Genomic DNA, 46437 nt, shown 5'->3' with positions numbered 1-46437 from the left:
GCTTTCGAGCCGTGGCCGTCCCGTGCCGGCCCCCGCGGCCTCGGCCGCAAAGGCCGCGCGGGCCGGTGCCGGACAATGAGCCCCATGACGGCCGCACGCATCAGCCCTCCCGCCGACCACCCCCGACCGGGCCTGCGCGAGCGCAAGAAGACCAGGACCCGCGAGGCGATCCGCGCCGCCGCCTACGCTCTCGTCGAGGAACAGGGCTACGTCGCCACGACGATCGACCGGATCGCCGACCGGGCCGAGGTCTCGCCGTCGACCGTCCTGCGCTACTTCCCGACCAAGGAGGACATCGTCCTCGCGGACGAGTACGGCCCCGTCCTGGTGGAGGAACTGCGGGCCCGCCCGAGGGACGAGGCCTGGACCGACTCCGTCCGTCACGTCCTGCTGGCGGCCGCCCGCGCCGGCGTCGAGGACGACCCCGAGGCGGCCCGGCTGCGCACGCGGCTGCTCGTGGACGTCCCGGCCGTGCGCTCGCGGATGCGGGAGAGCATGTCGGTCACCGGCCGCCTGCTCTGCGAGGCGATCGCCGGGCGCACCGGCCGCGACCCCGACGGCCTGGAGCTCCGCGTCCACGCGATGTCCCTCGTCGCCGGCCTGATGGAGACCTCCCTGTACTGGGCGCAGAACGGCCACCGGGACGACTTCCCCGCCCTCCTCGACCGTGCCCTGACCGTCCTGGAACACGGCCTCGGCGCAGCGGAGAAGAGCTGAGCCCCGACGACTCCCGCGTGCCATCCTGACCGGGTGAACGCACACCGGATCCGCGTCGAAGTCGCCCCCGAGCTGGCCCTGTTCGTCCCGCACGCCCGGCGCGCCGGCGCCACCGACCTCGCCGTCGACGGCGTCTCGACCCTCGGCCATGTCGTCGAGTCGCTCGGCGTGCCCCTCACCGAGGTCGGCGCCCTGCTCGTCGACGGGCAGGACAGGCCCGTCTCGCACATCCCCGCCGACGGCGAGTCGGTGAGCGTGCGCCCGGTCGCCCGGCCCCAGCGGGTGCCGGGAGCCCCGCTGCGCTTCCTCCTCGACGTCCACCTCGGCACCCTCGCCCGCCGGCTGCGCCTGCTCGGCGTGGACGTCGCCTACGAGTCGACCGACATCGGGGACCCGGCCCTCGCCGCCCTCTCGGCAGCCGAACGACGGGTCATGCTCAGCCGCGACCGGGGCCTGCTGCGCCGCCGTGAACTGTGGGCCGGCGCCTACGTCTACAGCACCGCGCCCGAGGAACAACTGCGCGACGTCCTGGACCGGTTCGCGCCCGAGCTCCGCCCCTGGACCAGGTGCACCGCCTGCAACGGCGTGCTGCGGCAGGCCACCAAGGACGAGGTCGCCGACCAGCTCCGCAAGGGCACCCAGCAGTCCTACGACGTCTTCGCCCAGTGCCGCTCCTGCGGGCGCGCCTACTGGAAGGGCGCGCACCACGAGCAGCTGGTCGCCATCGTGGAACGCGCCCTGGCGGAGTTCGCGGGCTAGCCGCCGGCCGCGGGCGCCCCGCGATCGTCGATGTCTGCGAGATCCCCGGCGTCCGGCCCGTCACCGGCGCCCGTCAGCCGCCGAGCGCGTCGCGCAGCCGCTGCGGATCGGTGGTCGGGGCGTCGCAGGTGAAGCCGCGGCAGACATAGGCGGCGGGCCGGCCGTCGACCAGCGGCCGGCCCGCGAGCAGCGGGAACTCGTCGCCGCCCGCGACGCCGGACGCGACGACGGCTCCGGGTGCGGTGGCCAGCAGCGCCGTACGGTGCAGCTCCCTCGCCCCCGGGTCGTCCGGCCCCGCGCCGACGACCGCGACCTCGCGCGGACCGTCGAGCAGCGCCTCGGCCGCGGCCAGCCCCCAGCCGATGAACCGGGGAACGCGCGGACCGAGCGCCTTCACCACGCCCAGGGCCCGCTCGGCCGCCGCGCGATGCGGCTCCGAGCCGGTGTGCGCCGCGTAGCCAAGCAGCGCCGCTGCGGCGGCCGTCCAGCCGGACGGCGCGGCGTTGTCGGTCGGGTCCTGCGGCCGCCGGATGAGCCGCTCGGCGTCCACGGCCGTGTCGAAGAGCGCACCGGATCCGGCGTCCACGAACCGGGTCAGGACGTGGTCGAGCAGGAACCCGGCGAACTCCAGCCAGACGCCCTCCCCGGTGACGGACGCGAGCGCGAGGAAGCCCTCGGCGACGTCGGCGTAGTCCTCCAGGACGCCCGCGTTGGCCCCGACCTGCCCGTCCTTGCTGGTGCGGGCGATGCGGGCCTGGTCGTCGAGGTGCAGCCGCACGAGCAGGTCGGCGGCGGCCAGGGCCGCGTCGACGAGGTCCGGCCGGTCGAAGTACGCGCCCGTCTCGGCGAGCGCGGCGATCGCCAGCCCGTTCCAGGCGGCGACGACCTTGTCGTCCCGGCCGGGCGCGGGGCGCTCGGCCCGGGCCCGGAGCAGCCGGTCCCTGATCGACTCGATCCGCGCGGCGTCGAACAGGCCGTCCTGCTGCGGGAGTTGCAGCACCGAGGAGCCGTGCTCGAAGGTGCCCTCCTCGGTCACCCCGAAATGGCGGGCGGCGAGCTCGGCGTCCTCCTCCCCCAGCACGTCCCTCAACTGCCCGGGCGTCCACGCGTAGTACGCGCCCTCGACGTGCCGGCCGGTGCCGTCGTCGCTGTCGGCGTCGAGCGCGGAGGCGAACCCGCCCTGCTCGGTGCGCAGTTCCCGGACCATGAAGTCGGCGGTCTCCAGGGCGACCCGCCGCGCGAGCTCGGAGCCGGTGGCGCGCCACAGGTGCGCGTAGACCCGGCACAGCAGCGCGTTGTCGTAGAGCATCTTCTCGAAGTGCGGCACGATCCAGTCGCGGTCCACGGAGTACCGGGCGAACCCCCCGCCGAGCTGGTCGTAGATCCCGCCCCGCGCCATCCGCTCACAGGTGTCCTGGGCCATCTGGAGCGCGCCCTCGGCCCCGGTGCGCGCGTGATGGCGCAGCAGGAACTCGATCACCATGGACGGCGGGAACTTCGGCGCCCCGCCGAACCCGCCGCGCTGCGCGTCGTACTCCCGGGTCAGCCCGAGCAGCGCCTGCGAGAGCTCCTGCTCACCGGGGGCCAGGCTGTCGCCGTAGGAGATCTCCCGCCCCGCCAGGTCCCGGACGATCTTCCCGGCGACCTCGGCGACCTCGTCGCGCCGCTCGGTCCAGGCCTGCCGGACCCCCTCCAGCACCTGCCGGAAGGACGGCATGCCGTGCCGGGGCTCGGGCGGGAAGTACGTGCCGAAGTAGAAGGGCTCGCCGTCGGGCGTCAGGAACACCGTCATGGGCCAGCCGCCCTGCCCGGTGGCCGCCTGCACGGCCTCCATGTAGACGGCGTCGACGTCGGGGCGCTCCTCGCGGTCCACCTTCACGCTGACGAAGTGCGCGTTGAGGCGGTCCGCGGTCTCCTGGTCCTCGAAGGACTCGTGCGCCATCACGTGGCACCAGTGGCACGCGGAGTAGCCGACCGACAGCAGAACCGGCACGTCGCGCCGCTTCGCCTCCTCGAACGCCGCCGACCCCCATGGCCACCAGTCGACCGGATTGTCGGCGTGCTGCAACAGATAGGGCGAGGTCACACCAGCCAGCCGGTTCATGCGATGCAGCCTCTCACACCACCCGACCCGGCACACGAAGCCCGCGCGGACCGCTGCGCGCGGGCGCATCACGGCCGGCGACCGTCACGGGCCGGACGACCCCGCGGGACGATCGGGGGACGACCGGCGAGGGCCGGCCGGTTCGGATTCCCGAACCCGCAAGCGGGTGGACACCCCATGGTGCCGGAGGCCGCACTCTCCGTAACGTGAGGGACATGCACCTCACGGTCCGCCGCAGGCGCGCCCCGTTCCGCGCCGTCGCACTCGCCCTCGCCGCCGCCGCCCTGCCCGCCATGACGTGCGCCACCCCGGCGCCCCGGGACGCCGCGGCCGCGCATCCGTCGGTGCGGGGACTGTGGCGGAGCACCGGATACGGCACCGTCGTCTCGGTCGACGGACGTCACCTGCGCACCTACGAGACGACGCGCGTGAGTTGTCTGCCCGGCGGCCTGGAGGCCGACCGCAGCGGCCCGTCCCGGGCGGGCGGCGCCGTGGACTTCACGCCGGCCGACAGCGAGGAGGCCGGGCGCATCACCCTGACCCCGAACGCCGACGGCGCGGGCGACGCCGTCACGCTCCGCTTCGAGGACGACGCGGGGTCTCGCACCCTGCGCCGCGTCCACGAGCTCCCCGACAGGTGCCGCAGGAAGCCGGCCCGGGACCCCCGCTCCGTCTTCGACGCCTTCTGGCAGACGTACGCGGAGAACTACCCCTCGTTCGCGGCCAAGGGCGTCGACTGGACCGCCGTGCGCGACCGCTACCGCCCCGCCGTCACCGCCGACACCACCGACGCCGAACTGTTCGGCATCCTCGAAGACATGATCGAGCCGCTGCACGACGCCCACACCGCGATCGTCGCGGGCGGGAATCGGCGCTTCACGGGCCGTCGAGCAGACACCGAGACGCCCACGTCCGCCACCGTCAGGAAGATCGACAAGGCGACGGCCGCGAGCGTGGGCGCGCCCCAACGGCGCTGGGGGCGGGGCGCCATCGGCTACGCCGACCTGCCCCACCGCATCGGCTATCTGCGCATCACCCGTTTCTCCGGCTTCACCGGGAAGGACGACTACCCGGGGGACCGGGCCGAACTCGACCGAGCCCTCGACGCCGTCCTGACCAGGGCGCGCACCTGTGGCCCCGACGCGCTGCGCGCCCTCGTCATCGACCTGCGCTTCAACGGCGGCGGGTCCGACCCCCTCGGGCTGCGGCTCGCCTCCAGGCTCACCACCCGTGCGTACACCGCCTACACGAAGCGGGCCCGCGACAACACCCCGGGCGCGCAACGGTTCACCCCGGCCCAACCGATCGGGGTGAGCCCGCGTTCGGGCCGTCCGGTCTACACCGGCCCGATCGCCCTGCTCACCGGCCGGCTGACCGTCAGCGCCGGCGAGACCTTCGTCCAGGCCCTCATGAACCGCACCCCGGCCCCCGTCCGCATCGGTGAGAACACCCAGGGCGCCCTGTCGGACACGATGGACCGGGTCCTGCCCAACGGCTGGTCCGTCACCTTGCCCAACGAGAAGTACCTCGCCTCCGACGGCGCGGCCTTCGACGGGACCGGCATCGCCCCCACCGTCCGCGTGCCCGTCTTCACCGAGGCCGAATTCGCGGCCGGCCGCGACAGCGCACTCACCCGGGCGCTGCGGCTTCTCGGCTGAGGCAGGCACGCGCGTCCCGCGGCCGCTCCGCGGGCGACGCCGGTCCGGTCCTCGTCCGCGGCGGGGCAGGCGCCTGCCCGGGGGACGGGCACGGGTCCTCCAGGCTGCGCAGGACCAGGCCGCAGGCCGGTTTCGGGCCGAAGGAGGTCGACTTGCGCGGCAGCGTGACGCCGCGCCGCGCCAGGTCGTGGACCAGCTCTTCGCGTACCGGATGCATCAGCACGGCGGTGGCGTCGAGACGCTCGGCCTGTGCCACCGCCGCCTCCGCGTCGTGCAGGTACGCGACGCAGTCGGCGGCATCGGGAACGCGCCACACCCGGGCCATCAGGGTTTCGTGCAGCACGGCGGCGTCCAGGGCGTGCCAGTCCGCCGGACGGTCCCGTCTCGTCGTGCGGGCGAGGAGCGCCGGGTCCGGCCGGTCGAGGAGGTGATAGGAACCGTCGCCCGCGAGCAGGAAGGCGTTGCCCGTGGAGGCGGCTTCCTCCAGGGCTGCCAGGGCCTGGGCGAGGGACGTGGCCAGGCGCCGGACGCGGAAGGAGTCCCCCACCGCGGCCAGCGCCTCGGAGAGGGGAAGCCGAGGGAGGAGCCGGTGGATCGCCTCCACCTGGAGGGGGTACTGCGCGGTGTCCACGAGGAGAACGAGGCCGTAGTCCCACGGGCCGGGCGTCACGGCCTGCTCCCGCCGCAACCGCAGGTAGGTGGCCCACCGGTGGTGGCCGTCGGCGATGAGAGCCCGGTGACCCGCCAGGTGATCGGCCACCTCGCCGATCTCGGCCGGGTCGGTCATCGACCACAGGCGATGCCGGAAGCCGTCCCGCGTGGTGGTGACCAGCAGGGGCGGGCCGGCCGTCGCCCGCTCGACGGCGGACGTGGCTCCCGCCGCTGCGGCCGTGCCCCGGTAGCTGAGCAGCAGGGGTTCGAGCTGCGCGGCGGTGGCCCGCACCAGGTCCGCCCGTTCCTCGACGACGTGCGCGATGACGTCCTCGTGGGGGAGAACGATTCCCTCCTCGGGCGGCGAGAGTTCCAGGGCGCCGATGACGCCGCGCTGCACGAGGTCGCCCCGCGACTGTTCGTACACGTACAGCGCGGGTTCGGCGTCGGCGGCGAGGACGCCTTCGGCGAGCCACGCGCGCAGCGTCTTCGACGCCTGTGCGCGGCGGGCCTCGGCCGTGCCGGCCCGCGGGTGGATCAGGCGGACGACGTGGTGGGGATGCTCGGGCTCCCGCCCCTCCCGGCCGACCGCGCCGTCGAGCGGCGGCGAGGTCACGGCCGCCAGGTCGCCGACCTCGTCCGGGACGTAGCGCACTGCGCGCAGCGGGAGCAGCCTCAGACCGCGGGTCCCCGACGGCCAGGCGGGGTCGTCCTTTCCCGGAAGGAGATCAAGCACGGCCGTTCACCTTGCGCCGGTGGGGTCGCCGGGCGGGCGGCGGGACGGCGTCGTCCGCTCGAAGACGTCCGCCACGCGCAGCAGGACGGGTTCGCTGAACGCCCTTCCGGTGAAGGTGACGCCGACGGGCAGGCCCTCCGTCCAGCCCGCCGGCACGCTGATCGCGGGGTAGCCGGCCAACCCGGGCACGAGCGCGGCTCCGTGCGGCTCGGGATCGCCCTCGACGACGTCGATCGGCCAGGGCGGCGGACAGGTGGGCATGACCAGCGCGTCGAGGCGGTGCTCGTCCATGACGGCGTCGATGCCCTCCGCACGCGCCTTTCGCCGCACGGTCGCCAACGCGTCACGGTAGCCCGGGTCGTCCAGGTCCGCGGTGTGCGCCGCCAGCATCTCCAGGATGTCCTGCTCGTACAGCTCCAGCTCGACCGCGGCGTTCGCCCGGTTGGCCTCCACCAGGGCGGCGATGGTGCGCGGGTGGCTGCCGGGCGTCCGGGCGAGGTACTGCCCCAGGCCGTGGGCGGTCTCGTTCACCACGACGCGGCCGAAGGACGGATCGGTGGTGAGTTCGTCCGCCCCCGGGATGTCCGTCCCCTCGACGATGACCGCGCCCACCCGGCTCAGGGCCTCCAGCGCGGACTCGGCCACCGCGTCGGCCGCTGCGCTGTAGCCGAAGAACATCGTGCGGGGCACGCCGATGCGCACCCCGCGCAGGTCGGTGGCGCCGAGGAGGCCGAGGTAGTCGACCACGGGCGCGCCGTCCGTCGCGCGGTCGCGGGGGTCGGGCCCGGCGATCACGGAGAGCACCTGCGCCGCGTCGGCGACCGAACGCGCGAGAGGTCCGACCGAGTCGAAGCTGGGGATGCCGGGGATCATGCCCGCCCGGCTGGTGAGGCCGGTGGTCGGCTTCACTCCCACGAGGCAGTTCGCGGCGGCGGGTCCCAGGATCGACCCGATGGTCTCGGTGCCGAGCGCCACCGCGCACAGGTTCGCCGCGACGCCCGCCGCCGACCCCGAACTCGATCCGTGCGGCGAGCGCGTCGTGTCGTACGGATTGCGGGTCTGGCCGCCCCGGGCGCTCCAGCCCGCGGGCCCGAGAATCCACGACGTCTTGTTCGCCTTGCCGAGCAGCACGGCGCCGGCCGCCCGCAGCCGAGCCACGACGGTGGCGTCGCGGTCGGGCCGGGAGCCGAGCATGACCGTCGAGCCGCTCGTGGTGTGCATGCGATCGGCGGTGTCCAGGTTGTCCTTGAGGAGGACGGGGATGCCGTGCAGCGGACCGCGGACGGGACCGGCGTCCAGCCGGGCGGCCTCTTCCTCCGCGTCCGGGTTCACTTCGACGACCGCGCACAGTGTGTCGTTGAAGCGCTCGATGCGGTCCAGGTACCAGCGGGTCAGCTCGAGGGCGGTGAGGCTCCCGTCGCCGAGCGCCCGTCGCAGTGCGGCCACGCTCGCCTCGGTCGGATCAAACACGGGACACCGCCGGCAGCGAGGAGAGCTCACGCAGCAGCGCCGCCTCGTGGTCGACCAGGTAGAAGTGGCCGCCGGGGAACCGGTGCGCCGTGAAGGGGCCCGTGGTGACCTCGGCCCAGGCGTCGACGTCCTGCGCCCGGGTGTCGGCGTCGTCCTCGCCGTAGCACGCGTGCACCGGGCAGTCGAGCAGGTCCGCGCGGCCCGGTCGGTAGGTCCGCACGAGAGCGAAGTCCGCCCGGATCGGCGGCAGGACGAGGTCGCGCAGCTCGGGGTCCTCGAAAAGCTCGGCGTCGTATCCGCCGAGCCGCTTGACCTCCTCGACGAGCGCCTCGTCGCCGAGGTCGCCGCCGTCGCCGCGGCGGGCCGAGCCGGGGCGCGAGGAGTGTCGTCGGGAGGGCGGCACCTGACCGGAGACGATCAACGCACGCACCGGCGTCCGCTGCGCCACCTCGTAGGCGATCCACGCGCCCATGCTGTGGCCGAACAGGACGAGCGGGGTGTCGAGCAGCGGCGCGAGCGCCTCCGTGACCGCCTCGACCATCGGCTCCATGCGCTCGACGCAGGGCTCGGCCACGCGGTCCTGCCGCCCCGGATAGCGCACCCCGACCACCTCGACGTCGGGCGGCAGCACGGTGGGCCAGGTCCGGAAGGCGCTCGGACCCCCGCCGGCATGCGCGAAGCAGACGAGGCGCACCCGGGGCCGTTCCACCGGTCGGTATCTCCGCAGCCAGGCGCTGGTCTGCTGGGCGGCAATCATGGTACGCCTCCGAATGAGTGTTCGAGTGGGGGTGCGCGGCACGCACCGGACGCACCCCGCCGCTCGTGCGGACCGGCGCCGCGGACCGACCGCGGTGTCCGCCGCGCCGCGCACGGGGACGCGCCGGACCGCCGCCGCCGGGCCGTCACCGGCGAGACCTGCCGAGCCGTGGGCCCGGCAGGAGGGAGGGAGGTGCTCGGTCGGTCGACCCTACGAAGGGTCGGTATCGCCCTGCTATCGGGCGCACTTCACGTGGGAGGGGGAGGCTGCCAGCACGCGGTCGCAGGCCGCCTTGCGGACGGAGGCGGCCACCTCCGTGTGAGCCGTCTCCTCCGCGTGCAGGGCGTGCAGCGTGGGCAGACGGTACCGGAACCAGCCGTCCGGGCCGGTGTCGGCCACTTCGATCAACGTGGCGTCCACCAGCTCCTCGAGCAGCCGCTGTGCGGCCATCGCGCCGACTTCGAGGAGGGCCTGAGCCTCCCAGACCGCTATGCACTCGCCGTTGATGAGACCGAGCCGCGCGTAGAGGTCGGCGGCCGCGGGCGACAGCGTCCGGTACACGCTGTCCAGGACCCGACGCAGAACGGGCGCCCCCGCGCTGAGTTCCTCCAGCCGGTGCCGGCGGTCGCCGAGCCGGGTCAGCAGATGGGGGAAGCGCCAGTGGGGCTTGGCGACGAGGCGTGCGGCCGCCGCGGACAGGGCGAGCGGCAGGTGGTCGCACAACGAGGCGAGGCGGTGCGCGGCGATCCTGTCCTCCTCGACCCGTCCGTCGTCCACGAGGGAGCCGAGCAACGTCACGGAGTCCGCCGGGCTCAACTCCGGCACGCTCAGCCGGACCTGCGCCGCGGTCGCGAGCACGCGCCGACTGGTCACCAGGACGCAGGCCCTGCCCGCCTTGGGGACGAAGTCATGGGCGACGCTGTCGTCGGGGACCCCGTCGAGGATGACCAGGAGCCGTTGCTCCCCGATCTGCCGATGGAACTCCCTGAGCCGGTCCTGGTAGGTGCGCGGTATCTCGGCGTCCGACATGCCGAGGGCGCGCAGGAGGGCGGCCGGGGCGTCGGCGGTGCCGGTCCGTTCGAAGTCGACGTAGAGCTGCCCGTCGGGAAACGCGTGTGCCGCCCTGCGTGCCCAGTACAGCACCAGGGCCGTCTTGCCGATTCCGGGGCGGCCCATCACCAGGCCCACGGACGAGATCCCTTCGCGGCCCCGGCGAAGCAGGGCGTCGAGCGATCGGATCTCACCGTCCCGTCCGATCAACTCCACGGCCGACGACATCAGTCGAGGCAGGGCGGCGACCGTGTTCAGCGGCCCGGTCGGGTCCGTGGGCGGCATCAGGTCGGAGGCCTCCTGAAGGATGGCCGTGTGCAGGTCCTGAAGGACGCGACCGGGTTCGAGGCCGATCTCCTCGCGGAAGACCCGCTGCGCCTGGCGGAAGAGGGCGAGCGCCTCGGACCGGTGACCCGAGCGGTAGTGGGCGAGCATGAGCGCGGCTCGCGCCTGTTCCCACAACGGCCGGTCGTGCACGAGGGCCGTCAGCTCGGAGATGACCTCACGATGCCGGCCGAGTTGCAGTTGCAGCGTCGCGTACTGCTCGTACGCGGTGAGCCTTCGGTGATCGAGGAGTTCCGCCTCCGTCTCCAGGACGGGGCTGGACATGTCCGTGAGAACCGGACCCCGCCACAGCCCGAGCGCCTGTCCGAGCCGCTCGGCGGCAGCGCCGACGTCCCCGTGGCGCGCCAGCGTCTGCGCGGAGTCCACGCCGGCGGCGAACTCCATCGAGTCGATGTGGTGTCCGTCCGAGCGCAGCAGGTAGCCGGGCGCGGAAGTGCCGATCAGCTCGCCTGTGTACCCGGCGGTCCGAAACGCCTTGCGCAGGCTGGCCACGCAGATGGCGATCTGGGTGCGGCACGTGGTCGGCGGCCGCCCGTTCCAGACCGCCTCGACCAGTTGGTCGATCGACACGACCCGGTCCGGCGCGAGCAGCAGCATCGCCAGCACGATGCGCTGGCGAGGTCCGCCGATCTCGACCTTGCGCGGCCCTACCCATGCCTCCAGCGGGCCGAGCACCTGGAAAGAGACGTTCGGATCGGTCCGTCCGACGCTTCTCTGCTGCGCCCGAATATGCGGAGGCATTACCTCCGTTTTTGGTGGTAGCGTCAACGAAAATGCAGCCGCATGATGCATTACTAAAGTCCCCGTTAGTTACAGCGCGACCAAAATCTTGACCTCGTTCTGGGCAAGCTCGATCGGTGCACATGCCGTCACAAGCCGAAGAGGCTGCCCGACGTGTATGGCAGCCTCACTCTCGCCTCCGTCTTTCATCACATCCATGTCGCACAGATGCGTGACAACGGGGCGAATACCCACAACGCTTCCATCTGCTTCGCATGCCGGATGGGGCGGTGAGGTCAACACGCGCACCCAGTGATTCCCTGGCAGGACGGCACTCCCGCCACTTTCCCCATACACACGGACGCCCGGTCGAGGGACACCGGCTGCCCTGGAGGCGCTGTGCCCTCCCGAGGCCGCTCCCCCTCTCTCGCGCGCCCGCCTGCCGTCGCCCCGCACCGCTGTCATCAGGCCAAACGGCACCGACGCAGGGGGCGGGCATACCGTCCATACCCTACTCCCACCGGTCAACCCGGCCACGCGGAGAGCGGCCGGACACGATCGTGATCTTGGCCTCACGCCTCATCTCCGCGCCATCGCGGCCCTTCGTCTTTCACAGTCCCGACACTTGGGGACCACATCAGGACCGTTCGCCCCGACGAGAGCCGGAAAATGAGGTCTCACCGGGGGCGCACCCGCTTCGGTACACACCCCCACGGAAACCTGATCACAAACAGCTCCGCTCGGACAACTTCTTTTTCCGCACGGGCGGATTCTCATATCCTGCCCGAAATCCGACCAACTGGGAAAATCAGACCCAAGGCCCCCGGTGTCTCGCCTTCGGTGGCTCCATGGCGTTATCCGAGGGTGAAGAAGACCATCGGGTTGTGGCGGCTCTCGCGCACCGGAGTGTCGAGCCCCAGTTCCTTCTTCGTCCTGCTGAGCTGCTCGATGACTTCGGGCGCCTTCGCGGCCGAGGGGGTGAAGAAGCTCGTGTTCCGCTCGGCGAGCCACTTCATGAGAACCGAGCCCTCGCTGATCGGCTTGGGCCGGCGTCCGTGGAAGACGTCGTGCACGCTGGTCGGGGTTCCGGAGCGCACCTTCGGGAAAACGTTCTCGACGTACCAGCGAGCGAACCGAGCACCGTGGTCGGCGTCGATGAAGAGATAGTCCGCGCTGCCGACCGTGTCGCCGAGCGTTTCCCGGACATCGCCCTTGGTGAATGTCCAGCGGTCGGCGGAGAGATCTGCCGGAACATTGCTGACGACACGGTCGACGATGTCGAACGAGTAAAGGTGCCCCGTTCCGTTGTCGCGCAGAGCGCTGAGGATCCACATGGTGGACCAGCCGTAGAACGTGCCGATCTCGACCACCCTCTCGGGCCGGTACTCGCGCAGCAGCAGGTAGGTGATCTCGGCCTCGTAGTCGTCGAGTTGCGCCTTCATCGACTTGCCGCGCTGCCGGAGGAACTCCCGTTGCCGATCCCTGACGGCACGCAGGTCGTCCTGGTACTTCACGTAGAGTTCCGAGACCGCGTGCACGGTGAGGCCCCGAAGGGAATGCGCGGCGCCGGGCGCGGAGGCCACGCCCGTGCTCATTTCCACCGAGGACGGGATATTGTTCGATATGGCCACGAGATTCCTCCTGCTGTGAACTGCGCCGGAATGCAATTGAGAAACGCCGGAAACCATAGGCGAGTGCGGCATTATTCGATTATCGACCGCTTATCGGGCGATCGCCTGGCAGCCTTTTCCACGTCTTTGAAAGCCAGCCAGAAAACAGCCAGCACGCAGGCGAAAACAGGGATCCAGGCCATACGGAAAGCCACCCAGCGCGGATCATCCGGCGCCGTGTGGAGCCCGGGCAGGCGCTGCCCGACGCCGAGCCAGAACACGGTGGCGGCGAGCATGGACGTCTGGTGCCAGAGGAAGACCGTCATGGCCGAGAGGTTCAGCGACGCCACGGCCGCCCAGCAGAACTGTCCCGCGGTGGCCCGTGCCCCCGGCGCGTCGTACGCGCGGGCGGGGAGCGACGGGGCCGGCTCCGACGGCTGTCCGGTCAGCCGGCGGAGCGGGCCGCACAGCAGCAGTCCGAGACCGCACTGGGCCAGGCCGAAGCAGACGGCCGCCAGGCTCGGCGGGTTGAGGTTGGACAGGGCGGCCCCGGGGACGCCGACCATGCTCGCCGGATAGTCGCACCACAGCACCAGGCCGGCCGTACCGGCCGCTCCGCCGACGAGCATGCCGACGGCGTGCCTGCGGCGGGCGAGGCCGCCTGCCCCCCAGAGCACCCCCAGGGCGTAGGGCACCAGCCAGCCGGTGAGGACGTTCAGCCAGCGGAGCGAACCGGCCCATCCCGCGTCGCCGACCAGCTCGCGCGCCAGGTCCGTGGCCACGACCAGCGCGAAGGCCACCGGCAGCAGCCGGCCCGCACCGCACCGCCTGATCAGCGGGGTGGCCGCCGTGATCACCGCGTAGACGCACAGGAACCAGAGCGGGGACACCGCGAGCCGTACCAGGGTGCGGATCGTCTCGTACGCCACGCCTTCGAGGGCCAGCCCGATCAGCACCGACCCCCAGACACCCAGCAGGGCCAGGGTCGGACGCGCCAACTGCCGCAGGCGCCGGGCCAGCCAGGTCCGATAGCGGGTCCCGGTCGCCACCGCGGAGGCATGGCTGCGGGATCCGACCCGGCCGCCGACGAAGAAGAACAGCGCGAGCGGCTGCAACAGCCACGACACCGGCGCGAGGGCCGGCATGTGGTGCAGGGGACTGTCGCCCGCCAGATGGCCGCCCGCCCGGAGGACCACCGCGCTCACCAGCCAGTGGCCGAGGACCACGCCCAGGATGGAGTAGGCCCGCAGGACGTCGACCGCGCGGTCGCGGGAGAACGGGGTCGCCGCGTCGACGCGCAGCACGGCGCGGTGCAGCCGCCGCATCGGCGCCGGCGGGACGGGCCGTGCCGTTGCCAGGTCGTCCCAGGCCAAGCGGGTGGGGCGCTCGACGTCCGCGCCGACCTGGACGTCAGCCACGGGACACCTGCCGGCCCCGGTCCAGGCCGATGAGCGCGAGGCCGCGCAGCGAGAGGCTGCCGGGGCGCAGGTAGTCGCCGTGCCGGCTGTCGCCGGTGGGGAGCAGTCGGGCGCCGAACCCCGCGGAGGCCGGGTCCGGGCCGAACCCCACCCTCTCGCCGAACAGGCCGTACTGGGCGTGCGGCACGTGCGAGATCCAGTCCCCGCTGCCTCGCCCCGCCCACACCGGGACGCTCGCGCCCAGTTCGGCGGCCGAGCCGACGCCCATCCCGGGGCTGCCGAAGACCGCGAGACCCGTGAGCGTGGACTGCGCGGGCCCGCTCGTGGCGCGCACCGCGTCCGCGCACACCACGGACCCGTACGAATGGCACATGAGTGCCACGGAGGCAGCGGGGTTGATCCCCCGTAGCCGGCGGATCTGGCGGCGGAGCAGCCGGCCGCCCTCCTCCGCTCGGTCCTGGGTCAGGGTGTCGCGGCTCTTGGTGCGGGGGGCCCGGTAGCCGTACCACCCGATGACGGCGACCCGCGTGTGCGGTGCGAGGGCCCGCATCTCGGCGTACAGCGCCCGGCTTCCGCCGGCCACCGAGCCGTGCCGGGAGCCGAGGTGGTCGAAGGTGTCGACGGTGGTGTCCGTGCCCGGAACCAGCAGGGCGACGCGCTGCGCGTGCGCCAGGTCTCCGAGCACCTCCACCGCCCGGCCGTCGCCGTCGGCGGACACCTCGAGGAAGTCGCGGTCGGGGGAGGCGAGTTCGTCCAGTGCCCGGGCCCGGTCACCGTCACCCATCCGCCGTGCCGCATCGGCCGCGCGGACGAGGTAGTCCCGGTTCTCGCGGTAGACCTCCGGGAGGTCCCCGGCCGCCACGGCCGCCTGCCGGGGCGGGTCCGGCAGGCCGGGCACCGGGGTCGCGGCGGCGGCCGTGACGGATGCGACGATGCATCCGGCGAGGCCGGATATCAGCAGTCCGAGTCTGATCCGGGCAGCACGCATGGACAGCCGTCCTTCCTGTGGGCATGGGTCGGCGCGACGTGTCGTGCCGGGGGAAAGCGGCGTCGAGGACGCCGTGGTGTGGGGGCGGGGCGCATCGGGCCCCGCGGCGGACGTGAGCGGCCCGTCGTGGGCCGGCGGTCAGATCCGGACCGGCATCCGCAGCACGACGGTGGTCGGGCCGCCGGGCGGACTGTCGAGGCCGAGGGTGCCGTCGACCGCGGTGAGTCGTTCTCTCAGACCCGCCAGGCCGCTGCCCGCACCGATGCGGGCTCCCCCGACGCCGTCGTCGCGGACCTGGACCCGCAGCGTCTTCCCGACGACGCGCGCGTCGACCGACGCCTTCGTCGCCCCGCTGTGCTTGGAGACGTTGGTGAGGAGTTCGGCGACGCAGAAGTACGCCACCCGCTCGATCACCGGGTCAGGCCGCTGTGACATCTCCACGGTCAGGGCCACGGACACGCCGGCCTGCCCCGTCAGGTGCGGCAGCGCGTCGGCGAGTCCCCGGTCGAGCGCGGCGGGGCTCATCCCGTCGACGAGACGCCTCAGTTCCGCGATGGCCGCGTCGGTCTGCTTGCGGGCCCGTGCGACGAGGGCGCCGGTGCGTCCGGTGGCGGCTTCGCCCTCCAGCGTGTCGGTGGCCAACGACAGCGTCATGGCGATCGCGACCAACTGGGCCTGCGTGCCGTCATGCAGGTCCCGCTCGACCTGCCTCAGGTCGCGGGCGCCCTCGGCGAAGGCGAGGGTGCGCGCCCGTTCCAGCGTGCGGACCCGCAGTTGGGAGGTGCTGGGACCGAGCAGCTTCCTGCCCAGCGACCGGTGCGCCCGCATCACGGTGCGCGCCGCCCACGGGGCGACGGCCACGGCGAGCAGTCCGCCGAGGACCGCCGTGACCGCCAGCCAGAGCTCCGGGCCGGCCATCGCCGTCCAGACGATCGACCACACGCCGAAGGCGGGCAGCGCGATCGTCACCACGAGGGCGACCAGGTCGAGCGGGAGACGCAGCGTGAGGTAGAGCACGCTGCGCCAGGCGGTCACGTCGGACAGACGACTCCTGATCCAGGCCCAGGCGCCGGGCGCCGCCGCCGGCGGCGCGGGGGGATCGATGTCCTCGCCGAGCAGTGCCCTCATCAGCCGGGCGTGAGCCCCGCCGAGGTGGCGGGCTCCCGACAGCCCGGTCGCGAGGACCGGCAGCCCGATCACGGTCAGGGAGAGCAGCCCGCCGACGTAGAGGACCGCGAGGACGTAGGCCATGCCGAGGAGGGAGAGCGGCACCCCGGTGAGGGCGAAGACGATCGCTCCCGGACGCACCCTCCGTCCTCCGTCGCGGTCCTGGTCCGTCGGGCGGGCCGCGGTCACTGCGCGGCCACGGCGGTGACCGCCGGCTCCGAGGTGGCCCGCACACCGGTGAACAGGATCGTCAGCACGGTCAGTGCCACGGGTCCCAGCACCAGAGGGGCATAGGTGTCGAACGCGATCGTGGGAAGCACCTCGCCCCTCGCCGCCCAGGCGAACGCCATGCTCATGGGCGCGGCGGCCAGAATGCCGAGCACCACTCCGGCCAGGGCGGTCAGCACGGCCTCCGTGCCCAGCATGCGCAGCAACTGCCGCCGGGTCGCGCCGGTCAGGGCGAGCAGCGCGTACTCACGCCGTCGCGCCGTGGTCAGTGAGGCGAGGGTGTTCACCGTGGCCACGGCCCCGAAGCCGGCCAGCATGGCGAGTTCCACCCCGCGCAGCCAGATGTCGCTCTCGGCGGAGGCGCCGGACGGAGCCACCTGCTCAAGGGTGCCGCTGACCGAGGCGAAGGCGCTGGAGAGCCCGACCAGCAGGGCGATCGGCACCACGGCGGAGGACAGGCGGTGGGCATGCCCGCGCAGGTTGTCGGCGGCCAGGGCGCCACCGGCGTCTCCCCCGTGCGTGCGGCCCATCAGCCTGAACGGCACACCCAGCAGCGCGATGGACAGTCGTGCCAGCAGGGGGCCGAGCAGTCCGACGGCGACCAGGAAGAGCAGCGAACCGAGCAGAGCCAGCTGGGCGGACTTGTCGGCCGGCTGCCGGGAGGTGAACACCACGAGGGGTACGGAACCCGCGATCACGAGCAGACCGGCGATCCCGCGGAGCCAGCCGAGCTTCGTCTGCTCGGCCGTCTGCGCGAGCACGGTGGACGGCCGGCCGCGGACGACACGGCGTGCGGCGAGCTTCGCCGCGCCGACTCCGACCAGCAGCGTGACCGCCGTGCCGATCAGCAGGGGCCAGGGGGACCACACCACTGCCGCGTCCGCGGGCACGATGTCCCGGGCGGCCAGCTCCGCCATGAACGTGTCGGCGCCCCAGGCGCCGAGCAACCAGGCCGGCGGCGAGACGAAGAGCGTCAGCCACAGGATCTGGCACCTGATCAGGCGCCTGATCTGTGCGGGCGTCGCCCCGCTCGTCCTCAGCAGCGCCATGTCCCGGGCCTGCCCGCGCACGGCGAACGAGAGCGTGTTGGTGACGGTGAACAGCGTCATCAGCATCGCGATCTCGCCGAACGCCCCGCCGATCACGCCGAGCCGGGAGCCTGCGTGGCCGTCGATCGCCGTGGCGATGAGGGAGCCGAACATGGTGATCACGGAGACGGCCATCAGGAGCACCGTCGCGGGCCCCGCGAGCAGGGAGGGCCTGGCCCGCAGCAGCCCTAGGGCGAGCCTCAGCATGCGAGTTCACTCAGCTTCTCGGAGATCTGCGCGGCCGACGGGCGCACCAGTTCGTCGACCAGGACTCCGTCGGCGAGGACGACCACCCGGTCCGCGAAACTCGCCGCGACCGGATCGTGCGTGACCATGACACAGGTGCGGCCGTCGTTCTCGACCCCCTCGCGCAGGAGCCACAGCACCTCGCGTCCGCTCGCACGGTCGAGCGCGCCGGTCGGCTCGTCGGCGAACAGGACGCGCGGCCGGGCGAACAACGCACGCGCCACGGCGACGCGTTGCTGCTGGCCGCCGGAGAGCCGGCCGGGCCGTTCCTTCCTCCGGTCGGCGAGGCCCACCCGCTCGAGGCAGTCGGCGACCGCCGCCCAGTCCACGCGCTCGCCCGCCAGCCGGGAGGTCAGGGCGACGTTCTGCTCGACCGTCATGGCCGGCATCAGGTTGTACGACTGGAAGATGAAGCTCGCCTCCGCGCGCCGCAGCTGTGCCAGGCGGCGCTCGGGCAGGGAGGTGATGTCCGTCGTGTCCCAGTGGACCGTTCCGGAGGTCTGCCGGTCCATTCCCGCCACGCACTGCAACAGGGTCGACTTGCCCGATCCGGACGGGCCCATCACCGCGGTGAAGGTGCCGGGGGCGAAGCCGATGTCCACCCCGCGCAGAGCGTGGACCGCGGCACGGCCACGGCCGTACGAGCGGTGCAGGTTCTCCACGCGAATTCCCAGACCGCTTTCCACGGAAGGTCGGGCTCGGGTCCCGGTGCTCAGTGACATGCCTTCATTCTCGGCAACCCGGCTGCTGAGGGCCATCGTGCTACCTCCCGTCCTCGGGGTTCGGATATCCGCCCCCCAGGGACGTGCCCGGCCGCGATCCGGGCCCGCGGTCAGGTCCTGGACTCCTGTAGGTACGCCACGACGGCCTTGACGCGGCGGTTGTCCGCGGCGGCCGGAGGAAGGTCGAACTTCGCGAAGATGGAGGCCGCGTGCTTCTCGACCGCGCGTTCGGAGATGACGAGCAGTTCGGCGATGGAACGGTTCGAGTGGCCCTGCGCCATCAGGTCCAGGGCCACTCGTTCGCGCTCGGTCAGCCGGTCGAGGGGACGGCTGCCGGTGTTCAGCATGCGGCTGACGATCTCCGGGTCGAGGGCCACGCCGCCGGCCGCGACCCTGCGCAGCGCCTCGATGAAGTCGGCGGTGGCCGCGACGCGTTCCTTGAGCAGGTACCCGATGCCCGACGCCTCGCCGGCGAGCAGCCGGGCCGCCCAGGACGGTTCCGCGTGCTGGGAGAAGACGAGGACGCCCACCTCGGGGTGGTCCGCGCGGATCCGGACGGCCGCGCGGATGCCTTCGTCGGTGTGGGTGGGAGGCATGCGGATGTCGACCACGGCGACGTCCGGGGAGTGTGCGGCCACCGCGGCCAGCAGTCCGTCCGCGTCGTCCGCGGTGGCGAGTACCTCACAGCCTCGGGCGGTCAGCAGTTCCACCATGCCTTCCCGGAGAATGACCGAGTCCTCGGCGATGACCACTCGCACTGCGCGCTCCCTCGTTGACGGTCGATCCCTCGCGTCGACCTCGTTTTCATTCAACCAGCACGTAACCGTCGTCCGGGCGTTGTCCCCGCGAACGCCGAAGGGCGGTCAGCGCGAAGGTGCGTTGCAGCCAGCGGTCCCGGCCGTCGTAGCGGGGGGTGAACGCGGTGCGCCCGTGCGCGGTGACGTGGTTGTCGACGATGACCAGGTCTCCGGGGAGCAGTTGCGACGTCGTCGACACCCGCTCGAAGAGCGCGCCCAGTTCGGCGAGGGCGGCGGTCCCCTCCTGCGTGGTGGCCCGGGTGGCGGCGAAGTCGACGCGCAGGTCGGGATCGGTCCACGATCCCCCCAGCACGGGGTGCCGGAGCGCGCCCCGACGACCGGCGCCGAAGGACGGCGGGGCCTCGGTGGTGAATTCGGGCAGGCTCAGCGTCTTCCTGGCCGCCGGGCCGAGCAGGTCCAGGACCTCGCGGACGCAGGCGGTGCGCGTGCCCGCGACACCCTCGTGGTCGGTGCGCAGACACATCAGCATGACGTGGTCCGGGCGGTGTTCGTGGAACGCGTTCTCGGTGTGGAAGGACAGCAGGACCGATCCCGCGTTCCCCTGGAACTCCTCACGGCCCGGGACGGGCACGACGTCCTGCACCAGGGCGCCGGACTTCTCCTGGAGGTAGGCGGCGGGGTCGCCGAGCCCGCAGGCCACCATGAGGAGGATCGCGGCGGCGACGGAGGACTCCCGCTGGACCGAGTCGGCGCTCGACGGGGTGCACCGCGACTCGTCGCCCACCGGAAGCCCGCGGATCAGCAGGCGGCCGCGGGGGCCGGAGTGCCGGCGGAACCGGCGGATCTCCCGCCGGAGCCGGGCAGGGAGGTCGTCCCAGGCGTCCCGGGCGGCCACCACGAACTCCGGGGAGTCGACCCGGCCGTCGGCGACGTGCAGTATCTTCCGCGCGACGGCCTCCACGGCGGCGGCCTCGCCGCCGAGGGCGAAGGCGGCGTCGTCGCGGACTTCGTTCTCCAGCAGCTCTGTCATGAGGCAACACCCGTGGTGGACATCAGGGGGACTTCCCCGAGCTCTTCGAACTCACCGGCGAGGGCAGCGCTGCCGTAGATCTCCTCGACCCAGCTCCGGTGGTAGATGGAGTCCAGGTACCTGTCGCCCATGTCCGGTGCGACCGCCACGGCCGTGACGTCCGGACCCGGCGCGTACTCGTCGAGCCAGCGCAGGGCGCCGCTGATCACCGTCCCCGTGGATCCGCCGAAGAGGAAGCCGCGTCTGGCCAGTCGGCGGCAGGCCCGCACGGTTTCCACCTCGCCCACGTGGATCACGTCGTCCACGTAGGACCGGTCGAGCAGCGGTGGGCGGACGCCCGTGCCGAGGCCGGGGATCTGCCGCGGCAGGGACGGCCCTCCGAAGGTCACCGAGCCGACCGCGTCGACCGCGACGACCTTGACGTCGGGACGGTTCTCCTTGAAGTAGCGGGCGCATCCCATGAGCGTGCCGGTCGTGCCCGCGCCGATGAAGGCCACTTGCAGATCGGGAAAGCGCTCGGCGATCGCCGGCGCCGTGCCCCAGTAGTGGGCGAGCGCGTTGTTCGGGTTCGCGTACTGGTTGAGCCAGACATGGCGCTCGTCCGACTCGCACAGCTCCTTCACCAGACGCAGCCGCGCGCCGAGGAAACCGCCGTCCGCCGCGGGCTCCGTGACGGTGTGGACCGTGCCGCCCATGGCCTCGATGAGTTGCGTCGTGGCCAGGTTGCACCTGCTGTCCGTGACGCAGACGAAGCCGTAGCCCTTGCTGGCGGCGAGAATGCTCAGCGCGACGCCGAGGTTGCCCGACGACGACTCCACCAGAATCGAGCCGGGCCGCAGCACCCCGCCGGCCTCCGCCGCGTCGACCATCGCCCGGGCGGCCTTGAGTTTGATCGAACCCGCGAAGTTGAACCCCTCGCACTTGAGGTAGAGCCTGCGTCCGAAGGTCCGTTGGAGGTCGACGAACAGATCGTTCTCGTGGTACTGCTGCGGCTCTGAAATTATTGGCACAGCTCTCTCCCGTTCCGGGCAGTCGCCCCTAGCCGCCGTACCGGCTCATCTCGTGGAAAAAGTCCTCGACCACGTGAAGGTCGCCGCTTCGCGCCACCTGGTCGTAGACGTGGGCGCTGACCGCGAGGTCGAGCACCCCCAGGCCGAACGGGGAGAACACCACCGTGCGATCCGACGGCACCGTGGCGCGGCCCGTCATGACGTCGTAGAGGGTCCCGTCGAGGAAGTCCCTGTTGCCGGAGAGCTGTTCGGCCAGGTGCGGCGAGGTGTCGGCCTTCAGGCAGTGCTCGACGTCGTCGACGTAGTTGGCCGCGTCGAGAATGATCTCCGGCGCCAGATCCCGCAGCGAGACGTGGAGCACGAGCGGGTGATGGGCGAACAGCTCCGGGTCGCTGATGTGCGGGGCGCCCGCCACCGTGGCGAAGACGACCAGGTCGCTGGCGCGGATCAGGTCGTCCACGTCGGCGTGCACGCTCACCCGGCCGTTCTCGCCCGAGCGGTCCAGGTAGTCGGCGAATCCGGCGGCGTGGTCGTCGGACAGGTCGTGCACACCGACCTCGTCGAAGCTCCAACCGGTGCCCGCCAGATACGTGTGCAGATAGCGGGCGATCAGACCGGTGCCGACGAAGCCCACCCGGGTCGGGCGGGGCCGTCCGCGGGTGAGCCGGTCGGCGGCCAGTGCGGCCGACGCGGCCGTCCTGCTCGCGCTGATGATCGAGCTCTCCAGGCAGGCGTACGGGTAGCCGGTGCGCGGGTCGTTGAGGATGAGGACCGCGGAAGCGCGCGGCAGCCCGGACCTCACGTTCTCCGGGAAACTGGAGATCCACTTGAGCCCGTCCACGGCGTCGTCGCCGCCGAGCGACGCCGGGAGGGCGATGATCCGGGCCGTGGGCCGGTCGGGAAACCGCAGGAAGTACGACGGCGGGTTGACCGTCTTCCCGGTGCCGTGCGCGACGTAGGCCGCTTCGACGATCTCCGTGACCAGCTTCTCCTGCCCGCTCAGTGCGCGCTGCACCTGCCGGCCGGAGATCACTGCGAAATCTGGGCTGTGCTGGGTCATGTGGCCTCTGGCCCTCTATACGGAACGGGTGGTGGGATCCGCCATCACGACGAGCACCTCGCGGGCTCCTTCGTAGGGCAGCCGGCTGTGCGCCATGCGGAGGTTGTCGACGAGCATCACGTCGCCCGGGCGCCACGGCTCGGCGACGGTGACGGAGTCGTACACCTTGTTGATCAGCGCGACGACGTCCTCGGTGATCTCGCCGCCGTCGCCGAAACTCGTGTTGAACGGCAGGCCTTCGGCGCCGTAGACGTCGACCAGGTACTCCCGTACCTCGGGCGCCATCGTCCACTGGTTGAGGAAGGCGATCTGGTTGAACCAGAGCCGCCGGCCGTCCGCGGGGTGCCGGAGAACCGCCGGCCGGCGCTGGCTGGTGCGCAGTTCCCGGCCGCGCCACTCGAGGGAGATGTCGTTCGCCGCGCAGTACGCCTCGACCTCCGAGCGGTCGGTGGTGCCGAACGCCTCCTCCCACGGAACGCCGATCTCGTCGTTGTAGCTGCGGGTGAGCAGCCACCCCTCCCGCTCGAAGCGCTCCACGAGGTCGGCCGGCAGTTGTCCGAGGACACGGCCGGCGTCGGCCAGGGCGGTGGCCCCGCCGGTGGTGGGCGCGCTCAGGCAGGCGAAAGCCATGGTCGCCGGGAACTCGACCGCGTAGCTCAGCTCGTGGTGCATGCACATCGGCTGGTTCGGCGGCCACTTGGAGGACGAGTAGACACGGTCGTCGTACGTCCAGCGGGGCGCGAACGCCTCGCGCTCGGACATCAGGTCGTTCCCCAGGACCTTGAGGACCGCGGCGGCGCCGGCGGCGTCGGACAGTCCCAGACCACGCACCAGCACGGCGCCCTGCGCGGCGACGATCCGGCGCAGCGCTTCGTGGTGTCGGGCGGCCCAGGCCGCCGGGTCCGGCGCGTCGGCAGCGATGACGACGGCCGGACGGCCCTCGTCACGGTGCCCTTCCAGTCCGGCGAAGGGATCCGTATCAATCGGCGGCACTTTCACACTCGCTCTCGTCGGTACATGTCGTGGACGGCCCGCACGACGGCGGCGGTCTGCGCCGGCCTGGTGCGGAAGAAGTGGTGACCGCCGTCGGGAAGCTCACGGAGCTCGACGGTCCGGGCGATGCGGCGCCAGGCGGGCAGGGCCCCCTCGTGGCCCCGGGTGGCGGGGTCGTCGGCGGCGGTGACGAGGGTCAGCGGGGCCTCGAGGAGCACGGCCGGGGGGTTCTCCGCGGCGTCGGCGAAGAACGCGTTCGCTTCCAGGACGTCGTGCCGGTACGCCGCGCCGACCAGCGCCGCGCGGGTCGTGTCCGTCCCGGCGAGATCGGCGTAGCCGCCGTCGCCGCTGAGCCGCGCCGCGACCTCCAGGGGCGTGAGCGCTTCGATCTCGGCGCTGTGCCCGCGCCGGACGTCCGGGGAGCCGACGAGTTGGCCGCCGATCAGGACGGCTCGCACGTCGTGCCCCGTCTGCTCGAGAAGGCGCGCGGTCGTCACCGCCAGGGCGGCCCCGGACGAATGTCCCCACAACAGGACCGGGCCGGCGGCGCACCGGCCGATCTCGCTCGCCACCTCCTTGGCGGCCCGCTCCAGGGAGACGAACGGCTCGGTCTCGGCCGTGAGGTCGTGTCCCGGCAGCTCCACCCCGTGAACGGCCAGCCCGCTGTCCGCCAACTCGCCTGCCAGGGCGTGGAAGTTGATGGCGTTGCCGCCCGCGTAGGGGAAGCAGACGAGAGTGCCGGTCGGGGAGGGGGGCAGCAGGAGCGGGTTGAGGAAGCCCGTCCCGGTATCCGCCTTCTGCGGCTCGCCCGTTCCGTCGATGAACGCGGCGAGTTCCCTCAGGCGCGGGTACCGGGTGAGTTCCTTCAGCGACACGGCCCGGTCGAGCTTCACGACGAGGCGTACGGCCGAGAGGGAGGTGCCGCCCGAGTCGAAGAAGTGGCTGTCGCGGCCGACCCGTTCGGGCGCGAGGCCGAGCACGGCCGCCCAGGCGGCGGCGATCCGCTGTTCCGTCGGGGTGACCGGCGGCTCCGGCCCGTCCTCGTCGGCCGCGGCGAGCTCCGCGAGCCGCTTCTTGTCGATCTTGCTGTTGGCGGTGAGCGGCAGGGCGTCGAGGCGATGGAAGCGGCTCGGCACCATGTAGGGCGGCAGGGCGGCCGCCAGGCGCGTCCGCAGCTCGTCGACCGGCACCTCCTCGGCGGCGGCGTAGAACGCGGCCAGGCTCTCACCGACGACGACCACGGCCGTGTCACGGATCCCGGCCACGCCGAGCAGCCGGTTCTCGATCTCCCCGAGCTCGATGCGGAAGCCGCGCAGCTTCACCTGCGCGTCGCGGCGGCCCAGGAACTCCAGCTTGCCGTCGGGACGCCAGCGACCGAAGTCGCCGGAGCGGTAGAGCCGTTCCCCCGGCCGGTGCGGATCCAGGCCGTACGCGGCGGCCGTGCGCTCCGGGTCGTTGATGTAGCCGCGGCCGACGCACACTCCGGCGAACACGATCTCGCCGGGCGAGCCGAGCGGCACCGGTTCGAGGCCGGGGTCGACGACGTAGACCCGCACGTTGGCGATGGCCGGCCCGAGGGGGACCCGGTCGCCGTGCGGCGGCTCGGTCATCACCTCGTGGTTCGTGTCGTCGGAGGTCTCGGTGAGCCCGTACGCGTTGACGAGCGCGGTGCCGGGGAAGGCCGCGAACCAGCGTTCCACCAGCTCCTTCTTGAGCGCCTCACCGGTGGCCGAGAGGCAGCGGATCCGGCCGAGGCCGCCGCCGTGCTCCTCCAGGTGCGACAGCACCACTTCGAGGTAGGAGGGGACCAGCTGGGCCACGTCGGCGCCGCGGACGACCTCCACGAACCTCTCCACGTCGAGGATCGCCTCCTGCGGCACGATGAGTGTCGTGCCGCCGACCAGCAGGGCCGCGACGAGCTGCCAGAGCGAGATGTCGAAGCACTGCGGGGCGACCTGCGCGACGACGTCGTCCTCGCGCACCCCGAGGTCGTCGGTCTTGGCGTAGAGGTGGTTGAGCATTCCCTCGTGCTCGCACATCACCCCCTTGGGCGTGCCGGTGGAACCGGAGGTGAAGTAGACGTACGCCAGCCGGCCGGGGCCGATGTCGATCCCGAGGTCGGTCGGGTCGGCCCCGTCGCCGTCGTCGACGTGGAGCACGGTGACGGACGGCCGGTGGCGCAGCGCCTCGTCGAGGGTGGCGGTGCTCGCCGGTTCGGTGAGGACGAGGGCGCATCCGGCGCGGTCGAGGGTGGCGCCGATGCGGTCCGCCGGGAAGTGCGGCTCGATCGGCACGTACACGCCGCCGGCCTTGAACACGGCGAGGACGCAGGCCATCCAGTCCAGGTTGCGCTCGGTGACCACGGCGACGGGATCCTCGGCGGTCAGCCCGCGGGCGAGGAGGGTCCGGGCGATCCGGTTGGCGTGGGCGTTGAGTTCGGCGTACGTGATCCGGCGCTCGCCCATGATCGCGGCCGTCTTGCCGGGGTGCCGTCGTACGCGGTCCTCGAAGAGCTCGTGGAAGCGGCGGTCCGGAAGCTCCCGCTGCGGACCGGCCATGCCGACGAGCTGGTGGCGCCGCTCCTCGGCGGAGAGCAGGCTGCGCTCCTCGTGCGGGGCGTCCGGTTCCGCGGCGATGCGCCCCAGAGCCGTGCGGTGATAGCCGGCGACCCTGGTCGCGTGGTCGGCGTCGAAGTCCTCGGTGCGGTACGTCAGCACCAGTGCGCCGTCGGCCACGGACACCCCGAACACCACGCCGTCGGGCAGCGTGCCGGGCGTCGCGCCGACCACGGTCTCGAAGCCGTGGCCGGGTGCGGCGGCCGCGTCGCGGACGCGGTCCACCAGGCCGGCCCAGGTGGCGCCCGCCACCGGCACGAGGAGCGGCACGGGGCCGAGGGCCACCTCGTCCTCACCGCTGAGAAGGGCGACGACCTTCGCGTGCGCCGCTGACAGTTGTGTCGGCGTCGGTTCGTGTTCCAGGGGAATTCCGACGGTCGCCGTTCCCGGCGCCGAACCGATTGTCGCCCGCCACCGCGGGACGGCGGTATGACCGGACCTCATGAGAGGTTCCTCCACTCGCGGAGTGTGCATGAGAAGAACGTATGGGCGGGGGTTTCCCTCCCGTTATCGATCACCTTTCAGCGACGTCGATAGCGGGATATCGCCAGGGGGACCGCAAAGCACATGAGGCCCACGCTCCACAGGACGGTGCCGAGGACGGGACGGGCGACGGGCCCCCCGGCGAGCAGGTTGCGGCATGCGTCCGTCACCAGCGTCGTGGGGTTGGCCTCGGTGAAGACCTGGAGCCAGGCCGGCATCGTGCTGGTCGGCACCAGCATGGAACTGCCGAACTGGAGCGGGATCATCCAGAGGAAGCCCACCGACTGCACGGTGTTGGGGCTGCGGATCGTCAGGCCGATGAAGGCCGACACCCAGGCCAGCGCGGTGCCGTACAGCAGGGTGAGGAGCACCGCGGCCGCCGCGAACAGGACGTTGGTCTCCACCCGGAAGCCGATGGCGAGCGCGAACAGGAGCATGACGACCTGGCCGAGCAGGAGCCGGCTCATGTCCGCCACGATCCGGCCGGTCAGGACGGCCGAGCGCGCGATGGGCAGGGACCGGAACCGGTCCATCACCCCGTTGTCGAAGTCGACGGCCAGCAGGTAGCCGGTCGAACGGGACGCGAACATCAGCGTCTGCACCATGATGCCGGGCAGCAGGAACTGCCGGTAGTCGCCGGGGCGGTCCCCCCAGATGGCGCCGCCGAAGACGTACAGGAAGATCAGGGTGAAGATCATCGGCATGACCACGGAGTCGAGGAGCTGTCCGGGGTCGCCGCGCAACTGGAGCATGTTGCGCCTGGCGAGGGCGAGCGACTGCCTGGCGACGTCCCGCGGCCCGTTCCGGGCGGAGCCGGCGAGGGCGGGCGTCCCGACGGTCGGCGCGATGTCGGTGGTCGGGGTCACGCGGTGCTCCTGGTCAGTTCGATGAAGGCCTCGTCGAGGCTGGCGACCCGGGTGTCCACGGCCGCCACCTCCACCGTCGAGGCGGTGACGGCCCGCACCGCGCGGGTCAGTTCGTCCGGTTCCACGAGCGGCAGCCGCACCAGGCAGGCCTCCTGGTCGATCCGGCCGTCCAGCCCTTCCAGGGCCAGGCTTCCCGCGAGGGCCGCCAGGTCCCGGGGGTGCGCGGGCCGTATCTCGAGCGTCCGGCCGCCCACCCGGGCCCGGAGCCCGGCGGCCGTGTCGGCGGCGATCACGCGTCCCTTGTCCACGACGACCACCGAGTCGGCGAGCGCCTCGGCCTCCTCCATGTACTGGGTGGTGAGCAGAAGGGTCGCGCCGGCCCGGGCGCGTTCTCGCACCGTGGCCCACAGCTCGTTACGGCTGTGCGGGTCCAGACCGGTGGTCGGCTCGTCGAGGTAGATCAGCCTGGGCTCGCCCATGAGCGATGCGGCGAGGTCGAGACGCCGGCGCATTCCGCCGGAGTACTGGCGCGCGGGCTTGCCGCCCGCTTCGGCGAGCCGGAAACGCTCCAGCATCCCGTTCGCCTGCGACCGGGCCCGCCGCGCGGACATGCCCAGGAGGCGGGCGATGAGATACAGGTTCTCCCTGCCGGTGATGCTGTCGTCGACCGAGGCGAACTGCCCGGTCAGCGCGATGCAGCGGCGGACCTGGTGGGGTTCCTTCGCCACGTCGTACCCGAAGATCCGGGCCCGTCCGGCGTCGGGTCGCAGCAGGGTGGCCAGGACGCGCACCGTCGTGGTCTTCCCCGCCCCGTTCGGGCCGAGGAGGCCCAGGATCTGCCCGGCCGGCACCGCGAGGTCGAGTCCGTCGAGGGCCCGGTGGGCGCCGAAGCGCTTCACCAGGCCCTCGACCTCGATGGCAAGAGTCATGGATCTACTGCGCGTCCATCGCGGTGGCGAGGCTGCGCGGACGCATGTCGGTCCAGTGGTCCTCGATGTAGGCGAGGCAGGCGTCACGGGTGTCGGCCGGGTGGGCGGTCAGCCAGCCGGCGGGCACGTCGACGAACGTCGGCCAGAGGGAGTGCTGTCCCTCGTCGTTGACGAGCACCACATAGGTGCCCTCCGGGTCCTCGAACGGATTGGTCATCCTCGTTCTCCTTGCAATTGCGGGGAAAGCACCGCGGCGAGTGAGCCGACGGTGGGGTGTTCGTAGAGGTGGTGCACCGACAGCCGGGCCGTCAGCGCGCTGTTGATGCGGTTCACGAGCTGGGCGGCGCGCAGCGAACTGCCGCCGAGGTCGAAGAAGCGGTCGTCGCGGCCCACGGCGCTGCCGAGGACGTCGCTCCAGAGGGCGGCCAGGTCCCGTTCCAGCTCGGTGGCCGGCGGCACGAACGGCCGTCCGCCCCGTTCCAGCGCCGCGACCGCGACGGCGAGCAGCCGGTCCCGGTCGGCCGGCAGCCTTTCGAGGCGCAGACAGCGCAGCGGATGGTCGAGCTCCCTCGCCACCGGCGCCACGGCGGCCCGGACGTCGGCCTCGGAGGCCGGCCCGGTGTACACGACGATGGCCTCCGCGATGTGCAGGCTGTCCGGGGCGAGGGCGCGCGCGATGTGCTCGTTGCGGCCGTCGAGGCCGATCAGCACGGTGGCCCGGTCCTGTCCGAGGACGGTGAGCAGGGAGGCGAGGCCCTCGTCGGGGTCGAGGGTGCGGAAGCCGCGGGCCTCGGCGGCGCCCTCGGGCGCGCCCCGGTTCATGCCCAGGCCGCCCCAGGTGCTCCACGCCAGACAGTGCACCGGCCGGCCGCGCTCGCGGCCCCAGTGGTCGGCGAACCCGTGCAGGAAGCTGTTGGCCGACGAGTACGCCGCGAAGGAGCTGCCGCCGAACTCGCCGTTGACCGACGAGAAGAGCACGAGGGGCGTGCGGGGGCGGTCCTCCAGCAGTTCGGCGAGCACCAGGGTGCCGGTCACCTTCGCGCGGTAGGCGTCGCGGAAGGCCTGCGGGGACTCGTGGGCGACCTGGTGCCGTTCCAGTCGCGCCCACTGGCCGGAGACGTCGGCGCCCGCCAGGTGCAGCACCCCGTCGAGCGGCGCTCCCCACCGTGCCTCCGCCTCGCGCACCGCGGCCCGCAGCGCGACCGGATCGGCCACGTCGAGCGCCCGGTAGGCCACGTCGCCCAGGACCGCCAGGTCCTCGAGGCGCTCGGCACGCTCGCCCCGGTCGACCGGGCTCCGTCCGACCAGCAGCAGCTTCGCGCCGTGGGCGGCCAGGAGGTATTCCGCGACCGGATGGGCGACACCGCCGAGACCACCGGTGAGGAGGTAGCGGCCGCCGGTGACGAACGCCTCCCTGCCCGGTTCGTCCAGCGCCAGCGGCCGCAGCCTGGGCGCCAGCCGTCGGGAGCCGCGGTGGGCCACGAGGTCGGCGCCGTCGTGACAGGCGAGTTCCGTGACGATCGCGGCGGCCCGGTCGCCGGCGCCGCGCAGGTCGAGTTGCCGGACGGACGCCGGCGCCCGTTCCGCCGCGATGGTCCGCAGGAGGCCGGGCAGGCCCGCGGCGGCGAGGTCGAGGGTGTCGCCCGCCCCCGTCCACAGCCCGCCCTCCGTGACCACCAGGAGCGGGGGCGCGGGATCGCGGGCGGACAGGTCCTGGACCAGTCGCAGCACGTCGAGGACGACGCTCTCGGCGTCGGGGCCCTGGGCCAGGTGGACGACGGCGCCGACGGGTCCGGCCGGGCGGGCGCCGGCGCCCGGGTGGACGACGAGTTCGGGGACGCCGGGCACGGCGGCGAGCTCCGCCCGGAGGGCCTCGGAGACCAGCCACGGGCCGGGCGGCAGCGCGCCGCGTTCGGCGGGAAGGTCGGTCCAGGTCCGCTCGAAGTACCAGGGGCTGTCCGGCTCGTCGCACCATTGGGCGTACTTGCCCGCGTCGAGGTCCGCGACGAGCTGGGCTCGCTGGATCTTGCCGCTGCCGGTCTTGGGGAAGTCGTCCCGCTCGACCGGGATCACCAGGTCGGGCCGCAGTCCCAGGGCCTCGGCCACCCGCGCCCTGATCGCGGCGACGGTGTCGTGGACCGCGGTCCGGTCGCCGCGGGCCGGGACGAAGAAGATCACCAGTTTGTCGGTGCTGTCGCCCGCGCCGGACCAGCCGCAGGCGGCGACGTACGTGACCTCGGTGCCCTCCACCTGCTCCGCGATGGACTCCACGTCGTAGCTCAGGATGTTGGCGCCCTGGACGATGATGAGGTCCTTGTCCCGGCCGGTGATGGTGAGCCGGCCCTCGTGCAGGAACGCGAGGTCGCCCGTGCTGAACCAGCCGTCGGCCGTGAACGCCTCGGCGTTCGCCTCCGCGTTGCGGAAGTAGCCCTCCATGATCGTCGGTCCCGTGATCTGGAGCCGCCCCACGTGGTCCTCGGGCAGCACGGCGTCGTTCGCGTCGACGATGCGCAGCCGCACGCCCGGGATCGGCGGGCCGACCTCCGTGAACGTGACGGCGTCGGGTTCGGTCGACCAGCGCAGCGCCCCGCCGAGCGAGCTCTTGTCCACGCGCAGCCGGCCCTCGTCAGGATGACCGGCGCGCAGCGTCGAGTGCGTCACGCCCGAGCTGGTCTCCGACATCCCCCACGACGGGCGCATCGCGTCGGCCGGCATGCCGTGCGCCGTGAGCAGCTCGACGAACCGGTCCGCGGTGCGGCTGACGACGGCCTCTCCGCCGTTGAGGAGGTGCCTCAGCGTCGACAGGTCCCAGGACCGGCCGGTCATCGCGGCGGCACGTTCGTTGACGAGCGCGAAGGCGAAGTTGGGGGCCCAGGTGTTGGTGACGCCGTACCGGTCGATCCAGTCGAGCCAGCGCAGCGGGTCGGCGAGGAAGGCGTCGATGGTCGCGTTGACGTGCCGGCAGCGCAGCACCACGTCCCGGACGCTCCACATGACGATGCCGCCGACGTGGTCGAGCGGCATCCAGTTCAGCGCGACCTCGTCGCCGTCGAATCCGTTCACCGCCGCGACGGCCCGGGTGCGGGCCAGGATGCTGCGGCTGGCGTGCCGGACCACCTTCGGCACCCCGGTACTGCCGGAGGTGAGCAGGTGCACGACCGGGCTGTCCGGCGTCGCCGGGAACCAGTCGGTGCTCTGCGGGCCGTCGGACAGTTCCTCGACGACGGCCACCCGCAGGTCGTCGACGTCCCACAGGGCGGGCAGCCTGGCCACCGCCGGGGCGAGGGAGGCGTCGGTGAGGACGAGCGGCCGGTCCAGCAGCTCCCAGGCGTTGCGGAGCTTGGTCGTGACGGCGTTCTCACGGTCGTAGCCGGGTGCGGCGCCGACCGGGGTGGGCAGGAATCCGCCCAGGACGCACGCCCAGAACGCGGTGACGAAGGCGCGGTTGTCGCCGAACTGGAAGAGCACGGACTCGCCGGGGGCGATGCCGGTGGAGCGCAGGCCGGTGAGCAGCCGCTGTGCGTCGGCGAGCAGCCGGGAGTAGCTCTGGACGTGTTCGCCGCCGCCCGTCAGGTAGGTGATGCCGCGGTCCGGGGCGAGTTCGGCGGCCAGCCGGAGCGCCTCCTGAAGCGTGGTGGGGAAGCCGGGGTCGGCCGGCAGGTCGCCGCCGTACGCGACGGCCGGCGGCCCCGCCGCCGCGGGCGGCGCGTCGGCGGTGCGGGGCGCCGCCGGGCGGGCCCGGTCGAGCCGGGCCTCCCTGCGCAGCAGGGGCGCGGCCTCCTCCACCCCGGTGACGGATTCGGCCGCCGCCCTCAGCAGGGCCACGGCGTCGGGTCGAGGCGCGGTCATCGGTTCCGTCCCCCCTGTCCGGCGTGCGCGGGTGCGCGGCCCAGCAGCGTGCCGCCCAGGATCGCGGCGAGTTCCGCCGCGCACTCGTGGAGGTAGAAGTGGCCGCCGGGGAAGACCTCGACGGAGAACGCCCCGGTGGTCTGCTCCTGCCACGCCCCCAGGCCGCTGACGGGGGCGCGCGGGTCGGTGTCCCCGCCGAGTGCGGTGATCGGCACGGAGAGCGGCTGGTCGGGCCGGTGCCGGTGGTTCTCCCAGAGGGTGAAGTCGGCCCGCAGCGTCGGCAGCAGCAGCTTCATCAGCTCGGGGTCGCCGAACACCCCGTCCGACGTGCCGTCCAGGCTCCGCAGGGCGGCCGTGAAGTCGTCGTCGGACAGCCGGTGCAGCTCCGGTGCGGCGACGTCGTGCCCCGGGGCGGGCTGCCCGGACAGGAACAGGTGTCCGGGCTGGGTGCCGCGCTTGCGCAGCGCCCTGGCCAGTTCGAACGCCAGCAGCGCTCCGCCGCTGTGGCCGAAGAAGGCGTACGGGCCCTGGAGATAGGGCCGCAGCGCCACGGCGACCATGCGGACCGCGACGTCGACGGACGCGGGATGCGGTTCGCCCACGCGGTCCTCGCGGCCGGGCAGTTGCACGGCCACGATTTCCACTTCCGGGGGGAAAAGGCCCGGCCACGCGGCGAAGGCGCTCGCCCCCGCTCCCGCGTGCGGAAGGCAGAACAGACGGACCCTCCGGTTCGACCGCCGGGCACGGCGGACGAGCGGAGTTTCTGCTATGAGCCTGTCAGACATGACCGAGCCGCCTCGAAATATGCGGGACAACAGGAATACGCAGCACGGTATTGAGCCGCCTTATCGGTCCTCTATTACGGTCATTTCCGGGTCGCATGCGAAGGACCCGGCGATACGTGCGGCCACGTCGCGCAGCAGGGCCGGATCCAGCAGGTCGTCGTGCCGGCACGGGAACGGGGTCGCCTTCAGCTCCCCGTCCACGTAGGGAGCCCAGGCGGAGGCCAGCTTCGCGGCCCGCTCCTCGCCGCCCGAGGTGAACAGGGCGACGTCGCCCTTGTACGCGGCGGGCCGGTGGGCCGTGACCACCATGATCGTGTTGATCATGACGTCGAAGAGCCGCTCGTCGGCCGCGCCGCCGAGGACCTCACCGACCAGGCTCCGTCCCCGGGCCCGCTGTTGCGCCTCGTCGCCCCGGTCGTCGGGGTCGCCGCCCGCGTCGTCGCTCAGGACGGCGAGCACGTCGGCGGCGGTGAGCAGCCGCTGTCGCTCCACCGGGCCCTCCTGGGCCGGGTCGCCCGGCAGGGAGTCCATGACGGCCAGCAGAGCCACCTGTTCGCCCTGCTCCTGGAGGGCGGTGGCGATGGCGTGCGCGATGTTGCCACCGGTCGAGTACCCCAGCAGGTGGTACGGGCCCTGCGGCTGCACGGCGCGTATGCGTTCGACGGCGTCGAGCGCCCACGCGGCCAGCGAGTCCGGCAGCGGTCCCGGGCCGTCGAGTCCGTGCGCCTGGAGGCCGTACAGACCCACGTCCTCGGGCAGTCCGCGCAGGAGTCCCGCGTAGCACCAGCTCAGGCCGAGCGCCGGCGGGGCGCAGAACAGGGAGGGGCGGTCGCCGCCACGGCGCAGCACCGCCAGCGGGCCGGTGTCGTCGGCGGTGTCGAGCCGCGCGGCGAGCAGGGCCGGGGTGGGCGCCTCGAAGAGCGTCCGGACGTCCGCCACGACGTCGAGCGCGGTGCCGATGCGGGTGGCGAGCCGCATCGCGAGCAGCGAGTGGCCGCCGAGCTCGAAGAAGTTCGCGTCGACGCCGACCCGGGGCAGTTCGAGGGCCTGTGCGAAGAGGCCGCAGAGCAGTTCCTCGCGCAGGCTGCGCGGATCGCGCCCGGTCGTCGCCGCGCTCGCCTCCGGCACGGGCAGGGCCGTGCGGTCGAGCTTGTTGCTGGGACTCAGCGGCAGGCCTTCCAGCACCACGACCACACCGGGCACCATGTGGGCCGGCAGCACCGCGGCGAGCCGGCTGCGCAGTTCGCCCGGGTCCAGCCGTGCTCCGGGGGCCGGGACGGCGTAGCCGACGAGCCGGTCGGCGTGGACGGCCGCGGCCGCGTGGGTGACCCCGGGCTGCTCGGCGAGCGCGGACTCGATCTCCCCCAGCTCGATCCGCAGGCCGCGGAGCTTCACCTGCGTGTCGGCCCGGCCGGCGAACACGAGCCGGCCGTCGCGGTCCCATCGGACGAGGTCGCCGGTGCGGTACATCCGCCCGCCGGGCGCGAACGGGTTCGCGACGAACCTCTCGGCGGTCAGGGCGGGGCGACCGAGGTATCCGCGGGCCAGGCCGGGACCGGTCGTGTACAGCTCCCCCGTCACGCCCGGCGGGACGGGCCTCAGGTACCGGTCGAGCACGTACACACCGGCGTTGGCGATGGGCCGGCCGATCGGGACCGGCTGCCGGCCGGGAGCGTCGTACACCCAGGACGCGACGTCCACGGTGGCCTCGGTCGGCCCGTACGCGTTGACGAGCCGGCGGCCCCGGGACCAGTGCGCGACGACGTCCGCCGCGGGCACGTCGCCGCCGGTGACGATCACCCGCAGGGCGGGCAGCTCGATCCGCGGCAGGCCGGACAGCACGGCCGGGGTGAGGTGCGCCTGCGTGATGCGCCGGTCGGCGAGGAACGCGGCGAGTTCGTCCCCGGCCAGCGGGCCCGGGGGGATCACCAGGCAGGAGCCGGTGAGCAGGGCGAGGCACAGCTCGGAGACGCTCGCGTCGAAGCTCGGGGAGATCAGCTGTGCGACGCGGTTGCCCGGCCCGGCTTCGTAGCGCTCGGACTGGTTGGCGACCAGGCCCGCGATGCCGCGGTGCGACACCACGACGCCCTTGGGGCGGCCCGTCGATCCGGAGGTGTGGATGACGTACGCGGCGTCGTCGAGGCGCCGGGCGACGACCGGTTCGGTACCGGGGAGCCCCTCCGGGACCGGGAAGGAGGCGGGCGAGAGCTCGCACACCGGCCGGGCGTCGTCCAGCATGAACGCGATCCGCTCGGCCGGGTAGCCCGGGTCGACCGGCAGGTACGCCGCTCCGGCCTTCAGCGTCGCCAGCACGGCGACGACCAGGTCGGCCGAACGCGGCAGCCGCAGCGCCACGATCTCCCCCGGTCCCGCGCCCTTCTCGCGCAGCAGGTGCGCGAGCCGGTTGGCGCGCAGGTCCAGCTCGGCGTAGCCGAGCGTCCCGGCGCCGTCCTGCACGGCCGGGTGGTCCGGGGTGCGGGCCGCCTGGCGTGCGAAGAGTTCGGGCCAGGTGAGCGCGGGGACGTCGCGGGCGGTGTCGTTCCACTCCTCCAGGACCCGCCGGCCCAGCTCCGGACCGAGGACGTCCAGCCGGGCCAGGGGCTCGTCCGGCTCGGCGACGGCGGCGGCGAGCAGCCGCACCAGGGAGTCGGCCAGGCCGCGGGCGGTGTCCGGGTCGAACAGGTCGACGGCGTACCGCACGATCCCGTTCAGCCCGGACTCGTCCTCCTCCAGGAGGAACGCCAGGTCCACCTTGGCGGTCTCCGTGTCGACCGGTTCCCCGCGGACCACCAGGCCCGGCAGCTCCGGCTCCGCGACGTCGAGGTTCTCCAGGGAGAGCATCACCTGGAACAGGGGGTGATGGGCCCGCGAGCGGGCCGGGGCGAGCGCTTCGACGAGCCGCTCGAACGGCACGTCCTGGTGGGCGAACGCGGCGAGGTCGGTCTCCCGCACCCGGTCGAGGAGTTCGTGCAGGCTGGGGTCGCCGGAGACGTCGGTGCGCAGCACGACGGTGTTGACGAAGAAGCCGACCAGCTCGCGGGCCGCCTCCTCGTCGCGTCCGGCGACCGCGCAGCCGAGCGGGATGTCCGTGCCGGCGCCGTACCGGGCGAGCAGGGCGGCGAGGGCGGCCTGCACCACCATGAAGACGCTGGCGTGCCGGCGGCGGGCCAGGTCCACGACGGCGCGGTACAGGCCGGGGCCGATCGTCAGCGGCACGGAGCCGCCACGGTGACCGAGCACCGCGGGCCGGGGCCGGTCGAGGGGCAGGTCCAGCAGGTCGGGCGCGCCCGCGAGGGTGTCGCGCCAGAACGCGGTCTGGCGTGCCAGCACGCTGTCCGGGTCGCCCTCGTCCCCGAGGACCTCCTGCTGCCAGACGGCGTAGTCGGCGTACTGCACGGGAAGCGGGGTCCACCGCGGGGCGCGCCCGGCGCGGCGGGCCTCGTAGGCGGTGGCCAGGTCGCGCAGCAGCGGTCCCGTCGACCAGCCGTCGCTGACGATGTGGTGGACGAGCACGAGCAGGACGTGTTCGTCGCCGCTCCGGGAGAACAGCCGGCAGCGGACGGGGATTTCACGGTCGAGTGCGAAGGCGTACCCGGCGGCGGCCGCGAGGTCGTCGCCGGTCGTCTCCTCCAGCACCGGTTCCGCGGTCACGATCCGCTGGTACGGCGTGCCCGACTCGTCGCCGAAGACGGTGCGCAGGCTCTCGTGCCGTCCCACCACGTCGGACAGGGCGGCCCGCAGCGCGGCCCGGTCGACTTCGCCGGTGAGCCGCAGCGCCAGCGGGATGTTGTAGGTGGGCGACGGGCCCTCGAAGCGGTACAGGAACCACAGCCGGCGCTGGGCGGCCGACAGCGGAACCCGCTCGGGCCGCGGGCGCGGGGCGAGTGCGGGGCGGGTTTGCGCGGCGCCCGGCCCCGACGCGGCGATCCGCGCGGCGAACGCGGCGACGGTGGGCGCCTCGAACAGGGTGCGGATGCCGACGTCGACGCCGAGCTCGTCCCGGACGCGGGCGACGACCCGGGCGGCCAGCAGCGAGTGCCCGCCGAGGTCGAAGAAGACGTCGTCGACGCCGACGGAGGGCACGCCCAGGCTCTCGGCGAAGATCGTGCAGAGGGCTTCCTCGCGGGCGTCGCGGGGGCCCTGGGCCGACGTGAGCGTCGCTTCGGGCTCGGGCAGCGCGTCCCGGTCCAGCTTTCCGTTGGCGGTGAAGGGGAGGCGGTCCAGCGCCACGTAGGCGGACGGCGCCATGTACTCGGGCAGCTGCTCGCCGGCGTGCGCCCGCACGGCCGCCAGGTCGAGCCCGGCGGGCGTCACGTACGCGACGAGGCGCTTGTCGCCCGGCCTGTCCTCGCGCAGCACGACGGCGGCGTGCGACACGTCCGGATGCCCGCCGACGGCGGACTCGACCTCGCCCAGCTCGATGCGGAAGCCGCGCAGCTTCACCTGGTGGTCGACGCGGGCGACGAACTCCAGTGCGCCGTGCCGGTTCCACCGGCCGAGATCGCCCGAGCGGTACATCCGCGACCCCGCGGGGCCGTACGGGTCGGCGACGAACCGGGCCGCCGTGAGGCCGGGCCGGCCGAGGTAGCCGCGGGTGACCAGGTCGCCCGCGATGTAGAGCTCGCCCGTCACTCCGGCGGGCAGCGGTCGCAGCCTCTCGTCGAGCACGTACATCCGGGTGTTCCAGACCGGCCGGCCGATGGTGATGACCCCGCCGGGGACGGCGTCGCCGGGGGCGATGCGGAATTCGGTGCATCCCACGGTCGTCTCGGTGGGCCCGTACTCGTTGACCACGGTCACGCCGGGGTGCCGGCGGCGCCACTCGTCGAGCAGCTCGCCCATCAACGACTCGCCGCCGAGGACGAGTTGTTCGGTCGGGGAGAACGCGTCCGGCAGGTTCAGCAGCAGCGAGAGGTGGCTCGGGGTGGCCTTGACGAAGGCGGGGCGCGTGCCCGGGGCGTCGCCGTTCAGGTCGACGAGGTCCACGGCGCCGCCCGCGGTCAGGGGCGCGAAGACCCCGGTGACGGTGAGGTCGAAGGAGATCGGCGAGTGCACGAGCGCCCCGCGCTCGACGGAGTCGTAGGCGTGGCGGGCCCACGCCAGGTACGAGTTCAGCGAGCGGTGCTCGACCACGACGCCCTTCGGCCTGCCGGTGGAACCGGAGGTGAAGATCACGTACGCGGCGGCGCCGTCCGGTGCGAACCCCGGCAGCGGTCCCGTCCGCCCGGCGTCGCCGTCCGCGTCCGGGGACGGGGCCGGGGCCGGGTCCGCGTCCAGGTGGAGGCGCGGGCGCGTGCCGGGAAGCGCGGTCGACGTGGTGGTCAGCACCAGCACCGGATCGACGTCGTCGAGCACGAAGGCGAGCCGGTCGGCCGGGTGCTCCGGGTCCAGCGGCAGGTAGGCCGCCCCGGCCCGGAAGACGGCGAGCACCGCCACCACCAGGTCGACGGACTTCGGCAGGGCGATGGCCACGAAGGTCTCCGGGCGGGCGCCCCGTGCGACCAGGAGCCGGGCGAGGCGATCGACGCGGTCGGCCAGTTCGGCGTAGGTGACGCGGTCGTCCCCGCACACCACGGCGACGGCCTCGGGGGTCCGGGCCGCCTGCGCGGCGAACAGCTCCGGCACGGTCGTCCGGGGCACCTCGTGCTCCGGGCCGTTCCACCCGACCAGCACGCTGTCGCGTTCCTGCCGCGACAGGATCGGCAGGTCGCCGACCGGGAGGCCGGGCTCGGCCGCGGCCGCGGTGAGCAGCCGGACCAGGCGGTCGGCCATCGCCCGCACGGTCTCGGCCTCGAACAGGTCGGTCGCGTACTGGATCGCGCCGTGCAGACCGTCCGGACGGCCGTCCTCGGTGTGCTCCTCGGCGAGGAAGAAGGAGAGGTCGAGCTTGGCGGTGTCCGCGCCGACCTGCTCGCGGACCACGTCGAGACCGGCCATGTCGAAGTCTCCGCCGGCGGTGTTGGCGAAGGTCAGCATCACCTGGAACAACGGGTGGTGGGCGAGCGACCTGGCCGGGTTGAGCACCTCGACCAGCCGCTCGAACGGCACGTCCTGATGGGAGTAGGCGGCCAGGTCGGCGGTGCGGACGCGGCGCAGCAGCTCGGCGAAGGACGGGTCGCCGGAAACGTCGGTGCGCAGCACCAGGGTGTTGACGAAGAACCCGACGAGGTCGTCCAGCGCCTCGTCCGTGCGGCCGGCGATCGCCGTGCCGAGGGTGATGTCGGTGCCCGCTCCCATGCGGGTCAGCAGGGTCGCGATGCCCGCCTGGACCACCATGAACAGGCTCGCCTGGTGGGCCCTGGCCAGTGCCACGAGCGACGCGTGGGCGGCGGCGGGCACGGTCAGCTCCACGACACCGCCGCCGTTGCCGGCGACCGCGGGGCGTGGATGGTCGGTGGGCAGGGCGAGCAGTTCGGGAGCGCCGGCCAGCTCCGTGCGCCAGTAGGCGAGCTGACGGGCCATGAGGCTGTCGGGGTCCTCCTCGCCGGCGAGGAGTTCGCGCTGCCACAGGGCGAAGTCCGCGTACTGCACGCGCAGCGCCGGCCAGCCGGGGCTCTCACCGGCGAGGCGGGCCGCGTAGGCGGTGGCGAGGTCGTTCGCGAGGGGGGCCGCGGACCAGCCGTCGCCGGCGATGTGGTGCAGGAGCAGAAGCAGGGTGTGCTCCTCGGCGCCGGACTCGAAGAGCGTGACCCGCAGCGGGACTTCGCGTTCGAGGCGGAAGGCGTGCCCGACCGCCGCGTCGAGCGCCTCCGGGGAGAAGCGCTCCACGGGCAGGGCGACCTCGGCGGGCAGGACCTGCTGGTAGGGCGTGCCCGCGAAGTCGGGGAAGACCGTCCGCAGGGCCTCGTGCCGTTCGACCACGTCGGTCAGGGCCGCCCGCAGCGCGGACCGGTCCAACCGGCCCGTCAGGCGCAGCGCGATCGGCAGGTTGTAGGTGGCGGCGGGTCCCTCCAGCCGGTACAGGAACCACAGGCGTCGCTGCGAGTACGACAGCGGCGGGTGCTCCGGCCGCGCGCCCGCGACGATCGGCGGGCGGACGGCGGCCGCCGTGTCGAGGCGGGCGGCTATCCCGGCCGGGGTCGGCGCCTCGAACAGCGCGCGGATGGGCAGCTCGACGGCGAACGTGGAGCGGATGCGGCTGACCAGCCGGGTGGCGAGCAGCGAGTGCCCGCCGAGCGCGAAGAAGTCGTCGTCGACACCGGTGTGCCGTACGCCGAGCACCTCGGCGAACAGGTTGCAGAGGATCTCCTGCTGGGGCGCCGCGGGGGCGGCCCCCGACTCGGGGGCGGGCAGCGCGTCGTGGTCGAGCTTGCCGCTGGGGGTCAGCGGCAGGGCGTCGAGGACGACGATCGCGCCGGGCACGAGCGCCTCGGGCAGTCTCGCGGCGAGGTGCTCGCGGACCGTGCGGACCAGGTCGTCGTCGCTCGAGTGGTCCCCGGCGGGGACGACGTACGCGGCGAGACGCTCGTCGGACACGGTGACGACGGCCTGGCCCACCTCGGGCAGTTCGGCCGCCGTGGCCCGGATCTCGTCGAGTTCGATCCGGACGCCGCGCACCTTGACCTGCCGGTCGGCGCGGCCGGCGAACTGGAGGGAGCCGTCGGGATTCCACCGCCCCAGGTCGCCGGAGCGGTACATCCGCGATCCGGCCGGGCCGAACGGGTCGGCCACGAACCGCTCCGCGCTGAGGGCGGGTCGGTTCAGGTAGCCGTGCGCGAGCTGGACGCCCGCCAGGTAGAGCTCTCCCACCACGCCGGGCGGAACCGGGCGCAGCGCCCGGTCGAGAACGTGGACGCGGGTGTTCCACACGGGGAAGCCGATCGGGGCGTTGCCGGGGCCGATCGGCCGGCCGGCGTCCCACGCCGTGACGTCGACGGTCGCCTCGGTGGGGCCGTACAGATGGTGCAGCGGGACGCCGAGCAGGTCGCGGAAGGCGCGGTGCAGGTCCGCGGGGAGGGCCTCGCCGCCGCAGAACACGCGGCGCAGACCGGTGCAGCCGGCTGCCTGCGGAGTCTGCACGAAGGCCGACAGCATGGCGGGGATGAAGTGGACGGTCGTGACGCGTTCGGCCCGGATCAGCTCGGCGAGGTACTCGGGGTCGCGGTGCCCGTCCGGCTTGGCCATCACCGTCGTGGCGCCCTGCACCAGCGGCCAGAAGAACTCCCAGACCGAGACGTCGAAGCTGGTGGCGGTCTTCTGGAGCACCCGGTCGTCGGCCTCGAGGGGGTAGGCGCGCTGCATGCCGTCGAGCCGGTTCACGACCGCCGCGTGCGGGATGACGACGCCCTTGGGGCGGCCCGTCGATCCGGAGGTGTACATGACGTACGCCGGGTCGGACGGGTGCGGCGGGCGCAGCCGGTCGGCGTCGGCGAGCGGGGCGTCCCCGTATCCCGCCAGATCCGTGGCGGCCAGGTACGCGCTGTCCAGCACGCAGATCGGGGCGGCGTCGGCGAGCATGTGGGCGACGCGGTCGGCCGGGTAGCCGACGTCGACCGGCAGGTAGGCCGCGCCCGTCTTCACGATCGCGAGCAGCCCGACGAGGAGGTCCACCGAGCGGGGCAGGGCGAGGGCCACGAGCCCGCCGGGACCCGCGCCCCGGCCGACGAGGTGGCGGGCCAGCCGGTTGGCCCGGGCGTGCAGGTCCCCGTACGAGACCTCCTCGCCCTCCATGACCAGGGCGACCCGGTCGGGAGTGCGCGCCGCCTGGGCGTCGAGCAGCTCGGGGAGGACCGCGGCGGGCAGTTCGAGACCCGTGGCGTTCCACTTCTGGACGACCTGTTCCCGCTCGGCGGGCAGCGTCACGTCGATGCGGCCGACGAGCACGTCGGGGTCGGCGGCGACGGTCTCGAGGACCTGGAGGAACCGGGCGGCCATGGCGACGCCCTGCGCCCTGTCGAACTGCTCGGGACGGACGTCGACCCGGACGACGAGACGGTCTCCCGCGATGCCGGTGATGAGGCCGAGCGGGTAGTGGGTCGCGCCGCCGCCGTCGATGTCGGCGATCTCGAGCTTCCCCGCCGGGCTCTCCCCCGCCTCCTCGAAGGGGTAGTTCTCGAAGACGAGGATCGAGTCGAAGAGCTCTCCCAGACCCGCCGCCCGCTGGATCTCGGCGAGGCTGACGTGATGGTGGTCGAGCAGGTCGCCCTGCCGGCGCTGGAGGTCGGCGACCACCTCGGCGAACGTGGCGGCCGGGTCCAGCCCGACGCGGACCGGGAGCGTGTTGATGAAGGAGCCGATCATGGCCTCGACGCCGGGCAGATCGGCCGGCCGACCGGAGACCGTGGCGCCGAAGACGACGTCGTCGCGGCCGGTGAGCTGTCCGATCACCATCGCCCAGGCGCCCTGCACCAGGTTGTTCACGGTCAGGCCGCGGTCGGCCGCCATCCGGACCAGGCGGGCGGTGGTCGCGGGCGGGAGCTCGGCGGCGATCCGCTCGGGCAGCACCTTGCCCGCGGGGGCGCCCGGGGCCACGGTGGTGGGCCCGTCGAGGCCGGCGAGCGCCGTCCGCCACGCCTGGGCGCCGGCGTCCGCGTCCTGCCGGGCGAGCCAGCCCAGGTAGTCCCGGTACGGGGTGACGCGGGGCAGCCCGTCGGTGCCGCCCCCCGCCTGGTAGACCTGGAACAGCTCGTCGACCAGCAGGGGAGCCGACCAGCCGTCGAGCAGGATGTGATGGTTGGTCACCACGAGCCGGTGCTCCCGCGGTCCGAGGCGGACCAGGGCGAACCGGATGAGGGGCGGCCGCCCGAGGTCGAAGCGGGTGGCCCGCTCGGCCGTCAGGAACGCGTCCAGTTCCTCGGGCCGAAGGGTCGACTCCGACCAGCCGGGTTTCACGTCGCGGGGGATGATCTGCATCGGCCGGCCGTCCGCGCGCAGCCGGAATCCCGCCCTGAGGTTGGCGTGCCGCTGGAGGACGGCTTCGGCGCTGCGGCGCAGCAGGTCCCCGTCCACCTCCCCGGACAGGGCCAGCACGAGCTGGGTGTTGTAGACGTCCACGGCCTCGTCGTCATAGAGGGAGTGGAAGAGCAATCCCGCCTGCAACGGTGTCAGCGGCAGTACGTCTTCGAGGCGCGAGCGCTTCATTACCAATCCCCCAGTTCAGCCTCGAGGCTGTCGATCTCGCTCTGTGTCAGGTCGTCGCTCAGGTCGGAGGGCGTCAGCCCGACCGCGTCCGGCCGCTCGTCCGCGAGGGCGGTGAGCGCGTCGAACCACGCGTGTGCGAGCCGCCGTACCTCGGGCTCGACGAGCAGGCCGGACGCCCAGGTCCACGTGGCGACGAGGTGCGGACGGCCCTCGTGGTTCTCGGTGACCGCGGTGATCTCGACCGCGTGCGTCATCGGCATCTCGGGCGACCGCGGCGGGGGCGTCGGCCCGTCGACGGTCTGCCAGTCGCCCGGGTCGTCGCCGTCGGTGTACCGGCCCAGGTAGTTGAAGCCGATCTGCGGCGCGACGGCCAGACCGGGCTCGCCCCGCGTGTGGCGCAGGATGCCGTATCCGACGCCGTTGTCCGGGAAGGCGCGCATCTGCTCCTTGACCTGCTTGAGCCGGTCGGTGGGCGTGCGGCCGGCCGGGTCGAGCCTGACGGGGTGGAGGCTGGTGAACCAGCCGACCGTCCGGGAGGTGTCCACCCCGTCGGCGACGTGTTCACGTCCGTGGCCCTCGAGGCCGACGAGGACCGGTCCGGCGCCGCGCGCCTGCACGACCGCCGTCGCCAGCCCGCACAGCAGTGCGTCGGTGACGGTGCCGTTGACGCTCGCCGGGATCCTGGTGAGCAGCGCCTCGGTGACGTCCGGAGCCAGGGTGAGTTCGATCTCCCGGGCGGTGGCGGCGGTGTCGCGCGCCGGGTCCAGCCGGCGGGCGCCGAGGAGCGGCTCCTCGGTCGCGGCGATCTCCTGCCACACCGGGAGCTCGGCCCGCCGGTCCGCCGCCTGAAGGTGAGCGGCCCAGGTCCGGTAGGACGTGACGACGGGGGCGAGCTCGGGAGCCCGGCCCGCCGCGGCCGCCTCGTACGCGTCGGCGAGGTCGGGCAGCAGGATCTGCCACGACACCGCGTCGACGACCAGGTGGTGCAGGACGATCAGCAGCGTGCCCGGCACGTCGGGTCCGGCGTCGAACCAGCAGAACCGGGAGACCTCGCCGGCCGCCGGGGACAGTTCCCGGCGGGCCGCCTCCGCGGCGTCGCCGTCACCCGGGCCGACACGCCTGACCGAGACCGGCACGGCGCCGCGTTCGCGCACCTCGTACGTGCCGTCCGGATGACGGCGCAGACGCAGGACGTCGTGGTGGTCGATCAGGGCCTGGGCGGCCCGGACCAGTGCCCGCTCGTCGAGGCCTGACGGGACGCGTACGGTCATCGACTGGTTGAACCCGTCGGTGGCCTCGTACTGCTCCAGCCACCGCATGATCGGCGTGGGCGCGAAGACGCCCGTGCCGGCGTCCCGGTCCTCCGTCGTGGCCGGCACCGCCGTGGCCGCACGGGCCAGCAGGGCGGGAGTCCGCTCCCTGAAGACGTCGCGGGCCGAGACCAGCAGGCCGCCCGCGCGGGCGCGGCTGACCACCCGGATCGACATGATGCTGTCGCCCCCGAGGTCGAAGAAGCTGTCGTCGACGCCGACGTCGGGCAGGTCGAGGACGTCGGCGAAGATCCGGCACAGGAGTTCCTCGCGGGCGTCCGCGGGCCGCCGGCCGCCGCCCGCGGCGGACCGCCGCGGCGCGGGAAGCGACGCCCGGTCGACCTTGCCGTTCGGCGTCAGCGGGATCCCGTCCAGCACCACCAGCGCGGCCGGGACCATGTAGTCCGGCAGCACGGCGGCCACCCGCGCCCGCACGTCCGCCGGATCCGCCTCACCGACGTAGTAGGCGACCAGACGCCGCTCACCCGGACGGTCCTCCCGCACCACCGCCGTCGCCCCGGCCACACCCGGCACGGCGCTCAGAGCCGACTCCACCTCACCCAGCTCGATGCGGAAACCACGCAGCTTCACCTGGAAGTCGGTGCGGCCGAGGTACTCCACGGCACCACGGGCCGTCCACCGCACCAGGTCGCCGGTGCGGTACATCCGGGCGCCCGCGGGGCCGAACGGGTCCGCCACGAAACGCTCCGCCGTCAGCGACGGACGGCCGAGATAGCCACGGGCCAGGCCCTCACCGGCGATGTACAGCTCGCCCGGCACTCCCGGGGCCACCGGGCGCAGGGCCGCGTCCAGCACGCGGAGCCGGGTGTTGGCGATCGGACGCCCGATCGTCACCCGCTCCGACGCCGTCACGTCCGCGGCCGTCGACCAGATCGTGGTCTCGGTCGGGCCGTACAGGTTCGTCACCGAGCGGGCGGACCCGGCCAGCGCCACCGCCAGATCCGCCGGCAGCGCCTCGCCGCCGACCAGCACCCGCAGGCCGGACAGGTCCGCCCCGGCCTCCACGAGCGCCTGCCACAGGCTCGGCGTCGCCTGCATCACCGTCGCGCCCGACGTCTTCAGCAGAGCGCCCAGGGCCGACGGGTCCCTGACCGTCTCACGGTCGGCGAGGACCAGGCCCGCGCCGTTCAGGAGCGGCAGATGCAGTTCGAGGCCGGCGATGTCGAAGCCGACCGTCGTCACCGCCATCATCCGGTCGTCGGCGCGGAGCCGGAAACGGTCCTGCATCGAGCCGAGGAAGTTGGCCAGCGCGCCGTGGGGGATCACCACGCCCTTGGGCCGGCCGGTGGACCCGGAGGTGTAGATCGCGTAGGCGGCCCGGCCGGGGTCGCCCGGCACGCCCAGGTCGCCGGCGTCGTACGCGTCGCCCGCGGCGAATCCGGTCAGGACCTCCTCGGTCAGCGTCAGCACCGGACGCGAGTCCTCGAGAACGTGGGCGATGCGGTCCTCGGGGAACTCCGGGTCCACCGGCACGTACGCCGCGCCCGACTTCAGGACCGCCAGCAGCGAGACCACCAGCTCCGCCGACCGCGGCAGCACGATCGCCACGTACGTCTCCGGGCCCGCCCCCCGCTCCACCAGGAAGCGCGCCAGCCGGTTCGCCCGGGCGTTCAACTCGGCGTAGGTCAGGACGCACGCACCGAAGGTGAGCGCCGTCGCGTCGGGCGTCCGCGCCGCCTGCGCCTCGAAGCGCTCCACCACCGACACCTCGGCGGCGCCGGCCACCGTCGTGTCGTTCCACTCCTCCAGCACCCGGCGTCGCTCGTCCGCGTCCAGGACGTCGACCGCGCCGACGGGCTCGTCCGGGGCCGACACCAAGGTCTCGAGCACGCGGACGAACCGCCTGCCCAGGTCCTCGGCGGTCGACTCGTCGAACAGGTCCGAGGCGTACTCGATCTCGCCGCTGATCCCCGCGGGTCCGCCGTCTGCGTCATGGCGCTCGAACAGGGCGAACGACAGGTCGAACTGCGAGACCGTCGTGGTGGAGTCGTCGGCGGACACCTGAAGGCCGGGCAGCTCCGGCGACGCCTCGGTGTTGTTGTCGAAGAGCACCATCACCTGGAACAGCGGGTGGTGGGCCATGGAACGCCGCGGGCCGACGATCTCGACCAGGCGCTCGAAGGGCACGTCCTGGTGCGCGTAGGCGGCCAGGTCGCTCTCCCGGACCCGGGCCAGCAGCTCGCGCACCGACGGGTCGCCCGACACGTCGGTGCG

The 46437-nt window shown here is 73.1% G+C and carries 27 protein-coding genes; 3 read left to right on the top strand and 24 right to left on the bottom strand.

Annotated features, from left to right (window positions below; genetic code table 11):
* Positions 1-84 precede the first annotated feature (84 nt).
* Both KMS84_RS04800 and KMS84_RS04795 read left to right on the top strand, forming a co-directional pair.
* Positions 85-717 carry a TetR/AcrR family transcriptional regulator gene (locus KMS84_RS04800; RefSeq protein ID WP_438818899.1) on the top strand — a complete coding sequence of 211 codons (633 nt, stop codon included), beginning with the start codon at positions 85-87 and terminating at the stop codon, positions 715-717.
* A 33-nt stretch (positions 718-750) separates the two neighbouring features.
* The gene (locus KMS84_RS04795) at positions 751-1476 is read left to right on the top strand and encodes a Mut7-C RNAse domain-containing protein (RefSeq protein WP_256914760.1); all 726 of its coding nucleotides are present in this window, start codon (positions 751-753) and stop codon (positions 1474-1476) included.
* Positions 1477-1549: 73 nt separating this feature from the next.
* On the opposite strand, the gene KMS84_RS04790 is transcribed toward KMS84_RS04795, so the two are convergent.
* Positions 1550-3580 (bottom strand): thioredoxin domain-containing protein, encoded by a 2031-nt coding sequence (locus KMS84_RS04790; RefSeq protein ID WP_256914759.1) that lies wholly within the window; start codon positions 3578-3580, stop codon positions 1550-1552.
* 215 nt (positions 3581-3795) lie between these two features.
* Here KMS84_RS04790 and KMS84_RS04785 point away from each other — a divergent pair, with 215 nt between their 5' ends.
* On the top strand, positions 3796-5238 hold the full coding sequence (locus KMS84_RS04785; protein WP_256914758.1) for a S41 family peptidase: 1443 nt from the start codon (positions 3796-3798) through the stop codon (positions 5236-5238).
* On the opposite strand, the gene KMS84_RS04780 is transcribed toward KMS84_RS04785, so the two are convergent.
* The 23 genes from KMS84_RS04780 to KMS84_RS04670 form a co-directional block, all read right to left on the bottom strand.
* Entirely contained in the window at positions 5210-6625 is a 1416-nt protein-coding gene (locus KMS84_RS04780) for a DUF1015 family protein (RefSeq protein ID WP_256914757.1), read from the bottom strand. The two genes, KMS84_RS04785 and KMS84_RS04780, sit on opposite strands and share 29 nt — an antisense overlap.
* 6 nt (positions 6626-6631) lie before the next feature.
* The gene (locus KMS84_RS04775; protein WP_256914756.1) at positions 6632-8071 is read right to left on the bottom strand and encodes an amidase family protein; all 1440 of its coding nucleotides are present in this window, start codon (positions 8069-8071) and stop codon (positions 6632-6634) included.
* A gap of 16 nt (positions 8072-8087) precedes the next feature.
* A complete protein-coding gene (locus tag KMS84_RS04770) occupies positions 8088-8852 on the bottom strand; it encodes a thioesterase II family protein (protein WP_256914755.1) in 765 nt (254 codons plus the stop codon).
* A gap of 234 nt (positions 8853-9086) precedes the next feature.
* A complete protein-coding gene (locus KMS84_RS04765) occupies positions 9087-10922 on the bottom strand; it encodes an AfsR/SARP family transcriptional regulator (protein WP_256914754.1) in 1836 nt (611 codons plus the stop codon).
* Between the two features lie 899 nt (positions 10923-11821).
* Entirely contained in the window at positions 11822-12550 is a 729-nt protein-coding gene (locus tag KMS84_RS04760) for a class I SAM-dependent methyltransferase (RefSeq protein ID WP_256914753.1), read from the bottom strand.
* 119 nt (positions 12551-12669) lie between these two features.
* Positions 12670-13995 (bottom strand): acyltransferase family protein, encoded by a 1326-nt coding sequence (locus tag KMS84_RS04755; RefSeq protein WP_256914752.1) that lies wholly within the window; start codon positions 13993-13995, stop codon positions 12670-12672.
* Positions 13988-14983 carry an alpha/beta hydrolase gene (locus tag KMS84_RS04750; RefSeq protein WP_256914751.1) on the bottom strand — a complete coding sequence of 332 codons (996 nt, stop codon included), beginning with the start codon at positions 14981-14983 and terminating at the stop codon, positions 13988-13990. The genes KMS84_RS04755 and KMS84_RS04750 overlap by 8 nt, the downstream gene beginning before the upstream one ends.
* A 138-nt stretch (positions 14984-15121) precedes the next feature.
* Positions 15122-16291: a sensor histidine kinase gene (locus KMS84_RS41200; protein ID WP_256914750.1), complete on the bottom strand. Its 1170-nt coding sequence runs from the start codon at positions 16289-16291 to the stop codon at positions 15122-15124.
* A gap of 44 nt (positions 16292-16335) precedes the next feature.
* Entirely contained in the window at positions 16336-17673 is a 1338-nt protein-coding gene (locus KMS84_RS04740; RefSeq protein WP_256914749.1) for an FtsX-like permease family protein, read from the bottom strand.
* Positions 17667-18374 carry an ABC transporter ATP-binding protein gene (locus KMS84_RS04735; RefSeq protein WP_308287953.1) on the bottom strand — a complete coding sequence of 236 codons (708 nt, stop codon included), beginning with the start codon at positions 18372-18374 and terminating at the stop codon, positions 17667-17669. The genes KMS84_RS04740 and KMS84_RS04735 overlap by 7 nt, the downstream gene beginning before the upstream one ends.
* A 170-nt stretch (positions 18375-18544) precedes the next feature.
* Positions 18545-19186: a response regulator gene (locus tag KMS84_RS04730; RefSeq protein WP_256914763.1), complete on the bottom strand. Its 642-nt coding sequence runs from the start codon at positions 19184-19186 to the stop codon at positions 18545-18547.
* A gap of 52 nt (positions 19187-19238) precedes the next feature.
* On the bottom strand, positions 19239-20222 hold the full coding sequence (locus KMS84_RS04725; protein ID WP_256914747.1) for a TauD/TfdA family dioxygenase: 984 nt from the start codon (positions 20220-20222) through the stop codon (positions 19239-19241).
* Positions 20219-21232, bottom strand: coding sequence for a 2,3-diaminopropionate biosynthesis protein SbnA (gene sbnA, locus KMS84_RS04720; protein WP_256914746.1), 1014 nt, complete (start codon positions 21230-21232; stop codon positions 20219-20221). Before sbnA ends, KMS84_RS04725 begins: the two co-directional genes overlap by 4 nt.
* Before the next feature lie 28 nt (positions 21233-21260).
* A complete protein-coding gene (sbnB, locus tag KMS84_RS04715; protein WP_256914745.1) occupies positions 21261-22292 on the bottom strand; it encodes a 2,3-diaminopropionate biosynthesis protein SbnB in 1032 nt (343 codons plus the stop codon).
* A gap of 15 nt (positions 22293-22307) precedes the next feature.
* The gene (locus KMS84_RS04710) at positions 22308-23285 is read right to left on the bottom strand and encodes a TauD/TfdA family dioxygenase (protein ID WP_438818898.1); all 978 of its coding nucleotides are present in this window, start codon (positions 23283-23285) and stop codon (positions 22308-22310) included.
* A gap of 2 nt (positions 23286-23287) precedes the next feature.
* Entirely contained in the window at positions 23288-26344 is a 3057-nt protein-coding gene (locus tag KMS84_RS04705; RefSeq protein ID WP_256914744.1) for a non-ribosomal peptide synthetase, read from the bottom strand.
* 77 nt (positions 26345-26421) lie between these two features.
* Complete coding sequence (locus tag KMS84_RS04700; RefSeq protein WP_256914743.1) at positions 26422-27249, bottom strand: ABC transporter permease; 828 nt, start codon at positions 27247-27249, stop codon at positions 26422-26424.
* Entirely contained in the window at positions 27246-28178 is a 933-nt protein-coding gene (locus tag KMS84_RS04695; RefSeq protein WP_256914742.1) for an ATP-binding cassette domain-containing protein, read from the bottom strand. Before KMS84_RS04695 ends, KMS84_RS04700 begins: the two co-directional genes overlap by 4 nt.
* A 4-nt stretch (positions 28179-28182) precedes the next feature.
* On the bottom strand, positions 28183-28395 hold the full coding sequence (locus KMS84_RS04690) for an MbtH family protein (protein ID WP_256914741.1): 213 nt from the start codon (positions 28393-28395) through the stop codon (positions 28183-28185).
* Complete coding sequence (locus KMS84_RS04685) at positions 28392-32027, bottom strand: non-ribosomal peptide synthetase (RefSeq protein WP_256914740.1); 3636 nt, start codon at positions 32025-32027, stop codon at positions 28392-28394. Before KMS84_RS04685 ends, KMS84_RS04690 begins: the two co-directional genes overlap by 4 nt.
* The gene (locus tag KMS84_RS04680; RefSeq protein WP_256914739.1) at positions 32024-32812 is read right to left on the bottom strand and encodes a thioesterase II family protein; all 789 of its coding nucleotides are present in this window, start codon (positions 32810-32812) and stop codon (positions 32024-32026) included. The genes KMS84_RS04685 and KMS84_RS04680 overlap by 4 nt, the downstream gene beginning before the upstream one ends.
* 60 nt (positions 32813-32872) lie before the next feature.
* Positions 32873-42892, bottom strand: coding sequence for a non-ribosomal peptide synthetase (locus tag KMS84_RS04675; protein WP_256914738.1), 10020 nt, complete (start codon positions 42890-42892; stop codon positions 32873-32875).
* On the bottom strand, positions 42892-46437 hold a 3546-nt coding region (locus KMS84_RS04670), incomplete at its 5' end, for a non-ribosomal peptide synthetase (RefSeq protein WP_256914737.1). The genes KMS84_RS04670 and KMS84_RS04675, both read right to left, overlap by 1 nt.

Source organism: Streptomyces hilarionis (assembly GCF_024539675.1).
In the GTDB taxonomy this organism is placed as follows: domain Bacteria; phylum Actinomycetota; class Actinomycetes; order Streptomycetales; family Streptomycetaceae; genus Streptomyces; species Streptomyces hilarionis.
The sequence above is the reverse complement of the archived record's forward strand: the minus strand, read 5'-3'. Positions and strand labels throughout refer to the sequence as shown.

What these genes read in the sequence shown, in the direction of transcription:
- KMS84_RS04800 (WP_438818899.1), top strand. Translation starts at nt 85, where the DNA reads ATGACGGCCGCACGCATCAGCCCTCCCGCCGACCACCCCCGACCGGGC.
- KMS84_RS04790 (WP_256914759.1), bottom strand. Translation starts at nt 3,580, where the DNA reads ATGAACCGGCTGGCTGGTGTGACCTCGCCCTATCTGTTGCAGCACGCC.
- KMS84_RS04785 (WP_256914758.1), top strand. Translation starts at nt 3,796, where the DNA reads ATGCACCTCACGGTCCGCCGCAGGCGCGCCCCGTTCCGCGCCGTCGCA.
- KMS84_RS04770 (WP_256914755.1), bottom strand. Translation starts at nt 8,852, where the DNA reads ATGATTGCCGCCCAGCAGACCAGCGCCTGGCTGCGGAGATACCGACCG.
- KMS84_RS04750 (WP_256914751.1), bottom strand. Translation starts at nt 14,983, where the DNA reads ATGCGTGCTGCCCGGATCAGACTCGGACTGCTGATATCCGGCCTCGCC.
- KMS84_RS04740 (WP_256914749.1), bottom strand. Translation starts at nt 17,673, where the DNA reads ATGCTGAGGCTCGCCCTAGGGCTGCTGCGGGCCAGGCCCTCCCTGCTC.
- KMS84_RS04725 (WP_256914747.1), bottom strand. Translation starts at nt 20,222, where the DNA reads ATGACAGAGCTGCTGGAGAACGAAGTCCGCGACGACGCCGCCTTCGCC.
- sbnB (WP_256914745.1), bottom strand. Translation starts at nt 22,292, where the DNA reads ATGACCCAGCACAGCCCAGATTTCGCAGTGATCTCCGGCCGGCAGGTG.
- KMS84_RS04705 (WP_256914744.1), bottom strand. Translation starts at nt 26,344, where the DNA reads ATGAGGTCCGGTCATACCGCCGTCCCGCGGTGGCGGGCGACAATCGGT.
- KMS84_RS04695 (WP_256914742.1), bottom strand. Translation starts at nt 28,178, where the DNA reads ATGACTCTTGCCATCGAGGTCGAGGGCCTGGTGAAGCGCTTCGGCGCC.
- KMS84_RS04690 (WP_256914741.1), bottom strand. Translation starts at nt 28,395, where the DNA reads ATGACCAATCCGTTCGAGGACCCGGAGGGCACCTATGTGGTGCTCGTC.
- KMS84_RS04685 (WP_256914740.1), bottom strand. Translation starts at nt 32,027, where the DNA reads ATGACCGCGCCTCGACCCGACGCCGTGGCCCTGCTGAGGGCGGCGGCC.
- KMS84_RS04680 (WP_256914739.1), bottom strand. Translation starts at nt 32,812, where the DNA reads ATGTCTGACAGGCTCATAGCAGAAACTCCGCTCGTCCGCCGTGCCCGG.
- KMS84_RS04675 (WP_256914738.1), bottom strand. Translation starts at nt 42,892, where the DNA reads ATGAAGCGCTCGCGCCTCGAAGACGTACTGCCGCTGACACCGTTGCAG.